This window comes from Polynucleobacter arcticus (genome assembly GCF_013307205.1).
In the GTDB taxonomy this organism is placed as follows: Bacteria; Pseudomonadota; Gammaproteobacteria; order Burkholderiales; family Burkholderiaceae; genus Polynucleobacter; species Polynucleobacter arcticus.
Map to the genome: position 1 here is coordinate 1018452 of NZ_CP028940.1, position 56210 is coordinate 1074661.

63 protein-coding genes (2 of these 63 cut by a window edge) are annotated in these 56210 nt (G+C 45.8%); 38 read left to right on the forward strand and 25 right to left on the reverse strand.

All coding sequences use genetic code 11. The features are described 5' to 3' along the window. The 4 genes from aceF to DN92_RS05140 all read left to right on the forward strand — a co-directional run. A protein-coding gene (aceF, locus tag DN92_RS05125; protein ID WP_173960238.1) for a dihydrolipoyllysine-residue acetyltransferase crosses the window boundary here: on the forward strand, positions 1–428 show its end. Its footprint begins 886 nt before the window's first position; only the last 428 of its 1314 coding nucleotides appear in the window; the start codon falls outside the window, past its left edge; its stop codon occupies positions 426–428. Positions 429–437: 9 nt separating this feature from the next. Then, positions 438–2237 carry a dihydrolipoyl dehydrogenase gene (gene lpdA, locus DN92_RS05130; RefSeq protein ID WP_173960239.1) on the forward strand — a complete coding sequence of 600 codons (1800 nt, stop codon included), beginning with the start codon at positions 438–440 and terminating at the stop codon, positions 2235–2237. A gap of 159 nt (positions 2238–2396) precedes the next feature. Then, the gene (locus tag DN92_RS05135) at positions 2397–3284 is read left to right on the forward strand and encodes a DMT family transporter (protein WP_173960240.1); all 888 of its coding nucleotides are present in this window, start codon (positions 2397–2399) and stop codon (positions 3282–3284) included. Positions 3285–3390: 106 nt separating this feature from the next. Beyond that, the gene (locus DN92_RS05140; RefSeq protein WP_173960241.1) at positions 3391–4455 is read left to right on the forward strand and encodes a serine hydrolase; all 1065 of its coding nucleotides are present in this window, start codon (positions 3391–3393) and stop codon (positions 4453–4455) included. Positions 4456–4470: 15 nt separating this feature from the next. Here the strand turns inward: DN92_RS05140 and DN92_RS05145 are convergent, their stop codons facing one another. The 12 genes from DN92_RS05145 to DN92_RS05200 form a co-directional block, all read right to left on the reverse strand. Continuing rightward, on the reverse strand, positions 4471–5289 hold the full coding sequence (locus DN92_RS05145) for an IclR family transcriptional regulator (protein ID WP_217426057.1): 819 nt from the start codon (positions 5287–5289) through the stop codon (positions 4471–4473). A 77-nt stretch (positions 5290–5366) separates the two neighbouring features. Continuing rightward, a complete protein-coding gene (locus DN92_RS05150) occupies positions 5367–6401 on the reverse strand; it encodes a quinone-dependent dihydroorotate dehydrogenase (RefSeq protein ID WP_173960242.1) in 1035 nt (344 codons plus the stop codon). A 9-nt stretch (positions 6402–6410) separates the two neighbouring features. Then, a complete protein-coding gene (locus tag DN92_RS05155; protein WP_173960243.1) occupies positions 6411–7157 on the reverse strand; it encodes an arginyltransferase in 747 nt (248 codons plus the stop codon). Next, positions 7154–7891, reverse strand: a complete 738-nt coding sequence (gene aat, locus DN92_RS05160; protein ID WP_173960244.1) for a leucyl/phenylalanyl-tRNA--protein transferase — start codon at positions 7889–7891, stop codon at positions 7154–7156. The genes DN92_RS05155 and aat overlap by 4 nt, the downstream gene beginning before the upstream one ends. Before the next feature lie 13 nt (positions 7892–7904). Then, entirely contained in the window at positions 7905–8465 is a 561-nt protein-coding gene (locus DN92_RS05165; RefSeq protein WP_173960245.1) for an NUDIX hydrolase, read from the reverse strand. 9 nt (positions 8466–8474) lie between these two features. Next, positions 8475–10304, reverse strand: a complete 1830-nt coding sequence (locus DN92_RS05170) for a bifunctional chorismate-binding protein/class IV aminotransferase (RefSeq protein ID WP_173960246.1) — start codon at positions 10302–10304, stop codon at positions 8475–8477. Positions 10305–10338: 34 nt separating this feature from the next. Next, positions 10339–10914 carry a peptidylprolyl isomerase gene (locus tag DN92_RS05175; RefSeq protein ID WP_173960247.1) on the reverse strand — a complete coding sequence of 192 codons (576 nt, stop codon included), beginning with the start codon at positions 10912–10914 and terminating at the stop codon, positions 10339–10341. A gap of 53 nt (positions 10915–10967) precedes the next feature. Further along, on the reverse strand, positions 10968–11609 hold the full coding sequence (locus tag DN92_RS05180) for a 2-hydroxychromene-2-carboxylate isomerase (protein ID WP_173960248.1): 642 nt from the start codon (positions 11607–11609) through the stop codon (positions 10968–10970). Further along, a complete protein-coding gene (locus DN92_RS05185; protein WP_173960249.1) occupies positions 11606–12919 on the reverse strand; it encodes a replication-associated recombination protein A in 1314 nt (437 codons plus the stop codon). The genes DN92_RS05180 and DN92_RS05185 overlap by 4 nt, the downstream gene beginning before the upstream one ends. A gap of 11 nt (positions 12920–12930) precedes the next feature. Then, positions 12931–13410, reverse strand: a complete 480-nt coding sequence (locus DN92_RS05190) for a DUF3429 domain-containing protein (protein WP_173960250.1) — start codon at positions 13408–13410, stop codon at positions 12931–12933. A 30-nt stretch (positions 13411–13440) separates the two neighbouring features. Further along, the gene (locus tag DN92_RS05195; protein WP_173960251.1) at positions 13441–14295 is read right to left on the reverse strand and encodes a 3-hydroxybutyryl-CoA dehydrogenase; all 855 of its coding nucleotides are present in this window, start codon (positions 14293–14295) and stop codon (positions 13441–13443) included. A gap of 1 nt (position 14296) precedes the next feature. Further along, positions 14297–15031, reverse strand: a complete 735-nt coding sequence (locus DN92_RS05200; protein ID WP_173960252.1) for a glutathione binding-like protein — start codon at positions 15029–15031, stop codon at positions 14297–14299. A 142-nt stretch (positions 15032–15173) separates the two neighbouring features. Here DN92_RS05200 and yaaA point away from each other — a divergent pair, with 142 nt between their 5' ends. Next, the gene (gene yaaA / locus DN92_RS05205) at positions 15174–15950 is read left to right on the forward strand and encodes a peroxide stress protein YaaA (protein WP_173960253.1); all 777 of its coding nucleotides are present in this window, start codon (positions 15174–15176) and stop codon (positions 15948–15950) included. 11 nt (positions 15951–15961) lie between these two features. Further along, entirely contained in the window at positions 15962–17173 is a 1212-nt protein-coding gene (locus DN92_RS05210; RefSeq protein WP_173960254.1) for a DUF2863 family protein, read from the forward strand. Between the two features lie 95 nt (positions 17174–17268). On the opposite strand, the gene DN92_RS05215 is transcribed toward DN92_RS05210, so the two are convergent. Together DN92_RS05215 and DN92_RS05220 are read right to left on the reverse strand one after the other, a co-directional pair. Next, entirely contained in the window at positions 17269–17643 is a 375-nt protein-coding gene (locus DN92_RS05215; protein ID WP_173960255.1) for a hypothetical protein, read from the reverse strand. Between the two features lie 12 nt (positions 17644–17655). Further along, positions 17656–18645, reverse strand: a complete 990-nt coding sequence (locus DN92_RS05220) for a malate dehydrogenase (protein ID WP_173960256.1) — start codon at positions 18643–18645, stop codon at positions 17656–17658. A gap of 150 nt (positions 18646–18795) precedes the next feature. Here DN92_RS05220 and DN92_RS05225 point away from each other — a divergent pair, with 150 nt between their 5' ends. From DN92_RS05225 to DN92_RS05340, 24 genes are all read left to right on the forward strand, one after another. Then, positions 18796–19533 (forward strand): GntR family transcriptional regulator, encoded by a 738-nt coding sequence (locus tag DN92_RS05225; protein WP_173960257.1) that lies wholly within the window; start codon positions 18796–18798, stop codon positions 19531–19533. Positions 19534–19674: 141 nt separating this feature from the next. Further along, positions 19675–20094: a succinate dehydrogenase, cytochrome b556 subunit gene (gene sdhC, locus DN92_RS05230; RefSeq protein WP_173960258.1), complete on the forward strand. Its 420-nt coding sequence runs from the start codon at positions 19675–19677 to the stop codon at positions 20092–20094. A gap of 24 nt (positions 20095–20118) precedes the next feature. After that, positions 20119–20484, forward strand: a complete 366-nt coding sequence (gene sdhD, locus DN92_RS05235; protein ID WP_173960259.1) for a succinate dehydrogenase, hydrophobic membrane anchor protein — start codon at positions 20119–20121, stop codon at positions 20482–20484. Positions 20485–20488: 4 nt separating this feature from the next. Further along, on the forward strand, positions 20489–22267 hold the full coding sequence (gene sdhA, locus DN92_RS05240; protein ID WP_173960260.1) for a succinate dehydrogenase flavoprotein subunit: 1779 nt from the start codon (positions 20489–20491) through the stop codon (positions 22265–22267). 17 nt (positions 22268–22284) lie between these two features. Continuing rightward, a complete protein-coding gene (locus DN92_RS05245) occupies positions 22285–22989 on the forward strand; it encodes a succinate dehydrogenase iron-sulfur subunit (protein ID WP_173960261.1) in 705 nt (234 codons plus the stop codon). Then, on the forward strand, positions 22986–23255 hold the full coding sequence (locus DN92_RS05250) for an FAD assembly factor SdhE (RefSeq protein WP_173960262.1): 270 nt from the start codon (positions 22986–22988) through the stop codon (positions 23253–23255). Before DN92_RS05245 ends, DN92_RS05250 begins: the two co-directional genes overlap by 4 nt. A gap of 81 nt (positions 23256–23336) precedes the next feature. Beyond that, a complete protein-coding gene (gltA, locus tag DN92_RS05255; RefSeq protein ID WP_173960263.1) occupies positions 23337–24650 on the forward strand; it encodes a citrate synthase in 1314 nt (437 codons plus the stop codon). An 18-nt stretch (positions 24651–24668) separates the two neighbouring features. Beyond that, positions 24669–26078 (forward strand): 3-isopropylmalate dehydratase large subunit, encoded by a 1410-nt coding sequence (gene leuC / locus DN92_RS05260; protein WP_173960264.1) that lies wholly within the window; start codon positions 24669–24671, stop codon positions 26076–26078. A 9-nt stretch (positions 26079–26087) separates the two neighbouring features. Beyond that, positions 26088–26312 carry a hypothetical protein gene (locus DN92_RS05265; protein WP_173960265.1) on the forward strand — a complete coding sequence of 75 codons (225 nt, stop codon included), beginning with the start codon at positions 26088–26090 and terminating at the stop codon, positions 26310–26312. Between the two features lie 42 nt (positions 26313–26354). Then, complete coding sequence (leuD, locus tag DN92_RS05270; RefSeq protein WP_173960266.1) at positions 26355–27002, forward strand: 3-isopropylmalate dehydratase small subunit; 648 nt, start codon at positions 26355–26357, stop codon at positions 27000–27002. 23 nt (positions 27003–27025) lie between these two features. After that, positions 27026–28099, forward strand: coding sequence for a 3-isopropylmalate dehydrogenase (gene leuB / locus DN92_RS05275; protein WP_173960267.1), 1074 nt, complete (start codon positions 27026–27028; stop codon positions 28097–28099). A gap of 40 nt (positions 28100–28139) precedes the next feature. Then, complete coding sequence (gene asd / locus DN92_RS05280) at positions 28140–29297, forward strand: aspartate-semialdehyde dehydrogenase (protein ID WP_173960268.1); 1158 nt, start codon at positions 28140–28142, stop codon at positions 29295–29297. Beyond that, the gene (locus tag DN92_RS05285) at positions 29297–30682 is read left to right on the forward strand and encodes a FimV/HubP family polar landmark protein (protein WP_173960269.1); all 1386 of its coding nucleotides are present in this window, start codon (positions 29297–29299) and stop codon (positions 30680–30682) included. Before asd ends, DN92_RS05285 begins: the two co-directional genes overlap by 1 nt. A gap of 9 nt (positions 30683–30691) precedes the next feature. After that, complete coding sequence (gene truA / locus DN92_RS05290; protein WP_173960270.1) at positions 30692–31519, forward strand: tRNA pseudouridine(38-40) synthase TruA; 828 nt, start codon at positions 30692–30694, stop codon at positions 31517–31519. A 38-nt stretch (positions 31520–31557) separates the two neighbouring features. Continuing rightward, the gene (locus tag DN92_RS05295; protein ID WP_173960271.1) at positions 31558–32253 is read left to right on the forward strand and encodes a phosphoribosylanthranilate isomerase; all 696 of its coding nucleotides are present in this window, start codon (positions 31558–31560) and stop codon (positions 32251–32253) included. Positions 32254–32264: 11 nt separating this feature from the next. Next, positions 32265–33458 carry a tryptophan synthase subunit beta gene (gene trpB / locus DN92_RS05300; protein ID WP_173960272.1) on the forward strand — a complete coding sequence of 398 codons (1194 nt, stop codon included), beginning with the start codon at positions 32265–32267 and terminating at the stop codon, positions 33456–33458. Positions 33459–33508: 50 nt separating this feature from the next. After that, positions 33509–34306 (forward strand): tryptophan synthase subunit alpha, encoded by a 798-nt coding sequence (gene trpA, locus DN92_RS05305; protein WP_173960273.1) that lies wholly within the window; start codon positions 33509–33511, stop codon positions 34304–34306. Between the two features lie 22 nt (positions 34307–34328). Beyond that, the gene (gene accD / locus DN92_RS05310; RefSeq protein ID WP_173960274.1) at positions 34329–35216 is read left to right on the forward strand and encodes an acetyl-CoA carboxylase, carboxyltransferase subunit beta; all 888 of its coding nucleotides are present in this window, start codon (positions 34329–34331) and stop codon (positions 35214–35216) included. Between the two features lie 5 nt (positions 35217–35221). Further along, positions 35222–36547, forward strand: coding sequence for a bifunctional tetrahydrofolate synthase/dihydrofolate synthase (gene folC / locus DN92_RS05315; protein ID WP_173960275.1), 1326 nt, complete (start codon positions 35222–35224; stop codon positions 36545–36547). Positions 36548–36550: 3 nt separating this feature from the next. After that, positions 36551–37354 (forward strand): SPOR domain-containing protein, encoded by an 804-nt coding sequence (locus tag DN92_RS05320; RefSeq protein WP_173960276.1) that lies wholly within the window; start codon positions 36551–36553, stop codon positions 37352–37354. Further along, entirely contained in the window at positions 37354–37920 is a 567-nt protein-coding gene (locus DN92_RS05325; protein WP_173960277.1) for a CvpA family protein, read from the forward strand. Before DN92_RS05320 ends, DN92_RS05325 begins: the two co-directional genes overlap by 1 nt. A 4-nt stretch (positions 37921–37924) precedes the next feature. Further along, positions 37925–39463 carry an amidophosphoribosyltransferase gene (gene purF, locus DN92_RS05330; protein ID WP_173960278.1) on the forward strand — a complete coding sequence of 513 codons (1539 nt, stop codon included), beginning with the start codon at positions 37925–37927 and terminating at the stop codon, positions 39461–39463. Between the two features lie 69 nt (positions 39464–39532). Next, on the forward strand, positions 39533–40741 hold the full coding sequence (locus tag DN92_RS05335; RefSeq protein ID WP_173960279.1) for an O-succinylhomoserine sulfhydrylase: 1209 nt from the start codon (positions 39533–39535) through the stop codon (positions 40739–40741). Between the two features lie 30 nt (positions 40742–40771). Next, on the forward strand, positions 40772–41392 hold the full coding sequence (locus DN92_RS05340) for a class I SAM-dependent methyltransferase (protein WP_173960280.1): 621 nt from the start codon (positions 40772–40774) through the stop codon (positions 41390–41392). Here the strand turns inward: DN92_RS05340 and DN92_RS05345 are convergent. Both DN92_RS05345 and modB read right to left on the reverse strand, forming a co-directional pair. Next, positions 41372–42463: an ABC transporter ATP-binding protein gene (locus tag DN92_RS05345; protein ID WP_254598255.1), complete on the reverse strand. Its 1092-nt coding sequence runs from the start codon at positions 42461–42463 to the stop codon at positions 41372–41374. The genes DN92_RS05340 and DN92_RS05345 overlap by 21 nt on opposite strands. Positions 42464–42495: 32 nt before the next feature. Next, a complete protein-coding gene (gene modB / locus DN92_RS05350) occupies positions 42496–43152 on the reverse strand; it encodes a molybdate ABC transporter permease subunit (protein WP_173960282.1) in 657 nt (218 codons plus the stop codon). A 140-nt stretch (positions 43153–43292) separates the two neighbouring features. Here modB and DN92_RS05355 point away from each other — a divergent pair, with 140 nt between their 5' ends. The 7 genes from DN92_RS05355 (at position 43293) to mnmH (ending at position 47676) form a co-directional block, all read left to right on the forward strand. Further along, on the forward strand, positions 43293–43742 hold the full coding sequence (locus DN92_RS05355; RefSeq protein ID WP_173960283.1) for a thiosulfate oxidation carrier protein SoxY: 450 nt from the start codon (positions 43293–43295) through the stop codon (positions 43740–43742). 15 nt (positions 43743–43757) lie between these two features. After that, a complete protein-coding gene (soxZ, locus tag DN92_RS05360) occupies positions 43758–44066 on the forward strand; it encodes a thiosulfate oxidation carrier complex protein SoxZ (protein WP_173960284.1) in 309 nt (102 codons plus the stop codon). Between the two features lie 42 nt (positions 44067–44108). Beyond that, positions 44109–45212: a YeeE/YedE family protein gene (locus DN92_RS05365; RefSeq protein ID WP_173960285.1), complete on the forward strand. Its 1104-nt coding sequence runs from the start codon at positions 44109–44111 to the stop codon at positions 45210–45212. Positions 45213–45234: 22 nt separating this feature from the next. Continuing rightward, on the forward strand, positions 45235–45672 hold the full coding sequence (locus tag DN92_RS05370) for a YeeE/YedE family protein (RefSeq protein WP_173960286.1): 438 nt from the start codon (positions 45235–45237) through the stop codon (positions 45670–45672). A 3-nt stretch (positions 45673–45675) separates the two neighbouring features. Further along, a complete protein-coding gene (locus DN92_RS05375; protein ID WP_173960287.1) occupies positions 45676–46113 on the forward strand; it encodes a DUF6691 family protein in 438 nt (145 codons plus the stop codon). A gap of 51 nt (positions 46114–46164) precedes the next feature. Beyond that, positions 46165–46509, forward strand: coding sequence for a protein tyrosine phosphatase family protein (locus DN92_RS05380; protein ID WP_173960288.1), 345 nt, complete (start codon positions 46165–46167; stop codon positions 46507–46509). Positions 46510–46602: 93 nt separating this feature from the next. Then, positions 46603–47676, forward strand: a complete 1074-nt coding sequence (gene mnmH / locus DN92_RS05385) for a tRNA 2-selenouridine(34) synthase MnmH (protein ID WP_173960289.1) — start codon at positions 46603–46605, stop codon at positions 47674–47676. On the opposite strand, the gene DN92_RS05390 is transcribed toward mnmH, so the two are convergent. Next, entirely contained in the window at positions 47673–48851 is a 1179-nt protein-coding gene (locus DN92_RS05390) for an acyl-CoA dehydrogenase (protein WP_173960290.1), read from the reverse strand. The two genes, mnmH and DN92_RS05390, sit on opposite strands and share 4 nt — an antisense overlap. Before the next feature lie 247 nt (positions 48852–49098). On the opposite strand from DN92_RS05390, the gene DN92_RS05395 reads away from it, so the two are divergent. Continuing rightward, entirely contained in the window at positions 49099–50706 is a 1608-nt protein-coding gene (locus tag DN92_RS05395; protein WP_173960291.1) for an ABC-F family ATPase, read from the forward strand. On the opposite strand, the gene DN92_RS05400 is transcribed toward DN92_RS05395, so the two are convergent. The 8 genes from DN92_RS05400 to DN92_RS05435 all read right to left on the reverse strand — a co-directional run. Beyond that, complete coding sequence (locus DN92_RS05400) at positions 50703–50957, reverse strand: DUF1289 domain-containing protein (RefSeq protein ID WP_173960292.1); 255 nt, start codon at positions 50955–50957, stop codon at positions 50703–50705. The genes DN92_RS05395 and DN92_RS05400 overlap by 4 nt on opposite strands. Continuing rightward, complete coding sequence (locus tag DN92_RS05405) at positions 50954–52069, reverse strand: GNAT family N-acetyltransferase (protein WP_254598256.1); 1116 nt, start codon at positions 52067–52069, stop codon at positions 50954–50956. Before DN92_RS05405 ends, DN92_RS05400 begins: the two co-directional genes overlap by 4 nt. 72 nt (positions 52070–52141) lie before the next feature. Next, complete coding sequence (gene gloA / locus DN92_RS05410) at positions 52142–52528, reverse strand: lactoylglutathione lyase (protein WP_173960294.1); 387 nt, start codon at positions 52526–52528, stop codon at positions 52142–52144. Positions 52529–52626: 98 nt separating this feature from the next. Then, positions 52627–53421, reverse strand: coding sequence for a peptidylprolyl isomerase (locus DN92_RS05415; protein ID WP_217426005.1), 795 nt, complete (start codon positions 53419–53421; stop codon positions 52627–52629). Positions 53422–53472: 51 nt separating this feature from the next. After that, a complete protein-coding gene (locus DN92_RS05420) occupies positions 53473–53757 on the reverse strand; it encodes a BolA family protein (RefSeq protein WP_173960295.1) in 285 nt (94 codons plus the stop codon). Next, positions 53754–54302, reverse strand: a complete 549-nt coding sequence (locus tag DN92_RS05425; protein ID WP_173960296.1) for a septation protein A — start codon at positions 54300–54302, stop codon at positions 53754–53756. Before DN92_RS05425 ends, DN92_RS05420 begins: the two co-directional genes overlap by 4 nt. Before the next feature lie 26 nt (positions 54303–54328). Next, a complete protein-coding gene (gene msrB / locus DN92_RS05430; protein WP_173960297.1) occupies positions 54329–54742 on the reverse strand; it encodes a peptide-methionine (R)-S-oxide reductase MsrB in 414 nt (137 codons plus the stop codon). Between the two features lie 18 nt (positions 54743–54760). Then, on the reverse strand, positions 54761–56210 hold the 3' portion of the coding sequence (locus DN92_RS05435; protein WP_173960298.1) for a protein adenylyltransferase SelO. 17 nt of this gene lie beyond the right edge of the window; the window shows 1450 of its 1467 coding nt (coding positions 18–1467); the start codon falls outside the window, past its right edge; its stop codon occupies positions 54761–54763.

The following is a 56210-nucleotide window of genomic DNA, read 5'->3' on the forward strand; positions in this document are numbered from 1 at the left end:
TTTTGAAGAAGTATTTCAATATTGCTTTTGCTGCAGACACTCCTAATGGTTTAGTTGTGCCGGTGATTCGTGATGCTGATAAAAAAGGCATTTTTGAGCTTGCTCGCGAAACATCAGAGCTTGCCGCCTTAGCGCGTGATGGCAAATTAAAGCCAGATCAAATGCAGGGCGCTAGCTTCACTATTTCCTCATTGGGTGGTATCGGTGGCACCTATTTCTCGCCAATCGTCAATGCTCCTGAGGTGGCAATTCTGGGAGTGAGCAAGGCTGCTATGAAACCCGTTTGGGATGGCAAGCAATTTGTTCCGCGCTTAATCTGTCCATTGTCATTAAGTGCCGACCATCGTGTCATTGATGGTGCTTTAGCAACCCGTTTTAGTGTGTATATCGCTCAGCTCATGTCCGACTTCCGTCGTGCAGCGCTGTAAGGAAAAGAGATGGCTAAGCAAATAATTCTTGTTCCAGATATTGGCGACTATACAGATGTGCCGGTAATTGAAGTACTCATCAAAGTGGGTGATGTCATTGAAAAAGAGCAGCCTCTACTGGTGCTCGAGTCCGATAAGGCTACGATGGAAGTTCCTGCTGATACAGCAGGAACCATTCTGAGTATTTCCGTTAAGGCGGGCGATAAAGTTGGTAAGGGCAGCATTGTTGCTGAAGTAGAGACGGGTGCTGTAGCTACACCTCAGGCAGTAGCCCCGGTTTCGCCTTTAGCACCCCCAGCTCCAATTACACCGCCAGTAGCTATTCCAGCGATTAGCGCCCCAAGCGCTGGTCAATATAGCGGCAAGGTAGATCACGAGTGCGAAGTATTGGTACTTGGTGCCGGCCCAGGTGGTTATAGCGCGGCATTCCGCAGTGCTGATCTCGGTAAGAGCACCATTTTGGTTGAGCGTTATGCCAAATTAGGCGGCGTTTGCTTAAATGTAGGTTGCATCCCCTCTAAGGCTTTATTACATACAACCTCCGTCATGGATGAAGTCAAAACGATGTCAAAGCATGGCATTAGTTATGGCGCTCCCAAGATTGAAATTGATCAATTGCGTGGCTATAAAGACTCGGTCATTGCTAAGTTAACTGGCGGATTGGCCGGTATGGCTAAAGCGCGTAAGGTGTCCGTAGTGCGAGGTCTTGGCCGCTTCTTGGATGCTAATCACGTTGAGGTTGAACTCACTCAGGGTGATGGGCAAGACTTAGCCGGCAAAAAGGAAGTCGTGCGTTTTCAGAGGGCAATCATCGCAGCGGGAAGTCAACCCGTAAAGTTACCATTCTTACCGGAAGACCCGCGCATTGTAGATAGTACTGGGGCCTTGTTGCTCAAGAGTATTCCAAAGCGTATGTTAGTTATTGGTGGCGGCATCATCGGCTTGGAGATGGCAACTGTATACAGCGGTTTAGGCTCACGCATTGATATTGCTGAAATGATGGATGGCTTGATGGCTGGTGCCGATCGTGATTTAGAAAAGGTTTGGGAGAAGTTTAATGCCGGCCGTTTTGAAAACATCATGCTGAAAACGCGCGCCACTAAAGCAGAAGTAAAAGCGGATGGTATTCAAGTCAGCTTCGAGGGGGAGAATGCTCCATCTGAGCCACAAATCTACGACCTGGTATTGGTAGCAGTAGGCCGCACTCCTAACGGGAAAAAGATTGATGCTTCTGCTGCCGGTGTGATGGTGGATGAGCGCGGATTTATTTCTGTTGATAATCAAATGCGTACTAATGTGAATACGATCTTTGCCATTGGTGACATTGTTGGTCAACCCATGTTGGCCCACAAGGCTGTGCATGAGGGTCACGTTGCTGCTGAAGTAGCTGCTGGCGAGAAATCCTATTTTGATGCCAAACAGATTCCTTCGGTTGCCTACACCGACCCAGAGGTAGCCTGGGCAGGTTTGACCGAAGATCAATGTAAAGCTCAAGGAATTGCTTACGAAAAAGGTTTATTCCCATGGGCTGCTAGCGGCAGAGCTATTGCCAATGGTCGCGATGAAGGCTTCACTAAACTCATTTTCGATGCCACTAGTAAGCGCATCATTGGTGGTGGAATTGTAGGAACACACGCTGGTGATTTAATTGGTGAAGTGTGCCTTGCAATTGAAATGGGAGCAGATGCAGTTGATATCGGCAAAACTATTCATCCGCACCCTACCTTAGGTGAGTCGGTCGGTTTAGCTGCAGAAGCTGCTCTCGGGCACTGCACTGATTTACCACCAGTCAAAAAGAAAGCGCATTAAAGTATTCATGCTTTCCACTTAGCTGGATATAAAAAGCCCCGAGCGATCGGGGTTTTTTTTCGTTTATCTACTTAAAGACCAATTTCGGGCATCCTGAGTGAAAAAAAGCCTAAAATCGACTATTGATCACAAAAAAATCTCCTATCCAATAAGTCATCTATGACAGTGAAACTTGATGGCCTCATTGCACCGCTATTTGTTCTCATTTGGAGTACTGGCTTTGTTATTGCACGGCTGGCGATGCCCTATGTGGAGCCGGCAACTTTCTTATTTTGGCGTTTTTCCGGGGTTCTCCTTGCCATGGCCTGCCTCAGTGTGGTGTGGCGCATCAGTTGGCCGAGTTGGTCTCAATGTAAACATATTGCGATAGCAGGGATATTGCTTCAGTTTGGCTATCTCCTAGGCGTGTGGTTCGCCGTTCGCCTGGGTATGACCGCTGGGTTAGCAGCCATCATTGTTGGTTTACAGCCTATCTTAACTGCTTGGTTTGCTGCTTGGGTTTCTGAAAAAGTCACTGGACGTCAGTGGATTGGTCTTGGTTTTGGATTTGTAGGTGTCGCTTTAGTAGTAGCTGAAAAAATTGGCTTTGCCCATATTCCACTCTTAAGCTACGTTCTTGCCTTTGCTGCCTTACTGTCGATCACCTTTGGCACTCTCTATCAAAAGAAATTCTGCCCAGTATTTGATCTAAGGGCTGGCTCATCAATTCAGTTTGGAGTATCAGCCGTCCTTTGCTTTATTTGTATGTATTACTTTGAATCCGGCGTTATGGTTTGGAATCCCTCTGTTATTGGGGCTTTACTGTGGGCTATCTTTCCGCTGTCAATCGGATCCATTAGCCTGCTATTCATGATGATCCGCAAGGGGGCAGCAACTAAGGTGACGAGTCTTTTGTACTTAACGCCACCTACGACTGCTGCGATTGCATGGCTCTGGTTTGATGAGCCATTTACCGCAATGATGGCACTGGGCTTATTGCTTACCATGACAGGTGTTGTGCTGGTCAATCGAGGGAAAACTAGCCCTATTGCGACAATTGCGGAATAAGTTGTTGAGTAACGTAGATTTTTTGCTCTTGGCATGTAATAAGTACAGCATAGGCAAAAAAGTAATTATCATTCTGTATGTTTAAAGTTTTGGAAGGCAAGTTGGGATGCGTATGAATCGATTGTGGCTCGTGGCGGTTGTTGGTTTGGTGTCATTTGGCGTTGCTACTTCTTTTCAGGTGAGCGCAAGTAATAAAGATCCTCAAGCTACAAAGGCGACTAAGGATTCGACAAAGACATCTTCAAAGACGACGATAAAGAAGCCCGTCAAAACAGAAGTAAAAAAAGTAGCTAAATCTTCTAAGAAGCCCCACACAGTTCGTACAACAGTTACCCGCTCTAATGAGCCTGTTGTAGCTGCAAGGCCTTCATTTGCAACGGCTTTGGGTCTTCGGGGTCAGCATGATGATCTTAGTCTGAAATCTAGCGTGGCAATGGTAGTTAATCAGGACACCAAAGAGGTGTACTTTGAGAAAAATTCTTCTGTCAGTCTGCCGATTGCTTCTATTACTAAATTAATGACTGCCATGGTGGTGTTGGACTCCAAATTACCACTTGATGAAGCTATTGTGATTAATGCAGATGACGTTCGTAGTTACGGTTCTTCGCGTCTTGCTGGCGGCACTGTATTGACCCGTGAAGAGGCATTGCTCTTATCTTTAATGTCCTCTGAGAATCGCGCAGCGTATACCTTAGGTAGAAATTATCCAGGTGGTATTCCTGCATTTATTGATGCCATGAATCGCAAGGCAAAAGAAATCGGTATGACTCATTCGAACTTTGCTGATCCTACCGGTCTAAAGAGTGAGAACGTAGCTTCCGCAGAAGATTTAACACGCCTGTTAAATGCTTCTTATCAGTACAAAATGATCCGTGAATTTTCTACCTGGCCAGATCTAACGATGGTTATTGCAAAACGCCCACAGAAATTTCTAAATACAAATCGTTTAGTGCGTGCTGGCGATATGAATATCGGCCTGCAAAAAACAGGATTTATTAATGCGGCTGGCAAGTGCTTGGTGATGCAAGCCAGAGTGAATAACACGCCACTACTGCTAGTCTTTTTAGACTCGGTAGGTACGCAATCCCGTTTCGCCGATGCCGTTAGAGTAAAAGATTGGTATGAGCGCATGCCATCAGGAGAGCCACAAGCGATTCGCCGTTTGATGTGACGCTGTGTACTCGTTTTAGCTGCTCAGATCGCTCGCCTTGGGTTTGTAACCCATTCCCTTGGAAATCTGTATTGCCGTATCTTGAAGTAGGCGTAACCACTCGTCCTGAATGCGATCTGTAGGAGAGCTTAAAGAGAGTCCTGCTACTAATTTGCCGCTGTCATCATAGATTTCAGCTGCTATGCAGCTAACGCCTAACTCTAGCTCTTCATTGTCACGTGCGTGTCCATATTGGCGCACTTGATTAAGCTCAGAATCTAACTTGCTTAATTCAGTAATGCTATTTCTGGTGTGGCCTGCCAGGCCCGTACGAGTAACATAAGCTCGAACTTGGCTAGGATCATCGCTAGCTAAGAATAGCTTACCTACGGATGTTAAATGGAGCGGCGCACGCCCCCCAATGGCGCGAACTACCTGCATACCAGATCGTTCGCTGTATGCGCGGTCGATATAAACAATTTCATCACCTTGTCGAACCGACAGATTAATAGTTTCACCAGTAAGCTTGTGTAAGGCCCGCATAGGCGCTTGTGCTGCCTCACGCACCGATAGGCGCGCCTTCACTAGATTGCCCAGTTCAAGTAACTTGAGACCCAGCCGATAGGTTCCCCCATCACCACGTTCCACTAAACGGCAGGCAACTAAGTCATTGAGAATGCGATGGGCTGTTGAGGGATGTAAATCGGTGTCCTCAGCCAAATTTTTCAGGCTACTGGATTCTTCATGCATTGCTAGTGCATCGAGCAGATTCATCATGCGATCTAGTACCTGGATTGCTGTTTTTCCAGCTTCACCAGCCACTTTTGGCATTTTTTCGGGTTTACTCGTTGTCATGCTGTCAATTGTAGCGATTATTGCTGAAATTGCACAATATGAAATATGACTTTATTGCTACAGCACCATATAAGTACTCATTTGTTGCGCAATGCAGCTGCACATTCAGTGATGAGTTTGGGGCCACGGTAAATGAGACCGCTATACAGTTGAACTAGGCTGGCACCAGCAGTTACTTTCTCTTGCGCATCTTTTCCAGACAAAATGCCGCCGACACCAATAATGGGTATTGCTTCGCCTAAGACATCTTTAAGGCTTTTGACTACCTCGCTAGATGCCTGGCGTACTGGGGCGCCTGATAGGCCGCCTGCTTCATTGGCAAACTCAAGGCCTTGAACAGCATCACGCGCAATCGTGGTATTGGTAGCGATGATTGCATCAATACCAAACTCGATTAGCAGATCGGCAATGAGTTTGATGTCATTCTGATCAAGGTCCGGAGCTATTTTCAAAAAGAGGGGCTTGCGCACACCGTATTGATCACTGAGGGCTTCACGTGCCACGTGAAGGTTGCTGAGCAATGAGCGCAGCATGACCTCTCCCTGGAGTGCACGTAAATTTTGGGTATTTGGAGAGGAGATGTTGACGGTGATGTACGCAGCAACCTCATAGACTGCCTGCATTGCTGTAACGTAGTCGCTGGCAGCATGCTCAATGGGCGTACTTGCGTTCTTACCAATATTTAAGCCAACAATTCCACCATTTTGCCAATAGACAGAATTGCGCACGCGTTCTACACAAGCAACAACACCATCATTATTAAAGCCCATTCGATTAATCAGCGCCTGTGCTGCTGGGAGACGAAACATCCGTGGCTTTGGATTGCCGGGTTGTGGTTTTGGAGTAACGGTGCCGATTTCCAGAAACCCGAAACCTAAAGCACCGAGGGATTCAATATGTTTACCGTCTTTATCTAAACCTGCAGCTAAGCCGACTGGATTGGGAAAGGTGATGCCACAAATGCTACGTGGGTCTGGAGCGGGTTGGCTAATCAAAGAGCGCAATACCCCCCAGCGCTCAGCACGATCTAAACTGCCTAAGGTGACATTGTGCGCCTGCTCTGGATCCAATGAAAACAGCCAGGGGCGAAGAAGGGAGTAACTATCGATCATGGGTGACTATTATGGCTCAATGATGGCTTGCCAGTGATCGTCGATCAAACCTTCTATAGGCTGAAATTTGGCTTTATAAGACATTTTTTCACTGTCCTTGATGTAGTAGCCTAGGTAAAGATAAGGCAAATCTAACTCAAGCGCTTGCTGAATTTGCCACAGAATGCTGAAACTCCCATAGCTTGCTGAGGCATTACTAGCATCATAGAAGGTGTATACCGAGGAGATGCCTTGATCCAAGATATCAATCATGCTTACCATCCGCAAGCGCCCTGGGTGTGAATCTTGGGGGCCATCTCGAAACTCGACGATTCTAGAATTGACGCGACTTTGCAATAAAAACTGCATGTACTGATCTTGATCATCTTGATCTATATCGCCGCCTGCATGACGCTCATTTTGATAGTGCTGATAAAGCTGATAATGTTCTTCTTGATAGCCAAGATTGAGAACGCGAATATCTAGGCCAGCATGTTTTTTCCAGGAGCGCCGTTGACTCCGATTGGTTTGAAAGTTTTTAACGGGGATGCGGGTAGCAGTACAGGCTTTGCATTCATCGCAATAGGGGCGGTAGGTATATAAACCGCTACGACGAAATCCCGCATTCACCAATTCGCCATACAAATCAGCGTGTATCAAGTGAGATGGTGTTGCAACCTGAGAGCGAGCAGTCTTCCCTGGTAGGTAGCTACAAGGGTAGGGTGCAGTTGCATAAAACTGCAGTGCTGTTAGGGGGAGTTCTTTTAGTTGAGTCATAGCCAGTGACGCAGAATTGCTTTATCAAAGTTCCAAGGGATCTCTATATTAGTTTGCTTTAAAGCAGCTTGCAGGTGTGCCAGAAATTCATTGCGGGCAATTGGTTCGGCACCCAGAGAATCCAGGTGGGCAGTCTCCTGTTGGCAATCAATCATTTCTACATGATTCTGACTGCACCAGGCGGCAAGGGTAGCTAAAGCGATTTTTGAGGCATCTGTTTGATGGCTAAACATCGACTCACCAAAAACCATTCCACCAAATGCCACGCAATAAAGGCCTCCTATCAGGCGTTTTTCTTCCATGACTGCAATACTATGAACATGGCCTTGCTCATGAAGTTGAGTATAGGCATCCATAATTTCGTGGGTAATCCAGGTGCCATCCTGTCCATTTCTTTTAGTGGTGGCGCAAGAGCGCACAACGGCACCAAAATCATGATCAATTAAGATTTCTTTATGAGGATCCTGTAAAAAAAGTCGAATCGCTTTTTTTAATGAATGGTGGCATTTAAAGTGAGCAGGCTTTAGCACCATTCTTGGGTTGGGTGACCACCATAAAACGGGTTGATTATCTGAGTACCATGGAAAGATCCCCATTTGGTATGCGCGGGCTAGTTGCCCTGGATAAATACGCTCACTGACAGCAATTAAACCAGGAACGCTTGGATCAGGATCCTGGCAATCCATAGGATTTGGAAATGCATCCTTTGCCCCAAGCCAAGTGATGTTACTCATGTACTTGAGATGCCTAAATCTTTTCTGATGGCAGAATGTCTCTGCTATGAACGCTAAACGGAGTGTCAGAATCAAAAATGCCGGCAGCACGATCAGCAAAGAACCACTCTAAGGTTTGCTTTACCGTAGGAAAGGCAATTTCATCCCATGGAATTTCCTGCTCATGAAATAGAGCGACCTCTAAACTTTCTTCGCCAGCATTAAATTGTGAAGAAGTCATGTTAGCTAGATAAAAGAGGTGAACTTGCTCTGCATGAGGCACATTCAGTAATGAATACAGCGGGCCAATTTCAACAATCGCACCAGCCTCTTCATGAGTTTCTCGGACTGCTCCAGCGCTAGTACTTTCACCAAGCTCCATAAATCCAGCCGGTAATGTCCAGTAACCATGTCTTGGCTCTATTGCGCGACGACACAAGAGTACCTGCTCACCAAAAACAGGGATACAGCCAACCACATTGCGTGGATTAAAGTAATGAACTATCCCGCAAGATTCGCAAACATGGCGCTCTCTTGAATCATCCGCAGGGATCCTCAAGGTAATGGGGGCAGCGCAATGTGAACAAAACTTCATGCGGACTTTCTAAAAGTGAGCGGGGATGAATCCGCGTAATGCATTGCTAAGCATAATCTCTTTCGCATGACGAAAGTCTTCAATAGTCAGGTTTTCTTCATGGGCATTCAATGTTGGATTGCCTAATATGAGCGATCTCATCACGCCCGGTAGTAGACCAGCTGCAACAGGGGGTGTTAGCCAGCGATCGCCAGATTTCATAAAAATACTACTTCTGCCGCCCTCAGTAACGTAGCCTTGTTCATTGACGAAGATGGCATCAAATCCACCAAGACCCTCAGCCAATTTCCAGGCTTGGTCATACACGCTACGACTATTCACTTTGTGCCTCAGTAAAAGATTGCCAGAATGAAAAATAGCCTGAGTTGGATTTGGTAGGATTTCGCTGGCCCAAAAAATCTTGACCGCGTTCTGTAGTGGATTTAAAGGGGCGAGTTGAAAGCTGGCTTGACCGGCATGATCTAAATCCACTCTTAATCGATACTCTTTATCAGGAGTGCAATTTTGGCAAGCAAGCTCAATCACTTTCTTAATGTCCGTTAGCGAGCTTGGGATACCAAGTGCTTGTGCTGAGCTTGTCAATCGATCTAAGTGCAAAGGAAGATGTTGAGGCTCACCCTGTCGAACTAAGATGGTTTCAAATAAACCCAATTGACTGGGTAACTCGCTTAAGAAGGCTGCTTTGATATGACACTCTTCCCACTCTTTTTTTGCTTCTGAATCAATCGTAATGCCAGCGCCAATGCCTAAAGTAAAGGATGAGGCATTCGTATTCGCATTGCGATCAATTTCAACTGTCCGAATGGGAACGCTAAATGCAAAATCACCATTAGGATCTAACCATCCTAGGGCGCCGCAATAATAGTCACGATTGATTGGCTCTAGCTCCTGAATGATTTCCATGCTCCTTTTTTTCGGTGCACCTGTCACCGATCCGCAAGGAAAAACAGCATTTAATATCTCTTTTAATCGGACGCCAGGTTTTATCTCAGCCTCAATGGTAGAGGTCATCTGGAGTACATCGCCATGCCGGGCAACTTCAAATAGTTGCGGCACTTTTACGGTTCCAGGTAAGGCAAGTCGACTGAGATCGTTACGTAGCAAATCTACGATCATGACATTCTCGGCTTGATTCTTTGCATCGTGCGATAAATGATCTGCTGACTCACTCAATGCACTGGCAGTACCTTTCATAGGCATAGCCTTCAAGGTGTTGCCTTGTCTCTGTATCAATAGCTCGGGGGATTGTGAAAGAATAAAGTGAGAGTCCTGGGTAATAAACGCTCCAAATCTTCCTGGTTGGCGGTCTCTTAGTCGAGCATATAAAGCTAATGGGTCACCATAGGACTCACCCGTAATGCGATAAGTATGGTTGATCTGGTAAGTATCGCCACTACGAATATATTCCTGAATGGTTTGTATATCGGAGTGGAATTGCGCTTCATTAACTGAGAATTGCAGATTGGCAACACCAGCAATACGATCATCCGATTCCAGTTGAGCTATACGGCTTTGGATAAAAGTATCCACACCTTCTTTGCTCAGTTGTTCATATGACTCAAAAGACCAGGCTTGAATAAGGGGGTGGGGTTGAGTTACTGCTGGAGAATGGCGTTGTACGAGGTGATGAAAATATCCTCCTAATTCGTATGCAACAGCGACCACCACATATTCACCGTTGGCTAATGCATTATTAATATCTTCAAGACACTGCTCTACCTTAGCAATAGTCCCTGTAGCGCTTGAGCCAGGGTAAACGGCCCAATATTGAAGTGCCTTGTCGTAGAGGCGACTGCTTGGCTGAGCTTCAGTACTTTGGGCATCGTCCAGCAATATCATTTGTAGGGCAACCTGCGCTATAAATTGACTAGGATTACTTTAAAACAGTAGCCGTCTCAATGGTGACCGTCTTGCTGGGAACATCAGACATGCGTCCCATTTTTGGTGTCGATGCAATCATAGTTGGAATTTTACGAATGGCATCAATCGTTTGTGTGCCCGAGATGACTTTGCCAAATACTGTGTAGCCATTACCCATGGCGTTCGGATAATTTAACCCCTCATTGTCTTTTACATTAATAAAGAATTGGGCGGTTGCGGAATCAGGATCAGAAGTGCGGGCCATAGCAATCGTGTAGGTTTGATTCTTGAGGCCATTTTGAGCCTCTGAAACTACAGGTGCATTGGTGGGTTTTTGCGTCATGTCTGGAGTGAAGCCTCCGCCTTGAATCATAAAGCCATCAATAACGCGATGAAAAATAGTCCCGTTATAAAAACCGCTATTGACGTAACTTATAAAGTTAGCAGTTGTTTTTGGCGCTTTTACGGAATCAAGTTCAACTACAAAATTTCCCATGGTGGTCTTGAATTCAACTTTAGGGTTAGCTAGTGCGACACCGCTAACAAGAAGGCCAAGAGTAAGTGCAAGGGAGGTAATGATATTGCGCATGATAAAGATCCTTAAAGTTTTCTGAAAATGTTGGGTAGATCTGATTGTATTGCTCATAGCCCCTTAGGGACTTGGCCCGCATAGAGGTAAGCCGCCTCTTCAAACATGCTGGGCTTATTTAGGTAATCTAGGGCCCAGTCAATGGTATCGACCCCCCAAAAAGCATGTCCATTGAGAATAAGGGTCGGCACTCCAAATGCACCATCGGCTTTTGCTAACTCCATATTTGCTATCAATTTTGCTTTGATATCTGGAGAGTCAGGTTTTGGAGTATCTATTGCAAGATCGAGGTATTGACAAAAGTCTGGCCAAGATAAGTTGGGATCTTTACCTTCCACCCAAATGTATTCAAATGCTCGCTCAATCATTTCCCACTGAGCATTTTGCTCAACTAGAAGTCGTTGTGCTGCAACAGTGAGAAAAGGGTGGTGCTCCGGAAAGCGAAATGGCAGACCCAGTTTTTCAGCAAGCCATATGCAGTATTGGTAGGTGTGAGTACGCTTTGCATCGATCTCCCCGGGACCGCGGTTATCTGTTGCTCGAAAAAGACCACCCACTAAGATGGGGATAGGTTGAATATCAACCCGCTTTTCAAAACGGTGGCGTTGCTTAATATAAAAATACGAGAAGGGAGAAATAATGTCGTAATACAGGATGCCTTTGACAGGCTTTGCGGTCTGCTGATCTGAATTCATTTCTTTTTCGACTCCTCATCTAGCTTTCGCAAAAAATCCATTTTCTCTGCTATTTGTGTCTCTAGTCCACGATCGACTGGTAAATACCAACGAGGCTCCGCCATACCATCCGGTAAATAGGATTCTCCAGCAGCATAAGCGTGAGGCTCATCATGCGCATATCGATATGCTTTTCCGTGACCCAAGTCTTTCATGAGCTTAGTTGGAGCATTACGCAGATGATTAGGTACTGGCTTACTTTGATCATGAGCTACATATGCTCGTGCGGCATTAAAAGCGTTATAGCTCGCATTACTTTTGGCAGCAATGGCTAAGTAAACTACGGCTTGGCCTAATGCCAATTCTCCCTCTGGTGAGCCTAAGCGCTCAAAAGTCTGGGCGGCATCATTGGCTAACTGCATTGCTCTGGGATCTGCAAGACCAATATCTTCCCAGGCCATACGGATAATTCTTCGGGCCAAATAACGGGGATCTGCTCCACCATCGAGCATGCGGCAGAACCAGTAAAGCGCCGCATCAGGATTGGATCCGCGGACAGATTTATGCAAGGCAGAAATTTGATCATAAAAGTGATCACCGCCTTTATCAAAGCGACGCGCTTGAACAGTTAATGCATTCTCAATAAAGAGCTGATCCACTTTTTGAATGTTGGAATTGGGTGTAGTGACAACGTTATGCACTTGCTCCACCAAATTCAGGAGCCGACGTGCATCACCGTCTGAATGAGTGATCAAAATTTCAACTGCAGCAGATTCAAATGCAACATCTGGCATTGCATACTCACGTGCCCGATCAAACAATTGCATTAGCTCTGAAGAGCTCAATGACTTTAGTACATACACTTGTGCACGAGAAAGAAGGGCGGAATTTACTTCAAATGATGGATTTTCAGTGGTGGCACCGATGAATGTGAACAAGCCAGATTCGACGTGCGGTAATAAGGCATCTTGCTGACTCTTATTGAAGCGATGTATCTCATCTACAAATAGAATGGTCTGTCTGCCATATTGAGACATGCTTTGTTGAGCTTGTTCAATTGCTTCACGAATATCTTTGACGCCAGCCAAGACGGCTGAAATAGCGATAAATTCTCGGTCAAAGGCTTTGGCGGATAGTCGGGCTAGCGTAGTCTTACCAACACCCGGGGGCCCCCATAAAATCATGGAGTGCGGCTTGCCAGAGGCGAAAGCTAAATTCAGTGGCTTGCCTGAGGCTAGTAAATGAGCTTGACCAATGACTTCTTCAATCGTTTTTGGGCGCAAGACTTCCGCTAATGGCGCTAGTGGGGCCTGGTCAAATAAATTGGCCATAGTTGCTTGGCTTAGTTCTGCACAAACAAGATGACAAAGGCTGACCAAATCAAACACCCAGATGCAACGATCGTGAGGCGGTTGCGTAAAGTAATAAAGGCTTTACGGGCTTCTTCACTAGAAAAATAATATCGATAGGTTTCTTTATCAATATTGCATTGGATAATTAGTGCAGAGGCTAGGATGACTAAGCCAACTGGAATATAAATATGCAGGGCTAACCAGGCAACCAGGGCGGGTATGATGCCCCAAATCCAGGCATTTCGGCTCTCCCAGCGATCACTCGGAGGCGCCTTGCCTAAGGTATGTAAATTTGCGCCCCAATGCAATGCCCCCATAAAGGCAGTGATGACCGCCCCGTATCCAGCTAGGGACTCCGCACTCAAATAATTTAGCGGTGTTGGTGCCAACTGCACCATTAAAGCCAAGCTTACAAAGGGAATGAGGCCGGCATAGGCTAATTTACGAACTAGGGGTGGCAAAGGATTCACAAAGACTTCTTTATTTAGGTTGGTGTTGAGTTAGTGATCATAGGTATAGACACCGCGGCCAGATTTGCGGCCGAGATAACCTGCGGAGACCATTTCACGAAGTAGCGGGCATGGGCGGTACTTTGAATCACTAAAGTTCTCAAAATATACCTCCATGATTGCCAAGCAGGTATCTAGGCCAATCAAGTCGGCTAAGGCTAGTGGACCAATTGGCTGATTGCAGCCTAACTTCATGCCGGCATCAATATCTTCAGGACTTGCAAGACCTTCCTGCAATACAAAGAAGGCTTCATTGATCATTGGCAATAAGATGCGGTTTACAACAAATCCTGGTGAGTTTTTAACCGTAATGGGTTCTTTACCAATCCGTTTTGCCATCTCAATGATGGCGTCATGGGTCTCATCAGCAGTCTGTAAGCCACGTATGACTTCAACTAAGGCCATCATCGGTGGCGGGTTAAAGAAATGCATGCCAATAAAGCGGCTTGGAGTGGAATCCAAAGCAGCCAGTTTAGTGATGGAAAGAGACGAAGTATTAGTGGCAATGATGGTTTCTTTAGTCACAGTCTCATCAACCTGCTTCAAAATCTTTTCCTTAACCGATTGATTCTCGGTAGCCGCCTCAATCACCAATTGCAAGCCCCTAAGATCGGCATACGATGTACTGCCTTTGATTCGTTTTAATGCCGCATCTTTAGTTTCGATTGTTAAGGTTTCCTTTTTCACAAGTCGATCTAGGCTTTTGCTGATTTGGCTTAGTCCGCGCTCAACAGCAGCATCGTTGATGTCGATCATCACTACATCTAAACCTGCTACTGCGCATACCTGCGCAATACCATTCCCCATGGTGCCCGCACCAATTACTCCGACCGATTGAATCTTCATGCTATTTCCTTTTTTGATACTGTGATGAACCAAATAATTGCTCTCTTGCTTTGTCATCATGCAAAGGCTTGCGTAATGCTGTTAATACTTCAACACCTCGCTTCACTGCAGGACGCTCACCAACCATTTCAAACCAGCGCTTGAAATTCGGATACTCATTAATATCAATACCTTGGTTTTTCCAGTTGCGCGTCCAGGGAAAAATGGCAATGTCTGCTATTGAGTAGCTTTTCCCAGCTATATAGAGATTGTCTTTCAGTTGATGATCAATGACTCCATATAATCTTTTAGCTTCATTAGTGTAACGATCCACCGCGTAATCAATTTTTTCTGGGGCATAAATCCGGAAGTGGTGGTTTTGACCTAAAAGGGGTCCCACGCCACCCATCTGAAACATGAGCCACTGAAGTACCTCATATTTGCCTCGGGTAGACTTAGGCAAAAACTTACCCGTCTTAGCGGCCAGATACAGCAAGATTGCCCCAGATTCAAATAGATGGATCGGTTTGCCATCAGGCCCTTGAGGGTCGTAAATTGCAGGAATTTTATTGTTTGGGCTCATGGCTAAGAAATCGGGTTGGAACTGATCGCCGGCACCAATATCAATCGGATGGGCGATCCAATCTTTGCCAAGCTTATAGCCACATTCCTCAAGCATCATGTGTACCTTATGCCCATTGGGTGTCGGCCAACTATAGACATCAATGCTGCTGTGTTTAGGTGTGCTTATTGCCATGATGGTTTCCTTTGAGGTTGCAGCGATTATGGGCGACTGGGAAATGCTGGGGGGAGAAGGGCGTTTTGGTCCATGGTGGCGATTTAAGGCAAATAAGGTGGGTAGTCGCTAGAATGGGAGAAATTCATTCTCAAATTGTGCCATGCTGATAGTCCTTTCACCTGCTAAATCCTTAGATTACAAAACCCCGACCAAGGTGAAAGCGCCGACTTTGCCCGAGTTTGTTTTGGAATCAGCAAAGCTCATTGCCGACCTGAAGAAGCTTTCTCCTCAAGAGGTGGCTAATTTAATGGGATTATCTGATCCATTAGCCGCCTTAAATGTGGGGCGTTATCGCGAATGGTCTAAGAAATTTACCGATGAAAATAGTAAGGCAGCTATTTATGCCTTCGATGGTGATGTCTACGACGGGTTTGATGTAAAAACGCTTAATGCCAAAGCCTTGGATTTTGCTCAGGACCATCTTCGAATTCTTTCGGGTCTCTATGGTGCCTTAAGGCCTCTTGATCTTATGCAGGCTTACCGTTTGGAGATGGGTACCTCCTTGAAGACCGCAAGGGGTAAAGATTTATACGCATTTTGGGGTGAGCGCGTTACCGACTCTTTAAAAAAGATCCTTGAGAAACAAAAAAAGCCACTACTCTTGAATTTAGCATCAGAAGAGTATTTTAAAGTAGTGCAAGCCAAAAATTTGGAATGCCCAGTAATTTCTCCAGTGTTTCAGGATGGCAAGGATGGCAAGTACAAAATTATCTCCTTCTATGCAAAGCGGGCTCGAGGATTAATGGCGCGTTATGTAGTTGAAAACCGTATTACGGATGCGGAAGATTTGAATGGATTTAATTTAGACGGGTACCGTTATGTTGCCTCTGAATCTAAGCCTGAAAAACCCGTGTTTAGACGTCCCGAGAGAAAATAGGAGAGTGCACTATGGCTGTACATCGCACTAAACCGTCACAACGATCCTCTCCAGATGTGGAGAGACTGGTAGCTGATGCTATTTCATTAGCGGCCTCTGGTAGTCATATCGAAGATCAGTTTTGGGAAGAGCGCTTGAATGTGCGCTTAATGCGCTTACTCAAGAGTCAAAACCAAAATGTGATTGATGCAGCCTTAGATCAAACATTCAGAATCAATATTGTGGCTTTCGAAGTGCTTGCTGATTGTGCTGAGACCTTAGCCGAATCCTTAACAATGGAACATGAAAAGCACAATTGGGATGTAGTGCTCCTAGCTTTGCCCATTGTTGCCCACACTCGCTACCAAATTCCCTCAGGCGCGCTACCCATCCATGTTATTGAATCTACCGCTGCTGCCTTGCATAGTCAAATTGCCTCTCCCGATGCACGCATAGCGATTATTCCTTGGCTTTACAGCATTGATCAAATGCCGCACTCCCATAGCCAAACTCGCTTACTAACTGAGGCTTTGGCTAATGCAGCCATTTTATCTAGCGAGGTGAAGTTAGAGCTACGTGAAATGTCTGAGACGATCGCCGTCTTAGCGGATCCACGTTTTATCATTGCAGCCGTTGCTGCTCCCTCTGGTTCTCCATTGTTTCGCTGGCAAGCAGAAGCTCCAGCGCGTCAAGAGCGTGGAGTTAGCCTCATTGGATGGCAAAATACTATGCAAGAGCCTATCGCCTCTCTCTTGCCAGGTTGTGAATTCGAGCTTCTATTGCCTGAAGCGTATTTTACCAACTGCCGTTTAGCCGATAAACTTGTGCGCCCATTAAGTATTAAAGCCGCCGTGAATTTTTTAGAAAGCACCATTGGAGTTCTACCTGTAGGCCTATCTTGCGTAGTAGGCGCTTTTGGCGAAGATCAGGCCGATGAATATCGCATCTCCTTTAGTGTGAAGGGATCCTCTGAGGTGGTCTATGGCGTGATTTGGCCTTTATATGATCGAGAAAGCGTTGCTAACGATGCGCTAAATGATTTAGTGGATGACGATAGTCCGATGAAGCGAATAGCGGATGCACTTCGTGATGCTGGTGTAGATGATGTCTTCCGACATGCGATGCTATTTGATCCAGAGCTTTGTGATGATTGTGGTGCGCCTCTATTCCCGGATCGATCAGGTGAGGCTGTTCATGCCGAGCTTCCAGATGACGCTCCAGTACAGCAGCCTTTATTTCACTAGGCGGTCCAAATCCATGCATAGTAAATAAACACAGTAAATAAAAAAGCCGAGAATTTCTCGGCTTTTTGTCTTACAACGAATGCTGAAATGCAGTTTTAGTTCTGAGTAAACGGCTCTGAGTTCGCAAACAAATGGGGAAGTTTGCCCGTTTTCATCTCTGCCGTTTGGCAGAAATCAGCAAGGCGCGTTCCCGATTTAATATTAAACAGCATCGCTTTATTTCCCAGCACTACAAGATCATGTCCAGTAGTGGTGTTCTTGTATCGCAAACTACCTGGCAGTGAATTTTCACGACTAAGGTCAAAGGTTTTTGATTCCCAAGTCAGGCGAACTTTTTCGGTTGTGCCTGAAGTTTTGAATTGTTTGCTCTCGCTACAAGTCCAAGTAGAGACCTCTTCGCTAGCAAAAACTGATGCTGAACCTAGGAGACCAGTCATAGTCAAGCCAATGATGAGCAGATTTTTCTTCATGTGTCTGAATCCTTATGTCAAGAGATGCTTAACGCCTGCTTGCTCTTCAAGCAATTCGTTCAAAGTGTGATTCATGCGCTCACGTGAGAAATCATCAATTTCCAAACCTTCAACCATCTTGTATTCACCGTTTTCACAAATAACGGGATAGCCATAAATTACTTCAGCTGGAATGCCGTACTCACCTTTTGATGGTATGCCCATCGTGACCCATTTGCCGTTGGTGCCAAGAACCCAGTCGCGCATGTGATCAATCGCAGCATTCGCTGCCGAAGCTGCAGAAGATAGACCGCGTGCCTCAATAATTGCGGCTCCACGTTTACCAACAGTAGGAATGAATGTATCTTTATTCCAGGCTGCATCATTGATGCTATCTTTTACCGACTTCCCATCAACAGTGGCAAAGCGATAGTCAGGGTACATCGTTGGGCTGTGGTTACCCCAAACCACCAATTTTTCGATATCGGCAACCGGCTTGTTCAACTTACTTGCCAACTGTGAGAGTGCACGATTGTGATCTAAGCGCAACATCGCTGTGAAGTTTTTCGCAGGAATATCAGGAGCGGATTTCATGGCAATGTAAGCGTTGGTATTTGCGGGATTACCAACGACCAATACTTTGACTGTTTTCTTAGCTACTGCATTCAGTGCTTTACCTTGGGCCGTAAAAATCTGGGCATTCGCTGAAAGCAAATCTTTACGTTCCATACCTGGGCCACGAGGACGGGCGCCTACCAACAATGCAACGTCAATATCCTTGAATGCTGTCATCGGATCAGAGTGGGCGGACATGCCGGTCAGCAATGGGAATGCGCAATCCTCTAATTCCATCATCACACCAGCCAGGGCTTTTTGAGCCTTTTCATCGGGAATTTCAAGCAACTGGAGGATCACTGGCTGGTCTTTACCTAGTAAATCGCCATTGGCGATGCGAAATAGGAGGGAATAACCGATCTGACCGGCTGCGCCGGTGACTGCAACACGCATTGGGGCTTTTGCCATTACTGATAACTCCAGTTGAGGTTAATTAATGAAATCTTTTCTATTATCCATTCAAGTGTATGGACTTTCCATTTACACTGTCAATCATGTCTTATATAAGATATGAGATAAGCCTGAATTTTATCCAATAGACCTTGTCCTGGAGCTAATTTGTCACTTATATCCGAACCGATTGCCGCATTTAGCCCGCTTTACGAGCAAATCAAGGCATTGATCTTGGCAAGCCTGCAGGCATCAGAATGGCTTCCAGGCGAAGCTATTCCAAGCGAAATGGAGCTTGCAGCCCGTTATGCAGTGAGTCAGGGCACGGTTCGCAAGGCAATCGATGAGTTAGCAGCTCAAAATCTATTGGTACGCCGCCAAGGTAAGGGTACTTTTGTTGCTACCCATCAAGAGGATGATTGGCAGTATCGCTTCTTAAGGCTAGAACCAGATTCTGGTAAGAAACTGCATCTAAAAAACCAGTTTTTAGCTTGCGAGAATATGGTATCGGATGCCCATATTGCGCAGCTACTCAATTTGATTGCAGGTGACCCAATTATTCGCATAGATCGCATACAAAGCGACGCCGGTCGGCCGATCGTTTTTGAGGAGATTTGGCTGCCAGAGGTGCGCTTTAAGGGCCTTACTCTCGACGCTCTGAACGCTTGGGCTGGACCAATGTACGCCTTCTATGAGAGCCAATACGCTACTCATATGGTGCGCGCGGAAGAGAAAATTAAAGCCGTGCTAGCCAACTCCCGGCTTGCCAATCATTTACAAGTTACAGAGGGTGCTGCCTTATTGTCAGTTGAGCGTGTCGCTTTCACCTACGGGAATAAACCAGTAGAAATTCGTCACGCTAGATATGACACTTCTGAACAGCACTATGACAACAAACTCAACTAAGTAGTACACTCGAAAACTGGTAAAAACGACTTTTTAACCCCTTAGAACGCTAAATACCCCACTACTACTCAGGTTTCCAATAGAATATGTTGCAACACAACAAAACCACACTGAACCTCCACCGAAAGATTGAGATTACCCATGGTTGATGCACAGCAAAACGTAAAAAAAGATAGACCGGTTTACCGAAACATTGGTCTTGCCCAATTAATCAAGTACCGCCTTCCTTGGGCTGGAAAAGTATCCATTCTTCACCGGATTAGTGGAGCGACGTTGTTTTTGATGCTGCCGTTCTTACTGTATCTCTTCGATCAAAGCTTGGCCTCGGAGATAAGCTATCAAAAGTTTCAAGCAATTACTGGCAACGTGCTGGTAAAAATCGTACTTCTGGGATTGATCTGGTCTTTCTTGCACCATTTCTGTGCTGGTATTCGCTATTTGTTGTTGGACTTAGACATTGGTGTTGAGAAGCTGGATGCCAACCGTTCAGCAATTTTTGTATTTTTCTTGGGCTTGGCTTTGACTGCGCTCGTTGGCCTCAAACTATTCGGCTTGTACTAAGCGTCTCACTAATAAGGAAATCGAATGCCTATTTATCAAATCGGACCAAAGCGTTTAGTAGTTGGCGCTCATTACGGCCTTAAAGAGTGGATTATTCAACGTGCAACCGCCATTGTGATGGTAGTTTTCACCATTGTTTTACTGGTTGACTATTGCATTGCAGGTAGTGCCACTTACGAAGGTTGGGCTTCATTGTTCAGCAATCAGCTGATGAAGCTTTTGACGCTATTGTTCTTCATCAGCTTGACCTATCACGCTTGGATTGGTATCCGTGATATCTGGATGGATTACATCAAGCCCGTCAGCATTCGTTTAACACTCCAAGTGTTAACTGTTTTATATCTCGTAGCCTGTGCGGCCTATGCCGTACAAATTCTGTGGAAAGTGTAAGTCAATGACTGCGATTAAAAAAGTATTGCCACGCCGCCGTTTCGACGCGGTAATTATTGGTGCAGGTGGTTCAGGTATGCGTGCTTCTTTGCAACTAGCAGAAGCTGGCCTGAACGTTGCGGTTTTAACTAAGGTTTTCCCAACTCGCTCCCATACTGTTGCGGCACAGGGCGGTATTGGTGCTTCACTGGGAAACATGAGTGAAGATAATTGGCACTATCACTTTTACGACACCATCAAAGGTTCGGACTGGTTAGGCGATCAAGATGTTATCGAGTTTATGTGTCGTGAAGCGCCAAAAGTAGTTTATGAGCTCGAGCACTATGGCATGCCTTTTGACCGTAATCCAGACGGCACAATTTATCAGCGCCCATTTGGTGGACACACTGCCAACTATGGCGAGAAGCCTGTTCAACGTGCTTGCGCTGCAGCCGATCGTACTGGTCATGCAATGTTGCACACCCTATATCAACGCAACGTACGCGCAAAAACCAACTTCTTTGTCGAGTGGCTTGCCTTAGATTTAATTCGTGATGATGCTGGCGATGTTGTCGGCGTTACTGCCCTCGAAATGGAAACCGGCGAGGTCTACATTCTTGAAACTAAAGTAGTCATGATGGCTACTGGTGGTGCAGGCCGTATTTGGGATGCGTCAACGAACGCATTCATTAATACCGGTGATGGCATGGGTCTGGCAGCACGTGCTGGCATTCCATTGGAAGACATGGAGTTTTGGCAATTCCACCCAACGGGCGTAGCTGGTGCGGGCGTATTGTTGACAGAGGGTTGTCGCGGTGAGGGCGCTATCTTGCGTAACAAGGACGGCGAGCGCTTTATGGAGCGTTATGCTCCTACTTATAAAGACTTAGCCCCACGTGACTTCATTTCACGCTGCATGGATCAAGAGATTAAAGAAGGGCGCGGTTGTGGCCCTAATGGTGATTATGTCGTCCTCGATCTAACTCACATTGGTGCAGAGACGATCATGAAGCGTTTGCCTTCTGTTTACGAGATCGGTATTAACTTTGCTAACGTTGACGTTACCAAGGAACCAATCCCTGTGGTGCCAACGATTCACTATCAGATGGGCGGTATTCCGACCAACATTAATGGTCAAGTAGTGGTGCCTGCAAATGGCAAGCATAACGAGATCGTGAATGGTCTTTATGCAATTGGTGAGTGTTCATGCGTTTCTGTCCACGGTGCAAATCGTCTGGGTACTAACTCACTGCTGGACTTACTGGTCTTCGGTCGTGCAGCTGGTAACCATATCGTTTCTATGGACCTGAAGAATCGTGAATTCAAAAAATTACCTGAGAATGCAGGTGAGCAGACTTTGGCGCGCATTGCAGCACTAGATAACTCAACTTCAGGCGAATACGCACAAGATGTTGCAAATGACATTCGCAAGACAATGCAAAAGTATGCCGGCGTGTTCCGCAATCAAGAGTTGATGGACGAAGGTGTTCGTCAAATGGCTAAGTTGACCGAGCGTGCCAAGCATCTCTGGCTAAAAGACAAGTCACAAATTTTCAATACAGCGCGTATTGAAGCTTTGGAAGTGGCTAACCTGATTGAGACTGCTAACGCAACGATGATCTCGGCAGCTGCTCGTACCGAAAGTCGTGGCGCGCATTCGCATGATGATCATCTAGAGCGTGATGATGAAAACTGGATGAAGCATACCCTTTGGTATAGCGAAGGTAACAAATTGTCTTACAAACCAGTAGTGCTTAAGCCCTTGACTGTTGAGTCCTTCCCACCCAAAGAACGTACTTTCTAAGCGAAGAGAAATAGAAAATGAGTGATATTCGTATATTTGAAATTTACCGCTACGATCCTGATGTCGATGCAGCGCCTCGCATGGTCCGCTATGAACTTGAGTTAACTGGTGAGCGTATGTTGTTGGATGCTCTGATTTCTCTGAAGAAGCAAGACGAGAGCATCACGTATCGCCGTTCATGCCGTGAAGGTGTTTGTGGTTCAGATGCGATGAACATCAATGGTAAGAATGGCCTAGCCTGCCTAACCAATATGTTGACCCTGCCAAAGGTGATCACATTGCGTCCTTTACCTGGTTTACCAGTCGTACGTGACTTAATCGTCGACATGACCTTGTTCTTCAAGCAATATCTGTCTATCAAGCCTTATTTGGTAAACGATAATCCTGCGCCAGAAAAAGAGCGCCTCCAGAGTCCTGAGGAGCGCGAAGAGCTCAATGGTTTGTATGAGTGCATTTTGTGCGCATCTTGCTCTACTTCATGCCCATCCTTCTGGTGGAATCCAGACAAGTTTGTTGGTCCCGCTGGTCTACTTCAGGCTTACCGCTTTATTGCCGACAGTCGTGATGAAGATACCGGACAGCGCTTGGATAACTTAGAAGACCCATACCGCTTATTCCGCTGCCACACCATCATGAATTGCGTAGACGTTTGTCCTAAGCATTTGAATCCAACCAAAGCTATTGGAAAGATCAAAGAATTGATGGTTCGTAGGGCAGTATGACCCTGAGCAATGCAGAGTTATATCGTTTAAAAAGTGACGCCCGCAGAGGGTTGCTTGAGAACGATTTAATTCTGCAACGTTTCTTTGAGCGCTATGGCAATCAATTAAATATGGAAGATGGAAAAGTACTAACCCAGTTGCTGGCCTTAGAAGACAATGATTTAATGGACTTACTCATTGGTCGCAGGGATTCGGTTGCTGCGTTGGAAAAAGAGTCTCAAGAGGCGTCTTTTAAGTCCGTTTTAGAAAAATTGAGACAGAAGTAAAGCCCCACCAGCTGCAAGAGCGTTGGAGATGCATGGTCAAATAGCGCATTAATCATCAACTTGAATGACTAAGGATTAGAAATGATTGAATCGGATATCAAAGCAAAATTATCATTTTCAGATGGCTCACCGGATATTGACTTGCCTATTTACAAGGGTACAGTTGGCCCCGATGTGATTGATATTCGGAAGTTATATGGTCAGACTGGTAAGTTCACCTACGATTCCGGCTTCTTATCGACAGCCTCCTGCAACAGCAAAATTACTTATATTGATGGCGATAAGGGTGAACTGCTTTACCGCGGTTATCCAATTGAAGATTTGGCGCACAACTGCGACTTCTTAGAGGTTTGTTTCTTGCTGTTAAACGGAGAGTTGCCAAACGCAAAGCAGAAAAAAGATTTTGAGGACCTGGTTATGCATCACACCATGGTTCATGAGCAAATGCAATTTTTCTTGCGCGGTTTCCGTCGTGACGCTCATCCGATGTCTGTATTAACTGGTTTGGTTGGTGCGATGGCTGCGTTCTATCATGATGCGATTGATTACAGTCAACCTAAGGCTCGTGAAATTGCGCAAATTCGTTTAATCGCAAAGATGCCAACATTGGTAGCAATGGCTTATAAATATTCTGTAGGGCAACCGTTTATCTACCCAGATAACTCCTTGTCATACACAGCCAACTTTATGCGCATGATGTTTGCAACGCCTTGTGAAGAGTACAAAGTCAATCCAGTATTGGTGCGCGCTTTGGATCGCATCTTCACATTGCATGCTGATCATGAGCAAAATGCATCTACATCTACTGTTCGCTTGTGTGGATCTTCCGGTACAAATCCGTTTGCAGCCATTTCTGCTGGTATTGCTTGCCTCTGGGGCCCAGCCCACGGCGGAGCAAATGAAGCTTGCTTAGAGATGCTCAATAATATTCAAGCGAATGGTGGTGTTGAAAAGATTCATGAGTTTATTGCGCAAGTAAAAGATAAAAACTCAAACGTTCGCTTAATGGGCTTCGGACATCGCGTCTACAAAAACTTTGATCCACGCGCAAAACTCATGCGTGAAACTTGCTATGAAGTATTGAAGGAGATGGGTCTCGAAGATGACCCTCTGTTTAAGCTGGCGATGACGCTCGAGAAGATTGCTTTAGAAGACGAATATTTCGTAAGTCGTAAGTTGTATCCTAATGTTGACTTCTATTCTGGAATTGTTCAGCGCGCTTTGGGCGTTCCAACAGAGATGTTCACTTGTATCTTTGCTTTGGCTAGAACAGTTGGTTGGATTGCTCAATGGGAAGAAATGATTACCGACCCTGAGTACAAGATTGGACGTCCACGTCAGTTATACGTTGGTGAAACTTCTCGTCAAGTTCCTAACATTACTGTTCGTAAATAAAAGCTTCAGAGGGTATTCATGTCACGTACGCTTTACGATAAATTGTGGGATGACCATGTCATCTATTCTGAACAAGATGGCACCGCCACGATTTATATAGATCGTCAACTGCTACATGAGGTAACTAGCCCTCAAGCTTTTGAGGGGCTGAATATAGCCGGCCGTCCGGTGTGGCGTATTTCTGCGAATTTAGCTGTTTCGGATCATAACGTCCCAACTACAGACCGCTCTGAAGGAATCTCGGATCCAATTTCTAAGCTCCAAGTAGATACACTTGATCAAAACTGTGATGCCTTTGGTATCACGCAGTACAAAATGAACGACACCCGTCAGGGGATTGTTCATGTCATTGGACCTGAGCAGGGCGCAACCTTGCCTGGCATGACAGTGGTTTGTGGTGATTCCCATACAAGTACTCACGGTGCCTTTGGTGCATTGGCATTCGGTATTGGTACTTCCGAAGTGGAGCATGTACTGGCAACCCAAACCTTGCTCATGAAAAAGAGTAAGAACATGTTGGTTCGGGTAGATGGGCGCTTACAGCCTGGCTCTACAGCTAAAGATATTGTGCTTGCCGTGATTGGCAAAATTGGCACTGCTGGCGGTACTGGTTACACTATTGAGTTTGCTGGCGAGGCCATTCGCAATCTGTCTATGGAGGGTCGAATGACCATCTGTAATATGGCAATTGAAGCAGGTGCCCGCGCTGGATTAGTTGCAGTTGATGAAACTACTATTGAGTACATTCAAGGTCGACCATATGCTCCTAAAGCCGAGGCCTTGCGTCATGCCCTTCAATATTGGCGCACTTTGCATTCAGATGCAGATGCGCACTTTGATGCTGTAGTAGAGCTACGAGCAGAAGAAATTGCCCCGCAAGTCACCTGGGGTACTTCGCCAGAAATGGTGCTTTCAATTAGCGATCGCATTCCTGATCCAGAAAAAGAACGTGACCCAAATAAGCGCTCAGCCATGGAGCGTGCGTTGGAATATATGGGCCTTGTTCCAAATACCCCGATTAGTAATATTTCTGTAGATAAAGTATTCATTGGCTCCTGTACCAATAGCCGTATCGAAGATATTCGTGCTGCTGCGAAGGTAGTTGATCGTTTAGGTAAAAAAGTTGCCGCTAACGTTAAATTGGCATTAGTGGTTCCTGGCTCCGGATTAGTTAAGGCTCAAGCAGAGCGTGAAGGTTTGGATCGTGTATTTAAGGCCGCTGGCTTTGAATGGCGTGAGCCGGGTTGCTCGATGTGTTTGGCAATGAATGCCGATCGCCTTGAGCCTGGTGAGCGTTGCGCTTCTACCTCCAATCGGAATTTTGAGGGTCGTCAAGGTAACGGCGGTAGGACGCATTTGCTCAGCCCAGCAATGGCTGCTGCTGCAGCGATTGAAGGTCACTTTGTTGATGTTCGTAAGATTTCTTAAGGAGATACAGTGTTTAAATGGTCCTCTTTCACCATGATTAAAAAGCTCACGATTGTTGCTATTGCAGGAATCATTCTTTCTGCCTGCGCTAACACCATGGAAGGTGTTGGAAAAGACCTCCAGACCATGGGTAGCTCTATGGGTGGTGCTAACACGAGCAACACGAATAATACAAACAATAACAACCAGTCCCAAACTAAAGGGAAAGACGTTGTAGTGACGCCCGTCAAATAAGCGTTTAATTAGTCATTAGTAGTTATTAAGCAAAAGTTCATCATGGATAAATTTACGGTATACAAAGGATTGGTTGCTCCGCTGAATCGCGAGAACGTTGATACCGACGCCATTATTCCGAAGCAATTCTTAAAGTCGATTAAGAAGACGGGCTTCGGCCAGAACTTATTTGACGAGTGGCGCTACCTAGATCATGGTGAGCCAGGACAGGATTGCAGTTCAAGGCCGCTCAATCCAGATTTTGTTTTAAATCAACCTCGCTATAAAGACGCTGGTATTTTGCTGGCTCGCAAGAACTTTGGTTGTGGTAGTTCTCGTGAGCATGCGCCTTGGGCACTGGATCAATATGGCTTTAGAGCCGTGATTGCCCCGAGCTTTGCTGACATCTTTTACAACAACTGCTTCAAAAATGGCCTTTTACCTATTGTTTTATCTGAACTTCAGGTAGACCATTTGTTTAATGAAACTTTGGCTTTTAGTGGGTACCAGATCACTATTGATCTCGATGCCCAGCAAGTGATTACCCCCGATGGGACTGCATATAGCTTTGATGTAGCTCCATTTCGAAAGCATTGCCTGCTGAACGGTTTAGACGATATCGGCTTAACCCTGCAACATGCAGATAAAATCAAGGCTTACGAAGCTGAGCGTATCCTCAAGATGCCTTGGCTTGCGACACAACTGCCGTAGTTTTATAGAGTTAAAGGCCTTTCATGAAAATTGCAGTTCTCCCGGGCGATGGTATCGGCCCGGAAATCGTTGCTGAAGCCGTTAAGGTGTTAAACGCGCTCGGCCCCAAATTTGATCTTGAGACGGCTCCTGTTGGCGGTGCTGCCTACGATGTTGCTGGTCATCCACTGCCTCCCGCTACATTAGAGCTCGCTAAAAAAGCAGATGCGATTTTATTTGGGGCTGTTGGCGATTGGAAATACGACACACTAGCTCGTGAACTACGTCCCGAGCAGGCTATTTTAGGTTTGCGTAAACATCTCGAACTATTTGCCAACTTTAGGCCGGCGATTTGTTACGACGAGTTAACGGCGGCTTCCAGTCTAAAGGCAGAGATTGTTGGCGGTCTCGATATTCTGATTATTCGTGAATTGAATGGCGATATTTATTTTGGTCAGCCTCGCGGCATTCGTACATCGGAGTTGCCATTGTTTAAGGGTGCGCGTGAAGGCTACGACATGATGCATTACAGCGAGCCAGAAGTAGAGCGCATTGGACGTGTTGCATTTGAGGCGGCACGCAAGCGCAGCAAGAAAGTGTGTAGTGTTGATAAAGCAAATGTTTTGGAGACCTCGCAACTATGGCGCGAAGTCATGATTCGCGTTGCAAAAGAATATCCCGATGTTGAGTTGTCTCATATGTATGTTGACAATGCGGCGATGCAGTTAGTGAAGGCCCCTAAAGCGTTTGACATTGTCGTGACTGGTAATTTATTTGGAGACATTCTCTCTGATGAAGCCGCTATGTTGACTGGCTCTATTGGTATGTTGCCATCAGCTTCATTAGATAAAAACAACAAAGGTTTGTATGAGCCTAGCCATGGCTCCGCACCGGATATTGCTGGCAAAGGCATTGCTAACCCATTGGCGACGATTTTGTCTGCGGCTATGATGTTGCGTTACTCCTTGGCAATGCCGTTAGAGGCCGATCGGATTGAAGCAGCGGTACAAAAAGTACTTTCTCAAGGCTTGCGCACTGCGGACATCTTCACTGAAGGTACCACGAAGGTTTCTACTGTGGAAATGGGTGATGCCGTCGTAGCCGCACTTTCTAAATAAAACACAACACTACATAACCTTATTTAATAGATTATTCATCATGGTAAACACAAAGACACCCTTAGTCGGTTTAGTTGGTTGGCGCGGTATGGTTGGTAGCGTTCTGATGGAAAGAATGTTGGCTGAAAAAGATTTCGATCTGATTGAGCCTGTTTTTTTTAGTACTAGCCAGGCTGGTAGCCAAGTTCCCTTATTCAATGCCCAGCAAGTTACTAGAAATGAAAATGCTTTACTAGATGCAAACGACATCAAAGCGCTATCTCGCTGCGACATCATTTTGACTTGCCAGGGCGGTGACTATACCAACGATATCTATCCAAAACTGCGTGCAGCTGGTTGGGATGGTCACTGGATTGATGCTGCTAGTGCATTACGCATGAAAGATGATGCAGTATTGGTGCTGGATCCCGTTAACCGATCTGTTATTGATAAAGCATTGGCTGCTGGTGGCAAGAACTGGATTGGCAGCAACTGCACAGTGAGTTTGATGATGATGGCCATGGGTGGTTTGGTCAAAGCGGATATGGTTGAGTGGATTAGTGCCATGACCTACCAAGCCGCCTCCGGTGCTGGCGCCCAAAATATGCGCGAACTTTTGCTGCAAATGGGCGCTTTACGTGACAGCGTAGCTACTGAATTAGCCGATCCATCATCTTGGATCTTAGATATTGACCGCAAGGTTACTGAAACATTACGCTCATCTGACTTTCCTAAGAAAAATTTCCGTAATACACCTTTGGCAGGCAGCTTGATTCCCTGGATCGATGTTCCAGTTGAGAACGGTCAAACAAAAGAAGAGTGGAAGGGCGGGGCTGAGTTTAATAAGATTTTAGGTCGTCCTGCATTTAGAACCCCCGGCAGCATTCCAATCGACGGTCTGTGTGTCCGTGTTGGCGCTATGCGTTGTCATTCTCAGGGTTTGACAGTGAAACTAAAAAAAGATATTCCGCTAAAAGAGATTGAGGAGATCTTGGCTAACGATAACCAATGGGTCAAAGTAATTCCCAATGATCGTGAGACTACCGAGCGCGAATTATCACCAGCTGCAATTAGCGGTACTTTGACAGTACCTATTGGTCGTTTACATAAGATGGCGATGGGTCCAGAGTATCTGGGCGCATTTACAGTTGGCGACCAACTGTTATGGGGTGCAGCAGAGCCACTTCGTCGCATGCTCCGTATCTTGCTTGAGCGCTAATGTTTCGAAATAGTCAGATCCGATTTGCAAAAGTAGTTTGCTTAGCATTACTAAGTTGGTCATGTGTAGCAGGAGCCATCTCTCTTGGTTCTCCAAAATTACTTTCAAGACCGGGTGAGCCACTGAAAGTGGAGTTTCCGATTCGGCTTGGAGTTGATGAGCAGGCCGCTCTCTCTAGTCTCAATGTTGGAATCGCTAATAAAGCGGCTTATGATCGTTTGGGTATTTCCCAAAAGCTACTAGCTCTTAATCCTCAAGCAATGATTTATCGCAATCAACAACAGCAAGTAATGGTGTTGCTTGAAACAGTTGAGTCTGTGCCTGTATCAGATGATCCATTCTGGGATGTCTTAGTAACGCTGAAATGGTCGGCAGGTAGCCTTACTAAGGCGTATACATTGCTACTGGGTGATGCACAGAAAATACTAGTGAGACCTGGCCAAACTCTCTCTGAAATTGCGGCGCAACTAGCGCCTCAGTTACAGGGAGCCACGCTAGATCAAACAATGATGGCGCTATTTAAAGTCAATCCTGATGCATTTGCCAGCGGTAGTATCAACCGGTTGGATGCAGGTGTTGAGCTTAATTTACCTAATCAAGCTTTATTGCGATCGATAAGTCCTGCAGAGGCCCAACAGTTTGTAGCTGAGGCCAATGCCCAGTGGCTATCCGAGCGCGAGGGAAAGGGTGGCTCACAAAACCCTATCAACCAAAAAAATGGTCAGGATGCACCTGCGAAAGATCGACTCAAAATTGGGTCGAGTGCGGATAGCGTATCTGAAGAGCGAAGGTATACAGAAGACCTGGTAGCACAAGAAAAAGCGCTTGAACAAACGCGTGTTCGTGTAGCTGAGCTTGAGAAGAATATTGCAGATTTACAGCGCATACTGGATCAGGCCAAAGGTAAGTCATCGGAATTGGCAAAGCCTGCTGGTGCCATTGGCTTTGGTGGATTTACTCCTGCAATCTTTGCTCTTGGGTTCATGGTGTTAACAGGTTTACTACTCTGGCTATTGGCAAAGAATGCCCGTAAATCTGAGGCACGTGATTTTTCTGTCGAAGCACCCAAGGTTATTGCAACACCCAAAGAGCACACTACTTCTCATGGCGTAATGCCTGATCGTGCTAAGGCGTTGTTTGCTGGAATCGATTTAGAATTACCGCCGATTAAAAAATCTAATCCAGCCTCTGTGACAGCTGTTAATCCACTTGCTGATACGCTTCGGGTAAAGTTAAATCTAGCACGTGCCTATATTACGATCGAGGATTTTGCGTCAGCCAAGAAATCACTACAGGAAATCGTGCAAATTGGTACTTCAATTGATCCTGCAATTACAGTGGAAGCTCAAGGCCTGTTAGTTGAGTTGTCGCACCGTAATAGTTAAATACTTTTTATGCGCATCGCCTTGGGTCTTCAATATGATGGCAGTCCATATTCTGGTTGGCAGACACAGGTAAATCAGAACACTATTCAAGATGAATTAGAAAAAGCCCTCTCTGCATTTGTTGGTGTTGGTGCACTTAAGTCAAATCCGATACGGGTAATTACGGCTGGTAGGACGGATACAGGAGTTCACGCTTTAGGTCAGGTTATTCATTTTGATGTGGATGTTGAGCGAGAAAATTGGTCCTGGGTTAGAGGGGTAAACTCTTTTTTGCCAGAGTCCATTGTGGTGAACTGGGCTCAACCAGTCCCGCCGGAGTTTAGCGCCAGGTATTCCGCTCATGAACGCACTTATATCTATGCCTTACATGCCGGACCGTGCCGCTCTCCCATGACGACAAATCGCGCGGGTTATGTCATGTTGCCTTCAGATCGTTGGTTTGATGTTAAGGCGATGCAGCAGGCTGCGGAATGTTTAATTGGTGAGCACGACTTCACCTCATTTCGCTCTTCAGAATGTCAAAGCAAGACTCCGGTGAAAACAATCTATTCCATTGAGATTTTCTCCAGTGAGCCATGGCTCTACTTTAAGATTAAAGGAAATGCTTTCCTGCATCATATGGTGCGTAATCTAGTGGGAAGCTTCATTCAAATTGGCGTTGGGAAGCAAAAATTAGAATGGATGGCAGAAGTCCTGGCTGCAAAAGATCGCAGTATTGCGGCGCCTACCTTTTCCCCAGACGGTCTTTATTTAGCTCAAATTGCCTATCCAGAGCATTTTTTAATCCCTAAGCCTTGGCTTACGAATTCCTGGCTACCTAAGGAGATTTTTGCCTAAGCGAGCTTTTTATCTGCTCTAGGCCTTATCATTTCTGTATGAGCTTACTTACTAACTCCCCAGGCCATACTAGGGTCAAAATTTGTGGCTTAAAGTCGCCTGCAGATACCGATGCTGCTGTTGCCGCTGGTGCTGACGCGATCGGTTTTGTCTTTTATCCGCCGAGCCCTAGGTCTGTGAGTCCCAATATTGCGGCCTCGCTGATATCTAGGTTACCTGCAGGGGTTGATGCCGTAGGCCTGGTCGTAAACGCCACTGATGCTGAATTTGAGGCTATTAGAGCCGCTGCTTCGATCACTTTATGGCAGTTTCATGGGGATGAATCCCCTGCAGATTGTCAGCGTTTGGCAGCAGGCCAGCCCTGGATGAAGGCTGCACGTGTAGGGCCAGACTTCGCATTTGACGATTTTTCCCTACAATATAGCCAAGCAAATGCCTTTTTGCTCGATGCCCTAGTTGAGGGCTATGGGGGAGGGGGCGTTCCTTTTGATTGGTCAGGAATTCCACAAGCATGGATAAGCGCAAACGCGCCTCGGGTCGTTTTGAGTGGTGGATTGAACGTGCACAACGTGGGCGAAGCTATTGCACGTCTACACCCTTGTGCAGTTGACGTCTCAAGCGGCGTTGAAATCAGCAAGGGTGTTAAAGATCACGCCTTAATGAAAGAGTTTATCGAGGCGGTGCGTGCAGCAGATGCACACACATTGCCTTCATCATTTGCCGCAACTAATTAAAAGAGGTATTTATGTACGATAAGCCAGATGCACGAGGACACTTTGGTCCTTACGGTGGCGTATTTGTTTCTGAGACGCTGATGTTTGCTTTGGATGAACTCAAAGCGGCTTATGCCAAATATCAATATGATCCAGAATTCCTAGAAGAGTTTCATTACGAGCTTAAGCACTTTGTAGGTCGTCCATCTCCCGTTTACCACGCTAAGCGTTGGAGTGAGATGGTTGGTGGTGCGCAGATTTATCTCAAGCGCGAAGATTTAAATCATACCGGCGCCCACAAAATCAATAATGTCATCGGTCAAGCTATGTTGGCTAAGCGTATGGGTAAGCCACGCATTATTGCTGAGACAGGAGCCGGACAGCATGGCGTTGCGACGGCAACGATCTGCGCGCGATTTGGTTTGGATTGCACTGTGTATCAGGGCTCTGTTGACGTTGCTCGCCAAGCGCAAAATGTGTACCGCATGAAGTTACTCGGCGCTAAAGTAGTCCCTGTGGAGTCAGGTACCAAGACCCTAAAAGACGCGCTCAACGAGGCGATGCGTGATTGGGTTACTAATGTAGAGGATACTTTTTACATTATCGGCACCGTTGCCGGTCCTCATCCTTATCCAATGATGGTCAGAGATTTTCAGAGTGTGATTGGTGAAGAGTGCAAAGTGCAGATGCCTGAGCTTACCGGTCGTCAGCCTGATTATGTTTTGGCTTGTGTTGGCGGTGGCTCTAATGCCATGGGAATCTTTTATCCTTATATTAATTATCCCCAAGTAAAACTCATTGGCGTAGAAGCAGCGGGCCATGGTCTCAATAGCGGGCTTCATTCAGCGGCATTGTGTGTTGGCAAGCCTGGTGTTTTGCATGGCAATCGCACCTATCTTTTACAAGATGAAAATGGTCAGATTTCTGAAACGCATTCGGTTTCTGCTGGTATGGATTATCCCGGTGTTGGTCCAGAGCATGCTTGGTTAAAGGATTCTGGTCGTGCTGACTATGTTGCCATTACTGATGAAGAGGCTCTCAAAGCATTCCACGATTGCTGTCAAATCGAAGGCATCATTCCTGCGCTTGAGTCAGCACATGCCATTGCTTATGCGTGCAAGCTAGCTAAGACCTTACCTAAAGATAAAACGATCTTGGTGAACTTATCTGGTCGCGGTGATAAGGATATGCATACCGTTGCCCAGGCTACAGGTTCTGAAGGCTAATTTGTAACTAACGCCCAGCTAACTATAAGAAAAATTAATTCTGAATTGTTATGTCAAAAATTACTGCACTCTTTAATGATTTAAAAGCTTCAGGTAAAAAAGGGCTGATTCCCTTTATTACTGCAGGTGATCCGTCACCATCACTCACTGTTGATTTAATGCATGCATTAGTGCGCGGTGGCGCTAACGTGATTGAGCTTGGCGTTCCTTTTTCAGATCCGATGGCCGATGGACCTGTCATTCAGCGCTCATCTGAAAGAGCATTAACTCAAGGCGTTACATTGCGTGGCTGTTTGGATATGGTGAAAGAGTTTCGCAAGACAAATGCTGATACTCCCGTAGTGTTGATGGGCTATGCCAATCCAGTTGAACAGATGGGGGCAGAGCGCTTTGCAACTGAAGCTAAGGCTGCTGGTGTGGACGGTGTATTAATCGTAGATTACCCACCCGAAGAGTGTGTTGATTTTGCGTCCCAGATGCGTTTGGCTGGTGTAGATCCAATCTTTTTATTGGCTCCAACATCATCATCAGAACGTATTAACGAGGCTGCCAAAATCGCCTCTGGTTATATTTACTACGTCTCGATGCGAGGAGTTACGGGAGCCTCCCATCTCAATACTCAGGATGTTGCTAGTAATATTCCAAAAATCCGTGAAGCGAGCGCAATTCCGATTGCAGTAGGTTTTGGCATTAATGACGCAGAAAGTGCTCGTGCAGTATCTAAAACAGCTGACGCAGTTGTTATTGGCAGTCGAATTATTCGTCTTTTAGAGGATGCACCACCTGCCCAGGCAGTACAATCGCTTGAAGACTTCATACGAGAAATACGCGTCGCTTTAGATAGTTAATGCACTGGATAGTTAAAAACTGATGAGCTGGATCGACAAATTACTACCCCCGCAAATCCAACACACGGATCCCGCAAATCGCAAATCCGTTCCTGAAGGTCTATGGGTTAAGTGCCCTAGCTGTGAAACTGTTCTTTACAGTACTGATATCGAGGCCAATCTTTCTGTTTGCCCAAAATGCAACCACCACATGCGCATTGGTGCGCGTCAGCGACTAGATAGCCTACTGGATCCTAAGGGTCGTTATGAAGTTGGCGCAGACATTTTTCCTATTGATCCACTCAAGTTTAAAGACTCAAAAAAGTATCCTGATCGTCTTAAGGAAGCAAATGATGCTTCAGGCGAATCTGAGGCATTAATTGTTCTTGGCGGCAAAATTGAAAGTATTCCAGTTGTCACGGCTTGTTTTGAGTTTCAATTTATGGGTGGCTCTATGGGCTCTGTTGTTGGAGAGCGTTTTGCCCGTGGTGTGCAGGAAGCAATTGCTAAAAAATGTGCCTTTATTTGTGTGACTGCCACTGGCGGTGCACGTATGCAAGAAAGCTTACTATCTCTTTTTCAGATGGCAAAAACCAATTCGATGTTGACCTTGCTCTCCAAAAAAGGTTTGCCTTACATCAGCGTTTTAACTGATCCAACGATGGGCGGAATTTCTGCTAGCTTTGCCTTTATGGGCGATGTGGTGATGGCTGAGCCAAAAGCCTTAATTGGATTTGCAGGTCCAAGGGTAATTGAGCAAACTGTTCGTGAGAAATTACCTGAAGGCTTTCAGCGCTCTGAATTTCTGATGCAAAAGGGTGGTATCGATATGATTGTTGATCGTCGTCAAATGCGTGGTGAGATAGCCCGTCTGTTGGCTTTACTCCAACAGCTTCCTGAGCCTGCGATTGCGGGTAGCGCAGCCGTCTAAAGCGCTTGAGTTCAGCCCACCAACCCCCCATTCTTTTCTCTAGCCTCACGGCCTGGCTTAGTCACCTTGAAACTGCTCACCCTGTGGGCATTGATATGGGGCTTGACCGTATTAACCGTGTCAAAGAAGCTCTAGGTCTTCATTTTGACTGCCCTGTAATTACAGTAGCTGGAACCAATGGCAAAGGCTCAACTTGTGCCTACCTCGAGAGTATTTTGTTAGCCTCGGGTTACAGGGTTGGCTGCCATATGTCGCCCCATTTACTCAACTTCAATGAGCGTGCTCGAGTTAATGGTGAAGAGGTGAAAGATCATCTCTTGTTAGAGCATTTTGCCGCCGTTGAAAATGCACGAGTCAGTCTTGTAGATGCACCCACCTTAACCTATTTTGAGTTCACTACTCTGGCTATCATGCATCTGTTTTCTAAGGCGAACTTAGATGCTGTTGTATTGGAAGTAGGTATGGGCGGTCGTTTGGATGCTGTCAATATTGTCGATACCGATTGCGCTATCGTCACTAGCATTGATATTGATCATGCAGATTTCTTGGGTGGTACGCGTGAAGCTATTGGACGTGAAAAAGCCGGAATTTTCCGTGCTGTTGGGATTGCAATTTGTGGCGATCCCGTGCCGCCCCAATCCTTAATTGACCATGCCGAAGAGCTCGGTTGTGATTTGTGGCTTCAAGGTCGAGACTACAACTTTCAGGGTGATAAGCAGCAATGGGGTTGGGCAGGCCGGCAAAAACGTTTCAGCGGCTTAGGTTATCCAGCATTACGTGGTGCCAACCAGATTCTTAATGCTTCCGCAGTGATTGCTGCCTTAATGGCACTTCATCAGCGCTTGCCTGTGAGTGCGCAGGATATTCGTAATGGTTTTGCTTGGGTAGAGTTGCCAGGACGCTTCCAGGTACTCCCAGGCCAACCAACGGTAGTTTTGGATGTTGCTCATAACCCTCATGCAGCAGCTACGCTTGGCCAAGGCCTAGAAAAAATGGGTTATCACCCCTATACCTACGCTGTATTTGGCGCAATGGCAGATAAGGATATTGCAGGTGTCCTAAAGCCCATGCTAGATAGCGTCGATTTTTGGTTTTGTGCTGATTTACCGACTCCTCGGGCAGCCAGCGCTGCATCGTTATCTGAAAAGCTAGTTGAGCTTGGCGTATCTATTAAAAATGGGCTGGATGGTGGTATCGAATGCTTCCCAGATCCTGCTGCCGCCTATCAAAAAGCGCTTTCTAAGGCAGGCGAGGGTGATAGAATTGTCGTTTTCGGTTCTTTTTATACCGTTGCCGGCGTAATGGCGTATCGAAACAACCAGGCCCATTGATCCATGATTCGTTTACCGAAGCTTTTTAAGCGAAACCCTGAGACTGAAGACCTTGATCGAGGTTCAGTGAGGAGTCGTCGCACTGTAAATCAATCAGCCCCCCGGAGCTTTCAACGCGCTCAAGAAAATGAAGAGCTTGCCCTGACTGAAGATCCCGAGCAGCAGCGAGCACGTCATCGTCTCATTGGTGCAGCAGTATTGGTTTTGATTGCAGTGGTTGGACTTCCAAGAATTTTGGATAACAAGCCTAAGTCTATTAATAACGATATCGCCATCAACATTGTTACCAGCCTTCCAGCGCCTAATGGTGCACTACCTGCAATTGATGAAAAGCCGAAATCTTCTGCCGATGCACCACAGATAGATAAAGAGGCTAACTCGCCGAAGTCATCAGTTGCTTCCCCGAGCTCTACTCCCGAAACAAAGTCTGAAACAAAGATTGATCCCAAATCGATTCCATCTGGAGTGAATAAGGCAAGCACCTTTGGCTTGGCTGCTGGCGAAGAAGTTGTTGCGATTGCAGGTTCTACTGCAAAGTCAGAAGAACCATCCAAAAAGGCTGCCTCTGGTAAATATGTCATCCAAATTGGTGCATTTGCATCAGAAGAGCGGGCTAAGGGTTGGATTGCCAAAATGAAGGATCAAAAGATCCCGAACTATGTGCTCAATAAAACCGGTACCGATGGCACAAAGCTCTTTGTTCTCAGAGCAGGTCCTTTTGCAGATAAGGATGCGGCTGAAGCGGCTGAGAAAAAAGTCAAAGCGATGGGTCTATCGCCAAGACTAGTTGAGGTCGGAGCGCCTTAATGGAATATCTATCCACCCTGAAGTTAACCACGGTGGATTACTTCACCCTAGTAGTGCTACTTGTATCTGCCTTAGTCGGTATTTCAAGGGGGCTATTTAAAGAAGTTTTAGCGCTTGCATCTTGGTTTGTTGCCGCTTGGGTCGCCTACCATTACACGAGCTATCTTTCCGTTGAATGGTTATCCACCTTTCAAATGGATGAACTTCTGAGTTTAGGTGTCAGCTTCCTTATTTTGTTTATCTTGACATTAATAGTTTGCGGTCTTGTTGGTAACGTCATTCAAAAAATTATTCTATCCGCCGGTTTGAGCATGACAGACCGTTTTCTGGGACTGGTTTTTGGTTTAGCGCGCGGTGCCTTAGTAATAGTAGTCATGGCCACCTTAGCAGCATTAACTCCCATTCCTCAGAGTGTTGCTTGGCAAAAAGCAATCACAAGACCTGCAGTCGACATGGCTACGGGTTTAATCAAGGATTGGTTGCCAACGGATTGGGCGAAACAGTTGGGCGATGCAATGCCTAAAATTACACCCAAAGTAACACCTTCATTAACAATAGGGATCTAAGCTTATGTGCGGCGTTGTTGGAACAGTTTCCCATTCTCCAGTGAATCAACTGATATATGACGCATTGTTGCTCTTGCAACATCGCGGGCAAGACGCTGCCGGTATGGCTACGATGAATGGCAATTCATTCACGATGCACAAAGCCAATGGTTTGGTGAGAGACGTGTTTAGAACGCGGAATATGCGTAGCTTGGTAGGCAGTGCTGGTATTGGCCAGGTTCGCTACCCGACTGCTGGTTCTGCAAGCAGCGAAGAAGAAGCTCAACCGTTTTACGTGAGCGCTCCTTACGGAATTATCCTGGCTCACAATGGCAACCTCACCAATGCTCCCAGCTTGCGTGTAGAAATGGCCTACCGTGATCGTCGCCACATCAACACCAGCTCCGATACTGAAGTCTTACTCAACGTATTGGCAGATGAGTTACAAAAAGAAACTAATAGCGCTGCCTTAGACGAAGGTGCGATGTTTAACGCCGTTACGCAGGTAACCAAGCGTGTTAAGGGCTCTTATGCGGTTGTGTCATTGATTGCTGGGTACGGCCTATTAGCCTTCCGCGATCCATTTGGAATTCGCCCTTTATGTATTGGTCGCATGGATACGCCAAAAGGACCAGAATGGATGATTGCCTCTGAGTCGGTTGCTCTTGATGGTTTAGGCTTCACTTTTGTACGTGACGTTAATCCAGGCGAAGCAATCTACATTGATTTGGATGGCAATTTCTTTTCACGTCAATGTGTTGCAGATGCTGTCTTGACACCTTGTATCTTTGAATACGTCTATATGGCTCGTCCCGATTCCACCATTGATGGTGTTACGGTTTATAACGTTCGCATGCGGATGGGTGACTACCTTGCTGAAAAGATTCGCAAAGAAACGATTCCTAGTGAGATCGATGTTGTCATGCCGATTCCAGATTCTAGTCGTCCAGCAGCGATGCAGGTCGCTAAACGCTTAGGTGTTGATTATCGCGAAGGCTTCTTCAAAAATCGGTATATCGGTAGAACATTCATCATGCCCGGTCAGGCAGTGCGAAAGAAATCCGTGCGCCAAAAGCTCAATGCCATGCGTATTGAGTTCAAGGACAAGACTGTATTGATCGTAGACGACTCCATTGTTCGTGGTACTACCTCCTTTGAGATCGTGCAAATGGCACGCGAGTCTGGCGCCAAGAAGGTTATTTTTGCTTCTGCAGCCCCCCCAGTACGATTCCCGAACGTTTATGGCATTGATATGCCAACCCGTAGCGAGCTGGTTGCTTATGGCCGTACCGATGAAGAGATTAATAAGATGATTGGCGCAGATCAGTTGATCTATCAAAGTGTCGAGGATATGAAACAAGCAGTACAAGATATCAACCCCAATATCCAGCACTTTGAAGCCTCCTGTTTTGATGGTCATTACGTTACCGGCGATATCAATGAATCCTATTTGGATGCCCTTGAGGCTGCCCGCAATACCTCCGAAGCCAAAGCTGACCGGCAGCGGGACTCCAGTGACTTTGCCCGTTCGCAGTTGCACTTGCATTTGGCTACCGAAGACTAAAAACAACGTTGGGCTTCCTCAGGCGCTGCTGCCTGAGGCAAATGTGCAATTCAGTGTCAAAATAGCGATATGAAGAGTAAAACAACCCGCAAAAAACCTGATTTCTCGAAGCTGGCTCTCGAAACCCTTGCGGTTCGAGCTGGAACCCGTCGTACTGCTGAATATCAAGAACACTCGGAAGCCCTGTTTTTAACCTCCAGCTTTTGCTTTGATAGTGCGGAGTTGGCGGCGGATGGTTTTGCACATGCGGACCAAGGCTTCATTTACTCTCGCTTCACCAATCCTACTGTGAGCATGTTTCAGGATCGACTAGCTGCCCTAGAGGGCGGTGAAGCTTGTATTGCGACTTCTTCAGGCATGGCGGCGATTTTGACGATGGCGATGGCGCACCTTCAGGCTGGTGATCACGTGGTTTGTTCTCGCTCTGTCTTTGGTGCAACTATCCAACTGTTTAGCAATATCTTAGGGCGTTTCGGCATCACTACTACCTATGTCGATTTGGCTGATACTAAGGCTTGGCAGAATGCTGCTCAAGACAACACTAAGCTGTTCTATTTAGAAACGCCATCCAATCCCTTAACTGAGATTGCGGATATTAAGGCGATCTCCAAAATTGCTAAAAAGGCTAAGGCACTCTTTGCGGTTGACAACTGCTTTTGCACACCCGCATTGCAAAGGCCTTTGCTATTAGGCGCTGATGTAATTATTCATTCGGCAACCAAATATTTAGATGGCCAGGGTCGGGTTGTTGGTGGCGCTATTGTGGGTAGCAATGATTTCATTATGGGCAAAGTCTTTCCCTACGTGAGAACTGCTGGCCCAACACTATCAGCATTCAATGCTTGGGTTTTCCTCAAGGGGTTAGAGACCCTTGAGCTGCGGATGAAGCAGCAGAGTCAGAATGCTTTAGAAATTGCTCAGTGGTTAGAAAAGCAACCCGGTGTCGAGCGTGTTTATCACCCTGGGCTCAAGTCACATCCACAGCATGCCTTAGCCAAGCGCCAACAAAAAGCCGGTGGCGCCATTTTATCCTTCACACTTAAGGGTGGAAAGCGGGCTGCATTCAAGTTGATTAATCAAACACAGCTTTGTTCGATTACGGCAAATCTGGGTGATACTCGTACGACCATTACGCATCCAGCAACCACTACCCATTGCCGTGTCACCCCGGAGGCTCGTAAGGCTGCTGGTATTACCGACGGCTTAGTTCGTATTGCGGTCGGACTTGAGAATGTCAATGACTTAAAAAATGATCTCATTGGTGGTTTGAAGAAGTAATAGCAGAATCGCTATCTTTAGGCTAATCAGATGAGTTTTACAGACGCTACTCAATTTTGGAATGCGCGTTTTGATAAAGATGAGTTTATCTTCGGCAAAGAACCAAATGAGTACCTTGTTGAACAATCCTCTCAGTATTTAAAGCCGGGAAATTCTGTTTTATGTATTGCTGATGGAGAAGGGCGTAATGGCGTTTGGCTTGCTAAGCAGGGAATGCACGTTACTGGCTTTGATGTATCCGATATCGCCTTAGAAAAGGCCAAGCAGTTTGCTAGAGATAGCCAGGTCAATGTTCAATATAGTCTTTGTGATACCGACGGCTTTGATTGGCAAGCCAGTACATATGATGCGGTGATCGGCATATTTATCCAGTTTGCAGATCCAGCCATGCGGGCTAGAATATTTGAGCAGGTACATCAGGTCTTAAAGCCTGAGGGCATATTTATTTTGCAAGGCTATACACCCAAGCAGTTGGAATACAAAACTGGGGGACCATCACTGATTGAGCATCTCTATACAGAAGAGCTGATCCGAGAACTTACCAAAGACTTTGAAATTCTGGATCTACGTTGCTACGAAAAAGAATTGTCTGAAGGTGCAAGACATACCGGCATGTCTGCATTACTGGGCTTAAGCGCCCGCAAGCGTTGACCCCTGAAATCTTCGAGGATCATTAATTAACCTCAGCGGCATGATGTGAATTTGACTGCTGTCAATCTCGAGATGCATTTGACTGTCAAGTTTTAGCTGAAGACGTTTGACTTCTGCAGAAGAGGCCTCCCACTCGATGGTGTTGATACTATTGGCTATGCTGAACTGTATGACGGCAATTTGACCAAGACTGCTAATCTTTTCCACTGTGGCCTGTACGCTGATCGTGGAAGGGTTGATATGGACACTTAAACCACTTTGCGGCACCACCCAGGCAACACGCGAATTAGGAGGAATCTTCCCCTTATCCGTTACGCTAAATACATGTTCGCAATCATCCCAACTGAGCTTTCCGGAATCAAAAACTCCGTGAAACATATTGCTGATTCCAACTAGCTCGGCCACGCGTGAGTTTCGTGGTTTTTGGAATAGGATCTTTGGTGGCGCTGTTTGTAGGCCAATCCCTTGATCAATCACAGTGATTCGATCAGCTAGTAAATCAGCCTCTCTCAAGTCATGGGTTACTAGCAGGATAGGAATATTCAAATCCTTACGTAAGTCCGCTAATGTTTTATAAAGACTTTGTCTTGTTGGGGCATCAATAGCAGAGAAGGGTTCATCGAGCAAAAGAACCTTAGGTTGTCTTGCTAATGCTCTTGCAAGCGCAACGCGTTGCTGTTGTCCTCCCGACAACTGGTGCGGCATACGTTCAGCTAAATCACTGATCCCCATTTGCTCCAACCACTCGCGGGCAATACTTTTTCGCTTGTTTGAGTTTGAACCAGAATTTTGCAATGGGATACAAACATTTTCTATGGCATTGAGGTGAGGGAAAAGGGCGTATTGCTGAAACAAGAATCCGCAAGAGCGTTGAGCCGCTGAAAGAGATTTTTTAGAGCTACTAAAGGCCTGATTCTCAAACCAAATTTCCGAGTCGCACTCAATTTTTCCAGAGCTAGCCTGTCGTAGGCCGGCAATAGTTCTTAGTACAGTGGTTTTTCCACTCCCCGAGGGGCCCACTAGGGCGTGTAACTCGCCGGATGCGCATTCCAAATCTATTTGAATTGGCATTGGAGCAGTTTGGTTGAGTTTTACCTTTAGCATTACGCCCTGCCTCTTGGACTGGCGGTAATAGAGCGCCCAAATAGTCCATAAGAAATGGCGATGGCTACTAATGAGGTACCCAGTAAAAGTAATGAGAGGGCGCCAGCGCCAGCTGTATCAAAGCTTTGTACTTTGTCATAAATGGAGATTGAAACCGTCTTTGTCTCCCCAGGTATCGCGCCTCCAACCATGAGGACCACACCAAATTCACCAAGAGTGTGGGCAAAGGTGAGAACGGCAGCGCTAGTAATTCCCCGCCAAGCTAAGGGTAGCTCAATGAGTCGAAATATTTGCCAATGACTTAAGCCACTCACCTGGGCGGCTTCTCTAATTTCAGGATTGATTGCTTCAAATGCTCTCTGAATCGGCTGAATGGCAAAAGGAAGGTTCACTATTAAGGACGCGAGCAGAATGCCGTAGAAGGAGAAAACCAAGGGAATACCAAAGAAACTCTCGCCCCCAAAGCCCACCAAAAAATAATAGCCCAAAACTGTAGGCGGCAAAACAAGGGGTAAGGCCAAGGCTGCCTCAATCCATGGGCGGCTTCGATGTAGGCTAATCAGCTTATGGGCAACCCAAATTCCAAAGGGCAAAATGAGGGCAACGGTCCAAAAGGCCAGCTTTAAAGATAGGGTGATGGGGCCGTAATCTAGCAAATTTATTCAGGTAAGTTATTGAGTTATTGGCACATTATGCTGGTAATTGACGCCCCAGTAATCTTAATACACCTGTAAAATCATACAAGATTGAATAATCTACATGTGACCAAATAAAGCGTTTTACAGAAAAATATCCCATGGATCGTAATCGTCGAAATATTATCAAGTCTTCAGTGTTATTTAGTGCATTGGCATCGATTGGTATGATTACTCCCGCCCAAGCTGCAGAATGGAATACCGCTGCCTTTAATGCCAAAACAGTTGAAGAAGTGTTGAAGTCACTCGGCGTTCTTTCCCCCGAAAACTCAAATGATATTGTGTTGAAAGTGCCGGATTTGGTTGAGACAAGTGCTGTTGTCCCAATTATTGCTCAGTCAAAAATAAGAGTGCAGCAATTTGCAATCCTGGTGGATAAGAATCCAAGTGTTCTTGCAGCACAACTCTTCATACCCCAAGGAACCGAGCCATTCGTAAGAATGAATGTCAAGATGGCGCAGTCATCAAATGTCATTCTTTTGGCTCAATCATCAAACAAGTGGTTTATGACAAGCACTGCAGTTAAGGTAACTCTTGGCGGCTGCGGATAGGGAGCGGAATAATTTATGGGTGAACCATCTAAAATGCGTATCAGCGAGACTGATGGCATCGTTGATGTGCGAATTTTGATGAAGCATGATATGGAATCAGGCCAGAGAAAGGGTACTGATGGAAAAAATATACCTCCATGGTTCATTAATACCGTCATAGTTAAGGCACAAGGTAAAGAGGTTTTTTCTGCCAACTTTGGCGCTGCAGTTTCCAAAGATCCTTTTCTTAACTTCAAGTACAAGGGCAGCAAGAGTGACAAAATCTCAGTAAGCTGGACCGACAATCGCGGTGATAAACGGACTGATGAGTTTCCTGCTGCTTAAGGCATTTAGATTGAATGCACTAATTCCGAGAGATTAAACGAGATGACCCCCGAGCACTTTATTTTATTCGCTACTCTTGGCCTCACCATGTTGCTGGGTGCAGTATTACAAAGGACTGGCTTTTGCACCATGGGGGCGATAGCTGATATTTTTTTAATATCACGCCTAGACAGAATTAGGCAATGGGCTCTAGCAATTGGCATATCAATCATTAGCGTGTCAATTTTTTCTGGCTTAGGAATTATTGATTCCACAAAGTCTATCTATGCCAACGCTAAGGTGATGTATCTGTCTGTATTGTTGGGTAGTATTCTATTTGGATGTGGCATGGTTCTCGCATCAGGCTGCGGAGCAAAAACACTGATTCGTATTGGTGGGGGCAATCTAAAATCTTTGGTAGTTTTTATTGTGATGAGCTTAGTAGCCTATATGACCCTGCGGGGATTTTTAGGTGTAATTCGTGTTGATTTCTTGGATTCAGTCTTCTTTACCTTATCAGGGCCGCAGGACTTACCGAGTGTTTTATCTTCTACGTTTGAAGTGAGTCGTCCTGTAATGCACTTGTCCTTAGGCTTGCTAATTGGTGGCGGACTCATCTTATTTGCATTGCTCAGTAAATCATTCTGGACTTTCAATAACCTTTTGGCAGGTTTAACTGTTGGTTTTTCGATTAGTTTGATGTGGCTTATCTCTGGGTATCTTGGCTATATTCAGGAAGATCCAAACACTCTACAAGAAGCTTTCTTACTAACCAATTCCGGGAAGATGGAAAGTCTTTCCTTTGTTGGTCCATATGCATATGCTATTGATTGGTTGATGTTTTATAGCGATGCTTCCAGAGTTCTTACCATCGGCATCGTTGCTGTTTTGGGTTTGACCTTGGGTTCTGCGCTATACGCAATCCAAGCTAGAACTTTTCGATGGGAGTCCTTTTCGAGTGTTGAGGATACCGCCAACCACCTGGTGGGCGCATCGTTCATGGGCTTTGGAGGTATAGCTGCTTTGGGCTGTACTTTTGGTCAAGGTTTAAGTGGTATCTCCACCCTCGCTATCAGCTCCTTTTTGGCAATAATCGGCTTTTTTGTTGGCGCCTATTTAGCATTGCATTACCTTCAAGCACGCCTTGCCCTAAAACCCTGTAGTTAGTTATTCGGATGGATCAAATAATATGCAGATTAATTGGTTAGCTTTTACTCCAGGCCCCGCATTTTTTGGCGGGATATTACTGGGAATTGCGGCAGCATTATTTGTCATTTTGCATGGCCGTATTTTAGGTATTAGCGGAATCGTATCTGGCTTGCTTTCACCAAAAGAGGGTGATGTCCATTGGCGCCTCAGTATTTTATTGGGATTGCTAAGTGCACCGTTTTGGGCAAGCTTGTTATTTGACCTTCATACAGTAACTGTTATTGATGCTGATTGGATGGTCATTATTGTTGCTGGCTTGTTGGTGGGATTTGGGGCGCAATACGGTTCAGGCTGTACTAGTGGTCATGGTATATGTGGCTTATCTCGTCTATCCCCAAGATCTTTAGTTGCAACTGCATGTTTCATGAGCGCTGGTTTTTTAATGGTGTTTGTGACTCGCCATATATTGGGTTTTTAAATCATGAGAAGACATTTCCAGTTTTATAGTCAATATCTGATTGGCGTCTTATTTGGACTTGGCCTCATCATCTCCGGGATGAGCAATCCAGAGAAGGTCCTGAGTTTTTTGGATATCACTGGCGCCTGGGATCCATCCTTGATATTTGTCATGGTCGGAGCGATTGTTGTTGGTCTTGGCGGCTTTTATTTGGTCTCTAAGCGCTCTAAAGCCTTCTTCGGTGGCGCCCTCCATATTCCGACAAGAACAGCTGTTTCTAGGCCCCTCGTGATTGGTAGTCTGATTTTTGGTGCTGGGTGGGGTATTGCTGGTTTCTGCCCAGGCCCTGCAATTGTTGCTCTTGGAGCCGGCCATCTGAAAGCGCTTATTTTTGTATTGGCTATGTTAGCTGGTATGGCTTTATGCAACCGCTTCTTTACAGGTCACAAAAATTTAGTCTGATTTAAAATCTCAGCCATAGCTTTTAAATTCTTTTTACATTTTGAGGTTCAGATGAGTCTTCCTATTGCTTGCCACACCGATCAATTCGGTACCCTGGGTCAGATTGGCCCAAGCCATTTAGCTGAGATTGTCGAACAAGGTTATAAAAGCGTAATTAATAATCGCCCTGATTTTGAAGGCGGCCCTGATCAGCCTACTAGCGCTCAAATACAGGCGCAAGCATTAGCACTTGGCTTGAACTACGCCTTTTTGCCGGTAGTCTCTGGGGCACTCACACCTGATCAAGTCGTTGAAATGGCGCACTTACTTAAAACTATGCCTGGGCCAATTTTAGCTTTCTGTCGTTCGGGTGCTCGCTCTACCAACCTATATCATCTGGCTCAGCAAGTTCGCTAATCCTTGATTGACAACAGGGGCTGATAAAGATTGATATGAAGAAAAGTGTTGCTGATGCTTCTGTGTATTCCGCTTTTCTAGCTAGGATGCTATTTGCAGCCCATTAATCCACACCTACTGAGCCTGGAGAAGCTGTCTTCATCATTACATGAATTTAGCGCGATCATTGATGTTCGTTCTCCTGCAGAGTTTGCCTTAGACCACATTCCTGGCGCCATTAACCTCCCCGTTTTAAATAATGAAGAGCGTATTGAGATTGGCACCTTGTATAAACAAGTCTCCCCATTTGCTGCTAAGAAATTGGGCGCTGCCTATGTATCTCGCAACATTGCTTACCACTTGGAAAATTCACTCATCGACTTTCCAAGAGAGTGGCGCCCCCTGGTTTACTGTTGGCGTGGGGGAGAGCGCAGTGGAGCCTTTACTCATATCCTCAATCGTATTGGCTGGAAAGCATTACAGCTACAAAGTGGTTATCAAGGCTTCCGGCGTGTTGTGATTGATGGCCTTGACCAGGCAGCCAAACAATTTTCCTTTCAGGTTGTAGCTGGAATGACTGGTAGCGGAAAGACTCGAATTCTTCAGGAGATTGGAGCCCTTGGTGAGCAGATCTTGGATCTTGAAGGTTTAGCAATTCATCGTGGGTCTGTTCTTGGAAATGAGCCGAATATTGAACAGCCCTCACAAAAGGGGTTTGAAACCAATCTCTGGAATGCACTGAATTCTCTCGATCCCTCTAAGATTGTGTATGTTGAATCTGAAAGTAAGAAGGTGGGGGGATTGCACATACCCGATTCCTTAATGGAGCGAATTCGTGAGGGCCAATCCATAGAACTTCGCTCTAGTACCAACACACGCGTCGCTTGGTTATTGCGTGAATATCATCACTTCTTGTCCAATCCCGAAAGCTTTAAAGAAAAGTTAGGCTTATTGACCTCTCGATATGGCAAGGATCAAATTACCAAATGGCATACGTCAATTGATGCAGGTGAGTTTGGTAGTTTGGTCGAAGAGCTGCTGGTGATGCATTACGACCCATCGTATCAATCTTCAATTATTCGTAATTTTCCCAGCTATCGCGAAGATCACTTTGTAGAACTTCGTGATGATAGCGATGAAGCCTTTGCACTCGCAGCAAAGAACCTCATCACCAAGGTAAATACTTAACTAAAAGCCTGAATACCAGTTTGAGCACGACCCAAAATCAGGGCGTGGATATCGTGCGTTCCTTCATAGGTATTAACAACTTCAAGATTAAGCATGTGACGGATCACGCCATACTCATCCGAGATTCCATTTCCACCGTGCATATCTCTTGCAAGACGCGCAACATCTAGAGACTTGCCACAGGAGTTGCGCTTCATAATCGAGGTAATCTCAGGAGCAGCAATACCTTCATCCTTCATGCGACCTAAACGCAAGACGCCTTGAAGGCCGAGTGTGATTTCTGTTTGCATATCAGCCAATTTCTTCTGGATGAGTTGGTTTGCAGCCAGTGGGCGATCAAATTGCTTGCGATCCATCGTATATTGGCGCGCGGCATACCAGCACCATTCAGCAGCACCAAGCGTACCCCAGGCTATACCGTAACGGGCCGAATTTAAGCAAGTAAACGGACCTTTGAGGCCAGTAATTTCAGGGAATTCATTTTCAGCGGGTACAAACACCTCATCCATGACGATTTCACCAGTGATGGAAGCTCTGAGACCCATCTTGCCGCTGATCTTGGGTGCAGATAAGCCCTTCATGCCTTTTTCTAAAATAAAGCCTCTGATCAAGCCCTCATCATTTTTAGCCCACACGACAAAGACGTCTGCGATTGGGGAATTAGAAATCCACATCTTCGAACCAGTTAAAGAAAAGCCACCTGGTACTTTTTTAGCTCTAGTGATCATGCCACCCGCATCTGAACCATAGTTTGGCTCGGTCAATCCAAAACAGCCAATCCATTCGCCGGTTGCCAGCTTAGGAAGGTATTTCTGTTTTTGGGCTTCACTACCAAATTCATTAATGGGAACCATCACGAGAGAGGATTGAACACTCAGCATGGATCGGTAACCAGAGTCTACGCGCTCAATTTCTCGGGCAATTAACCCATAAGAAACGTAATTGAGGTTTGCGCCACCGTATTCTTCGGGAATGGTGATGCCTAAAAGGCCTAATTCACCCATCTCGCGAAAGATGGCGGGGTCGGTAGTTTCATTGCGAAATGCATCGTGAATGCGGGGCATTAAGCGACCCTGAGCATATTCTGCAGCGGCATCGCGCACCATGCGCTCATCCTCAGTCAGTTGTGTATCTAAGAGTAGGGGATCTGCCCAATTAAAACTAGCTTTACTCATTTTTTACGACTCCTAAATTTCTGATAAAAGGCATAAACCCGTCATGTTTGTGTCATCGGGTTTCTTAATGACTCTATTATCCATTTTTCACCGTTAAACCGCTTGACTGCTGATATATGTGGGGTCTTGCTAGGTGGCGAGCTCAAATTTGAGGCATTTTCCTCTGAAGCCGTTAAAATATGGATCTTTGATGCAAAAGCTGCATCCGCCCCCAAGAATTTGAATAACAGAAAGTAAAAACCCATCCGTGTTGTCAGCATCCAATATCACTATGCAGTTTGGGGCAAAGCCCTTGTTTGAGAATATTTCCGTTAAATTTGGCGGTGGTAATCGCTATGGCTTGATTGGCGCCAATGGCTGCGGTAAATCTACTTTCATGAAGATTTTGGGTGGTGAGCTTGAACCCACCAGCGGCAATGTGAGTCTGGACCCAGGGATTCGCTTAGGCAAGCTTCGTCAGGATCAATTTGCCTATGAAGATCAACGTGTACTCGATGTAGTAATGATGGGTCATGAAGAGATGTGGAAAGCCGCCGCTGAGCGCGATGCCATCTACGCCAACCCAGATGCTACTGATGAAGATTATATGAAGGCTGCTGAGCTCGAAGGAAGTTATGCAGAGTATGGTGGCTACACAGCAGAAGCTAAAGCAGGGGAGTTGCTGTTAGGTATCGGTATTCCAATTGAGCAACACAATGGCCCAATGAGCAATGTGGCTCCTGGATGGAAATTGCGCGTACTCTTAGCCCAAGCCTTGTTTTCCGATCCAGATGTCTTACTTTTGGATGAGCCAACCAACAACTTGGATATTCATTCGATTCATTGGCTTGAAGATATTCTGAATCAAATCAAAAGTACGATCGTGATTATTTCTCATGATCGCCACTTCTTAAATGAAGTGTGTACGCATATGGCTGATATGGACTTTGGAACACTAAAGGTCTATCCCGGTAACTATGACTCTTATATGTTGGCTTCTGTTCAAGCGCGCGCGCAACAGTTAAGCTCAAACGATAAGGCTAAGGAAAAGATTGCTGAACTACAGGCTTTCGTCAGTCGATTTTCTGCGAATGCTTCTAAGGCACGTCAAGCGACATCGCGTCAAAGACAGCTGGAGAAAATTGAGATCACTGAGATTAAACCCTCTTCACGTCAAAACCCATTTATTCGTTTTGACTCTGAGAAAAAACTTCACAATATGGCAGTCGAGTGCAATGCATTGACTAAAGCCTATGACCGACCTATTTTCAAGAATTTTAAGATTGGCATTCGTGCTGGTGAAAAGATTGCAATTATTGGTCAAAATGGCGCTGGTAAGACAACGCTTCTCAAGACACTGCTCAGCAAACGCTTCAGTGGCATTCCAGCTGACAGTGGTGATGTGAAATGGGCGGAGAATGCCAATGTCGGCGTTATGCCACAGGACAATACCGAACTGTTCGCAAAAGATGAAATCTTGATGGACTGGATGAATGAGTGGCGAAATACTGGCGATGACGATCAAGTGATCCGCGGCACCTTAGGTCGTCTCTTATTTTCTGGGGATGATATTGGTAAGTCTGTAAAGGTGCTTTCCGGTGGTGAGAAGGGTCGTATGATTTGGGGTAAGTTGATGCTGCAAAAACACAACGTACTCGCCATGGATGAGCCAACAAACCACATGGATATGGAATCTATTGAGAGCTTACAGATTGCGCTTGAGAAATACGAAGGTACTTTGATTTTCGTTTCACATGACCGCGAATTTGTTTCTGCTTTAGCCAATCGCATCCTTGAGGTCAAGATGGATGGAACCATTGCCGACTACTCTGGAACCTACGAAGAGTATTTGCGCAGCCAAGCCCTGGCTGGCTAAGTATTTTTGACTTGACGTTGGAAGCGCATTGCAGTGCCATCTGCACGGATGCGTTTCCAGACAGAATCTTTTTCTTCTTGACTAAAAAATACCCAGTTACTCACTTCACCTAATGTGCGACCGCAGCCCTGGCAGATTTCGTCATAGAGGGTAGTGCAGACGCCAATGCAGGGAGAGTCAGAGGCATCATCACCAACGGCTAAAGAATTGGCTCCAGCTTGCTCTGGCGTGTTGTTATTCGATATGGTCATGCCAGTACTTTAGACGATTTCAAGGGAATGTGTTGCTCGAGCTCATCTACGTATGCCGCCATGCCTTCATGCTCACGTTCTAAGAAGCGCTTGACCGCATTAGAAAAGCCGGCATCTGCAATCCAATGTGCGGAATGCAATGTGGTGGGCAAAAATCCCCTAGCCATTTTGTGCTCACCTTGAGCGCCGCCCTCGAATATCTGAATTTGCTCTTTGATGCAATATTCAATTGCCTGGTAATACGCCAACTCAAAATGTAAGCAGGGGATGTGCTCAATGGCGCCCCAATAGCGTCCATAGGCTGTTGATGTATGCCGGTCAACCACGAGCAGTGATGAGGCAATGGGTCGCTCATTTTGGATGGCAATGATGAGGTGGAAATTCTCAGGCATGCCCGCTCCGAGTAATTGAATGCATTCTTCCGTTAAATATGGAGAAGAGCGATGCTCTTTATAGGTATTTTCATAACAGCGATAAAAGAATGCCCAATCATCTGCTGTGGCTATTGAACCAGGGATGTGTCGATATCGAATATCGTGATTAGCGACGGCAGCACGTTCTCGCCGAATATTTTTTCGACGCTTCATCGTTAAGTCAGCAAGAAATTGCTCAAAATCTTGGTATTGAGCATTGCGCCAGTGAAACTGAACTGAATCACGCAGCATAAATCCTTGTTTCTTCAGCTCCTCCAGTTCGTCATTTTCTGGGAAAAGGACATGCGCAGAGGAGAGTTGGTTTTGAGTTACTAGCGTTTTTAACCCGGCAACTAAGGTTTCTTGAATAATCTGTTTGTCTACAATGGTTGATACGAGTAGCCTAGGCCCACGGACCGGAGTAAAGGGAATGGCAGACAACGCCTTTGGATAGTAAGGCAGATTGTTCTGTTCATACGCTTGAGCCCAAGCCCAATCAAATACAAACTCCCCGTAGGAGTGCTGCTTCAAATAAAGAGGCATTGCTCCCAACAGCCTGGATTCTGAGTCCTCAACGAGTAAGTGAGCCACTTGCCAGCCGGTATTACCACCTACACAGCCCGTAATTTCTAACGTATTCAGAAAGGCATAGCTTAAAAAGGGTCCAGCGTCAGGTGCTAGCAGGGTATTCCAATCCACCTCAGCAATTTCTGAAAGCCTTTGAATTACCCGTAGTTGTAAAGCATTTTGTTTCACCTGAATCAGAGCAGTTCAGTGTTGAATTAATTCAATTTTGTATCCGTCTGGATCTGTAACAAAGGCGATGATAGTGTCGCCACCCATTACGGGGCCAGCTTCCCGAGTGACATTGCCCCCAGCAGACTTAATTTTCTCGCACGCAGCATAGGCATCATTAACCCGGATTGCAATATGCCCATAGGCATTGCCTAAGTCGTAAGTCTCGGTACCATAGTTATAGGTGAGTTCAATTTCTGATTGCCCGTCAAGATTGCCTTTCCCAAAACCGACAAAGGCCAGGGAATATTTTTGCTCTGGACGTTCGGTAGTGCGAAGCAAGTTCATCCCTAAAACTGTAGTGTAGAAATCAATTGAGCGAGTCATATTACCGACTCTAAGCATGGTATGCAGGATCATCATGAATCCAATATAAAGGTAAATGGTGTTTTTCGTCAGCCAATAAAAAACCCAGGGTATTCGCCTGGGTCTAATGGCTGGAGAGAGCTACTACTTCAGCCTTACTGGATTTTTGCTTTAGCCCGTAGCTTTTGCATCAATTCAGAGAATTTGGCTTTTTGCCAATTCTGGTCAGATGCGATCATCTGCTTTAATTGGTCTTTGATTTCTTCCATACTCGGCGCCTTGACATCGCGCACGTCATCCAGCTTGATGATATGCCAACCGAATTGAGTTTTGACCGGTTTATCCGTGACTTGACCTTTCTTTAGCTGCACCATTGCCTTGGAGAATTCAGGAACAAGTGCTTTATCACTTACCCAACCAAGATCGCCACCATTTGGTGCTGAGCCAGGATCTTTCGATTTTTCTTTAGCGATTTGCTCAAAGTTACCACCGGCTTTAATTTGCGCTGTGATTGCTTTGGCATCCGCTTCTTTTTCCACCAAAATATGTTCTACGTGATATTCCTTGCCGGTGTATTGACCCTTCACTTGTTCATAAGCAGCCTTGAGTTCAGCTTCGGCAACGCCTTCTCTTTCTAAGTAATCTTCAAAAACAGCGGCAATCAAAACACCCATCTTGGACTGCTCAAGCTGCTCACGCACAGATTCCTTTTGCGTGATGCCACGATTATTGGCTTCTTGCAAAATGAGCTCACGCGTTACTAGCATTTCTCTAGCCTGCTCTCGTACTTGCGGGTTGTCTGATTGGTTCGATTTTTGAACTAATTTATCCAGCTGCGCCTTGGGAATTGCCTTTCCATTCACGATGGCTGCATTTTGAGCGCAGACCGCTGATGAGAGTAGGGTGGTGCTAATGGCGCTGATGGTCAAAATTTGGCGTATGTTCAACATAATTTAGAGAATGATAAGTAAAGGTATTTGAGATCTTAAAGCAATCTGTGCCTAATCAGTGCTTTCACTAGGCGTGAATGCCAGGATGGTGAGAGCATGGATTGCAACAGGAAAGTGTCTATTTAAGGCGGCGTAGATAGCCCTATGACGTGCTACCTTCGTCATTCCCTCAAATTCTGCAGCCCTGATGGTAAGTTTGAAGTGCCCTCCACCAGTGGCTGCGCCAGCATGACCTGCGTGAAGATGACTTTCATCCTCAATTGTTAACTGAGTCAGCTGGAATGCCGACCTTAAATCAGCCTCAAAAAGGGCAATTCGATCTTGGTTAATGCTCATTTAGCGGGATCCTCCATATGGCGGGTAAGCCAGACACCTTGTAGGACCACAAAAATGACCAGTAATGCCGTGCTACCGAACAGCTTAAAGTTAACCCAGGTTTCTTCTGAGTACTCAAAGGCAATATAGAGATTAAGGGCGCCCATAAAAAAGAAGAAGGTTGCCCAAGCCATGTTGACTTGATGCCAAATAGACTTCGAATTGTGCTCCTTCAGAGTGATCTGCTTGCCCATTAAAACTTGAATCCAGTTTTTTTGGAAAAATTGAGCGCTTATAAACAGTGCACCTGCAAAAAGCCAGTAGAGGGCAGTAGGCTTCAATTGAATGAAGGTTTTATCGTGCAAAAAAATGGTCAGACTGCCGAACACTAGGATCATCACTAGACTGACCCATTGCATGGCATCAATCTTGCGGTGACGGTAATACACCCACAGTATCTGTCCGATAGTAGCAACCATCGCTACGATAGTCGCCGTATAAATATCGCCAAACTTAAAAGCGATAAAAAATAAAATGATGGGAAATAAGTCAAATAAAAATTTCATAAAGAGATTATCCAGCTATTTATAAATTACTCTGCTTTTTTAGGGACTGCATTATCAGAGGGTTCGAATTTTAAAGATGCAGAGTTGATGCAATAGCGAAGTCCCGTGGGCTGAGGGCCATCATTAAATACGTGGCCTAGATGTGCATCACACTGGGTGCAGCGGACTTCAGTGCGAATCATGCCGTGCGTTACATCCCGAATTTCGGTAATCACTTTATTGCTGTCTGGCGCGTTATAGCTTGGCCAACCGCAACCGGCATCAAACTTGGTGGATGATTCAAAAAGCGGTGTGTCACAGCAGATGCACCGATATTGGCCAGCAGTCCAATGATCCCAGAACTCACCAGTAAATGGTCTTTCTGTTGCCGCCTCGCGCGTTACTCGATATTGAATATCGCTTAATGTGTTTTTATATTCCTGATCTGTTTTTTTGGTCATATTAATAAAGTTATTGGATTATGAGGAACAGCTGACTTCAATACGCTGCATATCTGCAGGAGGTGGTTTTGAATAATGATCAAACTTTACCTGCTCATCAAAAGGATTGCTGAGTATTTGAAGAAGTGTATTTATCTCAGAAAAATCATCCTGCTGCGCTTTTTCAATTGCTAGTTGTGCAAGGTGATTTCTGAGAATGTATTTAGGGTTTGTTTGATTCATTAGCTCTTTCCTGGACTCATCATTAAAGTCTTCCGATTGAAGTCTGCTGAGATAATCAGAGAACCATTGATCAATATTGTCACGATCGATAAACTCATTTCTCTGAATAATATCTGTCGTCTTAGAGTCTTTTTGAATATTGCTGAGATTGCGGAAGAAGTTTGTAAAATCTACGCTTGAGTCGTGCATTGCCTGCATTAGACGTTCAATTAAAGTAATGTCGCCATCCTGCTCGGATTGCAAGCCCAGTTTCTGCCGAAAAGCCTGCTGCCATTCTTTAGCGTAGGTCACAGGAAATGCCTCAAGGGCTGTGCGCAAGAGTGCCTGGGATTCATCACTGGAGCGCTCTAATTCCAGCAAAGGTAGCATTGCGCTAGCAAGGCAGGCCATATTCCAGTGCATGACTTGTGGCTGGCGATGATAAGCGTATCTGCCGCTATGATCACTGTGATTGCAGGCATGATCAATTTCAAATTGGTCTAAAAATCCAAAAGGGCCATAGTCAATAGTGAGACCTAGAGCACTAATGTTGTCGCTATTTAGAACGCCATGACAAAACCCTACAGCTTGCCATCCGGCAACTAATTTGGCATTCCGAGTGGAAATCTCTTTAAATAGATTCAAATAGGAATCTTTACCAGTACCGCACTCTGGATAGAATTTCGCAATCAGGAGGTCTGCTAACTCTTTCAGTCGAGCAGTATTTTGTAGCGATGCAAAGTGTTCAAAGTGGCCAACACGAATGAAGCTGGGGGCGAGACGAGAACACACTGCTGCAGTTTCCATTGTTTCTCGTCTAATAGCTTGCTTCGATCCAACTACAGCAAGAGCACGACTTGTGGGTATCCCGAGTGCATACATTGCTTCGCTGCATAGAAACTCACGAATAGAGGATCTTAAGACTGCTCTACCATCCCCCATTCTGGAATAATGCGTCTTGCCTGCGCCTTTTAGCTGAAGTTCTAATTCATCAATATCTCCTAAGAGGATGGCGCGCCCATCACCCAATTGCCCCGCCCACACACCAAACTGATGACCGCTGTAGGCTGTTGAAATTGGGTTCGAAAATGAGAGCTTTCCTACATTCAATTGATTGCCTGCCAAAACCTGGAGCCACTCCGGATCTCTAGGTAAGCCGTTGGCTCCAAGCTCCATTTGTATGAGCTTAGCTGCAGAAGACGAAAATGCGACCCAATAGGGATTGGGAAGGGAGGTGGGATTGGTGGGTTGGCAAACATCATCGCCA

What these genes read in the sequence shown, in the direction of transcription:
- DN92_RS05325 (WP_173960277.1), top strand. Translation starts at nt 37,354, where the DNA reads ATGGAATATCTATCCACCCTGAAGTTAACCACGGTGGATTACTTCACC.
- DN92_RS05375 (WP_173960287.1), top strand. Translation starts at nt 45,676, where the DNA reads ATGAGAAGACATTTCCAGTTTTATAGTCAATATCTGATTGGCGTCTTA.
- DN92_RS05355 (WP_173960283.1), top strand. Translation starts at nt 43,293, where the DNA reads ATGGATCGTAATCGTCGAAATATTATCAAGTCTTCAGTGTTATTTAGT.
- DN92_RS05175 (WP_173960247.1), bottom strand. Translation starts at nt 10,914, where the DNA reads ATGCGCAATATCATTACCTCCCTTGCACTTACTCTTGGCCTTCTTGTT.
- DN92_RS05295 (WP_173960271.1), top strand. Translation starts at nt 31,558, where the DNA reads ATGAGCTTACTTACTAACTCCCCAGGCCATACTAGGGTCAAAATTTGT.
- gloA (WP_173960294.1), bottom strand. Translation starts at nt 52,528, where the DNA reads ATGATGATCCTGCATACCATGCTTAGAGTCGGTAATATGACTCGCTCA.
- accD (WP_173960274.1), top strand. Translation starts at nt 34,329, where the DNA reads ATGAGCTGGATCGACAAATTACTACCCCCGCAAATCCAACACACGGAT.
- DN92_RS05420 (WP_173960295.1), bottom strand. Translation starts at nt 53,757, where the DNA reads ATGAGCATTAACCAAGATCGAATTGCCCTTTTTGAGGCTGATTTAAGG.
- trpB (WP_173960272.1), top strand. Translation starts at nt 32,265, where the DNA reads ATGTACGATAAGCCAGATGCACGAGGACACTTTGGTCCTTACGGTGGC.
- DN92_RS05150 (WP_173960242.1), bottom strand. Translation starts at nt 6,401, where the DNA reads ATGATCGATAGTTACTCCCTTCTTCGCCCCTGGCTGTTTTCATTGGAT.
- gltA (WP_173960263.1), top strand. Translation starts at nt 23,337, where the DNA reads ATGATTGAATCGGATATCAAAGCAAAATTATCATTTTCAGATGGCTCA.
- purF (WP_173960278.1), top strand. Translation starts at nt 37,925, where the DNA reads ATGTGCGGCGTTGTTGGAACAGTTTCCCATTCTCCAGTGAATCAACTG.
- sdhC (WP_173960258.1), top strand. Translation starts at nt 19,675, where the DNA reads ATGGTTGATGCACAGCAAAACGTAAAAAAAGATAGACCGGTTTACCGA.
- DN92_RS05370 (WP_173960286.1), top strand. Translation starts at nt 45,235, where the DNA reads ATGCAGATTAATTGGTTAGCTTTTACTCCAGGCCCCGCATTTTTTGGC.
- sdhA (WP_173960260.1), top strand. Translation starts at nt 20,489, where the DNA reads ATGACTGCGATTAAAAAAGTATTGCCACGCCGCCGTTTCGACGCGGTA.
- DN92_RS05320 (WP_173960276.1), top strand. Translation starts at nt 36,551, where the DNA reads ATGATTCGTTTACCGAAGCTTTTTAAGCGAAACCCTGAGACTGAAGAC.
- aat (WP_173960244.1), bottom strand. Translation starts at nt 7,891, where the DNA reads ATGAGTAACATCACTTGGCTTGGGGCAAAGGATGCATTTCCAAATCCT.
- DN92_RS05195 (WP_173960251.1), bottom strand. Translation starts at nt 14,295, where the DNA reads ATGAAGATTCAATCGGTCGGAGTAATTGGTGCGGGCACCATGGGGAAT.
- DN92_RS05220 (WP_173960256.1), bottom strand. Translation starts at nt 18,645, where the DNA reads ATGGCAAAAGCCCCAATGCGTGTTGCAGTCACCGGCGCAGCCGGTCAG.
- DN92_RS05210 (WP_173960254.1), top strand. Translation starts at nt 15,962, where the DNA reads ATGGCTGTACATCGCACTAAACCGTCACAACGATCCTCTCCAGATGTG.
- leuD (WP_173960266.1), top strand. Translation starts at nt 26,355, where the DNA reads ATGGATAAATTTACGGTATACAAAGGATTGGTTGCTCCGCTGAATCGC.
- DN92_RS05285 (WP_173960269.1), top strand. Translation starts at nt 29,297, where the DNA reads ATGTTTCGAAATAGTCAGATCCGATTTGCAAAAGTAGTTTGCTTAGCA.
- DN92_RS05140 (WP_173960241.1), top strand. Translation starts at nt 3,391, where the DNA reads ATGCGTATGAATCGATTGTGGCTCGTGGCGGTTGTTGGTTTGGTGTCA.
- DN92_RS05340 (WP_173960280.1), top strand. Translation starts at nt 40,772, where the DNA reads ATGAGTTTTACAGACGCTACTCAATTTTGGAATGCGCGTTTTGATAAA.
- DN92_RS05250 (WP_173960262.1), top strand. Translation starts at nt 22,986, where the DNA reads ATGACCCTGAGCAATGCAGAGTTATATCGTTTAAAAAGTGACGCCCGC.
- lpdA (WP_173960239.1), top strand. Translation starts at nt 438, where the DNA reads ATGGCTAAGCAAATAATTCTTGTTCCAGATATTGGCGACTATACAGAT.
- DN92_RS05165 (WP_173960245.1), bottom strand. Translation starts at nt 8,465, where the DNA reads ATGAAGTTTTGTTCACATTGCGCTGCCCCCATTACCTTGAGGATCCCT.
- DN92_RS05335 (WP_173960279.1), top strand. Translation starts at nt 39,533, where the DNA reads ATGAAGAGTAAAACAACCCGCAAAAAACCTGATTTCTCGAAGCTGGCT.
- soxZ (WP_173960284.1), top strand. Translation starts at nt 43,758, where the DNA reads ATGGGTGAACCATCTAAAATGCGTATCAGCGAGACTGATGGCATCGTT.
- DN92_RS05245 (WP_173960261.1), top strand. Translation starts at nt 22,285, where the DNA reads ATGAGTGATATTCGTATATTTGAAATTTACCGCTACGATCCTGATGTC.
- DN92_RS05200 (WP_173960252.1), bottom strand. Translation starts at nt 15,031, where the DNA reads ATGGCAATAAGCACACCTAAACACAGCAGCATTGATGTCTATAGTTGG.
- msrB (WP_173960297.1), bottom strand. Translation starts at nt 54,742, where the DNA reads ATGACCAAAAAAACAGATCAGGAATATAAAAACACATTAAGCGATATT.
- DN92_RS05365 (WP_173960285.1), top strand. Translation starts at nt 44,109, where the DNA reads ATGACCCCCGAGCACTTTATTTTATTCGCTACTCTTGGCCTCACCATG.
- DN92_RS05180 (WP_173960248.1), bottom strand. Translation starts at nt 11,609, where the DNA reads ATGAATTCAGATCAGCAGACCGCAAAGCCTGTCAAAGGCATCCTGTAT.
- DN92_RS05425 (WP_173960296.1), bottom strand. Translation starts at nt 54,302, where the DNA reads ATGAAATTTTTATTTGACTTATTTCCCATCATTTTATTTTTTATCGCT.
- yaaA (WP_173960253.1), top strand. Translation starts at nt 15,174, where the DNA reads ATGCTGATAGTCCTTTCACCTGCTAAATCCTTAGATTACAAAACCCCG.
- leuC (WP_173960264.1), top strand. Translation starts at nt 24,669, where the DNA reads ATGTCACGTACGCTTTACGATAAATTGTGGGATGACCATGTCATCTAT.
- DN92_RS05135 (WP_173960240.1), top strand. Translation starts at nt 2,397, where the DNA reads ATGACAGTGAAACTTGATGGCCTCATTGCACCGCTATTTGTTCTCATT.
- asd (WP_173960268.1), top strand. Translation starts at nt 28,140, where the DNA reads ATGGTAAACACAAAGACACCCTTAGTCGGTTTAGTTGGTTGGCGCGGT.
- DN92_RS05170 (WP_173960246.1), bottom strand. Translation starts at nt 10,304, where the DNA reads ATGATATTGCTGGACGATGCCCAAAGTACTGAAGCTCAGCCAAGCAGT.
- DN92_RS05380 (WP_173960288.1), top strand. Translation starts at nt 46,165, where the DNA reads ATGAGTCTTCCTATTGCTTGCCACACCGATCAATTCGGTACCCTGGGT.
- DN92_RS05400 (WP_173960292.1), bottom strand. Translation starts at nt 50,957, where the DNA reads ATGACCATATCGAATAACAACACGCCAGAGCAAGCTGGAGCCAATTCT.
- DN92_RS05345 (WP_254598255.1), bottom strand. Translation starts at nt 42,463, where the DNA reads ATGCCAATTCAAATAGATTTGGAATGCGCATCCGGCGAGTTACACGCC.
- DN92_RS05215 (WP_173960255.1), bottom strand. Translation starts at nt 17,643, where the DNA reads ATGAAGAAAAATCTGCTCATCATTGGCTTGACTATGACTGGTCTCCTA.
- trpA (WP_173960273.1), top strand. Translation starts at nt 33,509, where the DNA reads ATGTCAAAAATTACTGCACTCTTTAATGATTTAAAAGCTTCAGGTAAA.
- DN92_RS05145 (WP_217426057.1), bottom strand. Translation starts at nt 5,289, where the DNA reads ATGACAACGAGTAAACCCGAAAAAATGCCAAAAGTGGCTGGTGAAGCT.
- DN92_RS05185 (WP_173960249.1), bottom strand. Translation starts at nt 12,919, where the DNA reads ATGGCCAATTTATTTGACCAGGCCCCACTAGCGCCATTAGCGGAAGTC.
- leuB (WP_173960267.1), top strand. Translation starts at nt 27,026, where the DNA reads ATGAAAATTGCAGTTCTCCCGGGCGATGGTATCGGCCCGGAAATCGTT.
- DN92_RS05390 (WP_173960290.1), bottom strand. Translation starts at nt 48,851, where the DNA reads ATGAGTAAAGCTAGTTTTAATTGGGCAGATCCCCTACTCTTAGATACA.
- truA (WP_173960270.1), top strand. Translation starts at nt 30,692, where the DNA reads ATGCGCATCGCCTTGGGTCTTCAATATGATGGCAGTCCATATTCTGGT.
- sdhD (WP_173960259.1), top strand. Translation starts at nt 20,119, where the DNA reads ATGCCTATTTATCAAATCGGACCAAAGCGTTTAGTAGTTGGCGCTCAT.
- DN92_RS05155 (WP_173960243.1), bottom strand. Translation starts at nt 7,157, where the DNA reads ATGACTCAACTAAAAGAACTCCCCCTAACAGCACTGCAGTTTTATGCA.
- DN92_RS05415 (WP_217426005.1), bottom strand. Translation starts at nt 53,421, where the DNA reads ATGTTGAACATACGCCAAATTTTGACCATCAGCGCCATTAGCACCACC.